Source organism: Streptomyces sp. NPDC048603 (assembly GCF_043199475.1).
Classification (GTDB): Bacteria; Actinomycetota; Actinomycetes; order Streptomycetales; family Streptomycetaceae; genus Streptomyces.
Map to the genome: position 1 here is coordinate 56,487 of NZ_JBICVY010000008.1, position 54,185 is coordinate 110,671.

General features: G+C 73.2%; 56 protein-coding genes (2 of these 56 cut by a window edge). 29 read left to right on the forward strand and 27 right to left on the reverse strand.

From position 1 onward, the window contains the following. Window positions 1-562, forward strand: the 3' portion of a protein-coding gene (locus tag ACGFQ9_RS20635) for a uracil-DNA glycosylase (RefSeq protein ID WP_393575464.1). 116 nt of this gene lie to the left of the window's left edge; 562 of the gene's 678 nt are visible here — the last part of the coding sequence; the start codon falls outside the window, past its left edge; its stop codon occupies window positions 560-562. Between the two features lie 27 nt (window positions 563-589). On the opposite strand, the gene ACGFQ9_RS20640 is transcribed toward ACGFQ9_RS20635, so the two are convergent. Beyond that, complete coding sequence (locus ACGFQ9_RS20640) at window positions 590-1,681, reverse strand: WD40/YVTN/BNR-like repeat-containing protein (protein ID WP_393575466.1); 1,092 nt, start codon at window positions 1,679-1,681, stop codon at window positions 590-592. Between the two features lie 183 nt (window positions 1,682-1,864). Here ACGFQ9_RS20640 and ACGFQ9_RS20645 point away from each other — a divergent pair, with 183 nt between their 5' ends. The 3 genes from ACGFQ9_RS20645 (at window position 1,865) to ACGFQ9_RS20655 (ending at window position 4,606) form a co-directional block, all read left to right on the forward strand. Then, window positions 1,865-2,944: an NADH:flavin oxidoreductase/NADH oxidase gene (locus ACGFQ9_RS20645; RefSeq protein WP_393575467.1), complete on the forward strand. Its 1,080-nt coding sequence runs from the start codon at window positions 1,865-1,867 to the stop codon at window positions 2,942-2,944. Between the two features lie 73 nt (window positions 2,945-3,017). Further along, entirely contained in the window at window positions 3,018-3,389 is a 372-nt protein-coding gene (locus ACGFQ9_RS20650; RefSeq protein ID WP_393575982.1) for an ArsR/SmtB family transcription factor, read from the forward strand. 116 nt (window positions 3,390-3,505) lie between these two features. Further along, window positions 3,506-4,606, forward strand: coding sequence for a hypothetical protein (locus tag ACGFQ9_RS20655; RefSeq protein ID WP_393575468.1), 1,101 nt, complete (start codon window positions 3,506-3,508; stop codon window positions 4,604-4,606). A 67-nt stretch (window positions 4,607-4,673) separates the two neighbouring features. Here ACGFQ9_RS20655 and ACGFQ9_RS20660 read toward each other — a convergent pair whose 3' ends face one another. The 5 genes from ACGFQ9_RS20660 to ACGFQ9_RS20680 form a co-directional block, all read right to left on the reverse strand. Further along, the gene (locus ACGFQ9_RS20660) at window positions 4,674-5,330 is read right to left on the reverse strand and encodes a response regulator (protein WP_393575470.1); all 657 of its coding nucleotides are present in this window, start codon (window positions 5,328-5,330) and stop codon (window positions 4,674-4,676) included. Further along, window positions 5,327-6,505: a sensor histidine kinase gene (locus tag ACGFQ9_RS20665; protein WP_393575471.1), complete on the reverse strand. Its 1,179-nt coding sequence runs from the start codon at window positions 6,503-6,505 to the stop codon at window positions 5,327-5,329. The genes ACGFQ9_RS20660 and ACGFQ9_RS20665 overlap by 4 nt, the downstream gene beginning before the upstream one ends. A gap of 63 nt (window positions 6,506-6,568) precedes the next feature. Then, entirely contained in the window at window positions 6,569-8,620 is a 2,052-nt protein-coding gene (locus ACGFQ9_RS20670) for an MMPL family transporter (protein WP_393575472.1), read from the reverse strand. A gap of 395 nt (window positions 8,621-9,015) precedes the next feature. Beyond that, window positions 9,016-10,401 (reverse strand): FAD-dependent oxidoreductase, encoded by a 1,386-nt coding sequence (locus ACGFQ9_RS20675; protein WP_393575473.1) that lies wholly within the window; start codon window positions 10,399-10,401, stop codon window positions 9,016-9,018. Between the two features lie 103 nt (window positions 10,402-10,504). Next, entirely contained in the window at window positions 10,505-11,173 is a 669-nt protein-coding gene (locus ACGFQ9_RS20680) for a DUF305 domain-containing protein (protein ID WP_393575475.1), read from the reverse strand. Between the two features lie 76 nt (window positions 11,174-11,249). Here ACGFQ9_RS20680 and ACGFQ9_RS20685 point away from each other — a divergent pair, with 76 nt between their 5' ends. Continuing rightward, window positions 11,250-12,713, forward strand: a complete 1,464-nt coding sequence (locus ACGFQ9_RS20685) for an LVIVD repeat-containing protein (RefSeq protein WP_393575477.1) — start codon at window positions 11,250-11,252, stop codon at window positions 12,711-12,713. Here the strand turns inward: ACGFQ9_RS20685 and ACGFQ9_RS20690 are convergent. From ACGFQ9_RS20690 to ACGFQ9_RS20700, 3 genes are all read right to left on the reverse strand, one after another. Then, a complete protein-coding gene (locus ACGFQ9_RS20690) occupies window positions 12,704-13,333 on the reverse strand; it encodes a TetR/AcrR family transcriptional regulator (protein ID WP_393575478.1) in 630 nt (209 codons plus the stop codon). The genes ACGFQ9_RS20685 and ACGFQ9_RS20690 overlap by 10 nt on opposite strands. Before the next feature lie 170 nt (window positions 13,334-13,503). Then, the gene (locus ACGFQ9_RS20695) at window positions 13,504-14,364 is read right to left on the reverse strand and encodes a nuclease (protein WP_393575983.1); all 861 of its coding nucleotides are present in this window, start codon (window positions 14,362-14,364) and stop codon (window positions 13,504-13,506) included. Window positions 14,365-14,489: 125 nt separating this feature from the next. After that, complete coding sequence (locus ACGFQ9_RS20700) at window positions 14,490-15,167, reverse strand: phosphatase PAP2 family protein (protein WP_393575479.1); 678 nt, start codon at window positions 15,165-15,167, stop codon at window positions 14,490-14,492. Between the two features lie 111 nt (window positions 15,168-15,278). Between ACGFQ9_RS20700 and ACGFQ9_RS20705 the strand changes: the two genes are divergently transcribed. Next, on the forward strand, window positions 15,279-16,154 hold the full coding sequence (locus tag ACGFQ9_RS20705; RefSeq protein WP_393575481.1) for an alpha/beta fold hydrolase: 876 nt from the start codon (window positions 15,279-15,281) through the stop codon (window positions 16,152-16,154). Here the strand turns inward: ACGFQ9_RS20705 and ACGFQ9_RS20710 are convergent. The 3 genes from ACGFQ9_RS20710 to ACGFQ9_RS20720 all read right to left on the reverse strand — a co-directional run bounded on the left by ACGFQ9_RS20710 (window position 16,138) and on the right by ACGFQ9_RS20720 (window position 18,402). After that, window positions 16,138-16,800: a M15 family metallopeptidase gene (locus ACGFQ9_RS20710; protein ID WP_393575483.1), complete on the reverse strand. Its 663-nt coding sequence runs from the start codon at window positions 16,798-16,800 to the stop codon at window positions 16,138-16,140. The two genes, ACGFQ9_RS20705 and ACGFQ9_RS20710, sit on opposite strands and share 17 nt — an antisense overlap. A 50-nt stretch (window positions 16,801-16,850) precedes the next feature. Further along, entirely contained in the window at window positions 16,851-17,786 is a 936-nt protein-coding gene (locus ACGFQ9_RS20715) for a M56 family metallopeptidase (protein WP_393575485.1), read from the reverse strand. 88 nt (window positions 17,787-17,874) lie between these two features. Continuing rightward, complete coding sequence (locus tag ACGFQ9_RS20720) at window positions 17,875-18,402, reverse strand: DUF5134 domain-containing protein (RefSeq protein ID WP_393575486.1); 528 nt, start codon at window positions 18,400-18,402, stop codon at window positions 17,875-17,877. Between the two features lie 111 nt (window positions 18,403-18,513). On the opposite strand from ACGFQ9_RS20720, the gene ACGFQ9_RS20725 reads away from it, so the two are divergent. After that, window positions 18,514-19,047 (forward strand): GNAT family N-acetyltransferase, encoded by a 534-nt coding sequence (locus ACGFQ9_RS20725; RefSeq protein ID WP_393575487.1) that lies wholly within the window; start codon window positions 18,514-18,516, stop codon window positions 19,045-19,047. A gap of 109 nt (window positions 19,048-19,156) precedes the next feature. Here the strand turns inward: ACGFQ9_RS20725 and ACGFQ9_RS20730 are convergent, their stop codons facing one another. Both ACGFQ9_RS20730 and ACGFQ9_RS20735 read right to left on the reverse strand, forming a co-directional pair. After that, window positions 19,157-19,840, reverse strand: coding sequence for a glycerophosphodiester phosphodiesterase (locus tag ACGFQ9_RS20730; protein WP_393575488.1), 684 nt, complete (start codon window positions 19,838-19,840; stop codon window positions 19,157-19,159). A gap of 191 nt (window positions 19,841-20,031) precedes the next feature. Continuing rightward, window positions 20,032-20,691, reverse strand: a complete 660-nt coding sequence (locus ACGFQ9_RS20735; protein ID WP_393575490.1) for a helix-turn-helix transcriptional regulator — start codon at window positions 20,689-20,691, stop codon at window positions 20,032-20,034. A gap of 49 nt (window positions 20,692-20,740) precedes the next feature. Between ACGFQ9_RS20735 and ACGFQ9_RS20740 the strand changes: the two genes are divergently transcribed. The 6 genes from ACGFQ9_RS20740 to ACGFQ9_RS20765 all read left to right on the forward strand — a co-directional run bounded on the left by ACGFQ9_RS20740 (window position 20,741) and on the right by ACGFQ9_RS20765 (window position 26,903). Further along, window positions 20,741-21,883, forward strand: a complete 1,143-nt coding sequence (locus tag ACGFQ9_RS20740; protein ID WP_393575491.1) for an LLM class flavin-dependent oxidoreductase — start codon at window positions 20,741-20,743, stop codon at window positions 21,881-21,883. Beyond that, window positions 21,880-22,902 carry an alpha/beta hydrolase gene (locus ACGFQ9_RS20745; protein ID WP_393575493.1) on the forward strand — a complete coding sequence of 341 codons (1,023 nt, stop codon included), beginning with the start codon at window positions 21,880-21,882 and terminating at the stop codon, window positions 22,900-22,902. Before ACGFQ9_RS20740 ends, ACGFQ9_RS20745 begins: the two co-directional genes overlap by 4 nt. A gap of 81 nt (window positions 22,903-22,983) precedes the next feature. Continuing rightward, window positions 22,984-24,396, forward strand: a complete 1,413-nt coding sequence (locus ACGFQ9_RS20750; protein ID WP_393575494.1) for a DUF6421 family protein — start codon at window positions 22,984-22,986, stop codon at window positions 24,394-24,396. Between the two features lie 26 nt (window positions 24,397-24,422). Beyond that, window positions 24,423-25,175, forward strand: coding sequence for an SDR family NAD(P)-dependent oxidoreductase (locus ACGFQ9_RS20755; protein ID WP_393575496.1), 753 nt, complete (start codon window positions 24,423-24,425; stop codon window positions 25,173-25,175). Beyond that, on the forward strand, window positions 25,172-26,233 hold the full coding sequence (locus tag ACGFQ9_RS20760) for a threonine aldolase family protein (RefSeq protein WP_393575984.1): 1,062 nt from the start codon (window positions 25,172-25,174) through the stop codon (window positions 26,231-26,233). The genes ACGFQ9_RS20755 and ACGFQ9_RS20760 overlap by 4 nt, the downstream gene beginning before the upstream one ends. A 70-nt stretch (window positions 26,234-26,303) precedes the next feature. Next, window positions 26,304-26,903: a transglutaminase domain-containing protein gene (locus ACGFQ9_RS20765; RefSeq protein WP_393575498.1), complete on the forward strand. Its 600-nt coding sequence runs from the start codon at window positions 26,304-26,306 to the stop codon at window positions 26,901-26,903. 13 nt (window positions 26,904-26,916) lie between these two features. Here ACGFQ9_RS20765 and ACGFQ9_RS20770 read toward each other — a convergent pair whose 3' ends face one another. Beyond that, window positions 26,917-28,140, reverse strand: a complete 1,224-nt coding sequence (locus ACGFQ9_RS20770; protein WP_393575499.1) for an MFS transporter — start codon at window positions 28,138-28,140, stop codon at window positions 26,917-26,919. 24 nt (window positions 28,141-28,164) lie between these two features. Between ACGFQ9_RS20770 and ACGFQ9_RS20775 the strand changes: the two genes are divergently transcribed. Both ACGFQ9_RS20775 and ACGFQ9_RS20780 read left to right on the forward strand, forming a co-directional pair. After that, window positions 28,165-28,704 carry a CGNR zinc finger domain-containing protein gene (locus ACGFQ9_RS20775; protein WP_393575501.1) on the forward strand — a complete coding sequence of 180 codons (540 nt, stop codon included), beginning with the start codon at window positions 28,165-28,167 and terminating at the stop codon, window positions 28,702-28,704. A 134-nt stretch (window positions 28,705-28,838) separates the two neighbouring features. Then, window positions 28,839-29,576, forward strand: a complete 738-nt coding sequence (locus tag ACGFQ9_RS20780) for a hypothetical protein (protein ID WP_393575503.1) — start codon at window positions 28,839-28,841, stop codon at window positions 29,574-29,576. Window positions 29,577-29,648: 72 nt separating this feature from the next. Here ACGFQ9_RS20780 and ACGFQ9_RS20785 read toward each other — a convergent pair whose 3' ends face one another. Continuing rightward, window positions 29,649-30,377 (reverse strand): lysophospholipid acyltransferase family protein, encoded by a 729-nt coding sequence (locus ACGFQ9_RS20785; RefSeq protein ID WP_393575504.1) that lies wholly within the window; start codon window positions 30,375-30,377, stop codon window positions 29,649-29,651. A 307-nt stretch (window positions 30,378-30,684) separates the two neighbouring features. Here ACGFQ9_RS20785 and ACGFQ9_RS20790 point away from each other — a divergent pair, with 307 nt between their 5' ends. From ACGFQ9_RS20790 to ACGFQ9_RS20810, 5 genes are all read left to right on the forward strand, one after another. Next, a complete protein-coding gene (locus ACGFQ9_RS20790; protein ID WP_393575506.1) occupies window positions 30,685-31,035 on the forward strand; it encodes a TlpA family protein disulfide reductase in 351 nt (116 codons plus the stop codon). A 148-nt stretch (window positions 31,036-31,183) separates the two neighbouring features. Then, window positions 31,184-31,705, forward strand: coding sequence for a flavin reductase family protein (locus ACGFQ9_RS20795; protein WP_393575507.1), 522 nt, complete (start codon window positions 31,184-31,186; stop codon window positions 31,703-31,705). 190 nt (window positions 31,706-31,895) lie between these two features. Next, on the forward strand, window positions 31,896-32,684 hold the full coding sequence (locus tag ACGFQ9_RS20800; RefSeq protein WP_393575508.1) for an electron transfer flavoprotein subunit beta/FixA family protein: 789 nt from the start codon (window positions 31,896-31,898) through the stop codon (window positions 32,682-32,684). A 57-nt stretch (window positions 32,685-32,741) separates the two neighbouring features. Beyond that, entirely contained in the window at window positions 32,742-33,704 is a 963-nt protein-coding gene (locus ACGFQ9_RS20805; protein WP_393575509.1) for an electron transfer flavoprotein subunit alpha/FixB family protein, read from the forward strand. A gap of 183 nt (window positions 33,705-33,887) precedes the next feature. After that, window positions 33,888-35,186, forward strand: a complete 1,299-nt coding sequence (locus ACGFQ9_RS20810) for a DUF6986 family protein (RefSeq protein ID WP_393575511.1) — start codon at window positions 33,888-33,890, stop codon at window positions 35,184-35,186. 31 nt (window positions 35,187-35,217) lie between these two features. Here the strand turns inward: ACGFQ9_RS20810 and ACGFQ9_RS20815 are convergent, their stop codons facing one another. After that, window positions 35,218-37,497 (reverse strand): WD40 repeat domain-containing protein, encoded by a 2,280-nt coding sequence (locus ACGFQ9_RS20815; protein WP_393575512.1) that lies wholly within the window; start codon window positions 37,495-37,497, stop codon window positions 35,218-35,220. Between the two features lie 176 nt (window positions 37,498-37,673). Here ACGFQ9_RS20815 and ACGFQ9_RS20820 point away from each other — a divergent pair, with 176 nt between their 5' ends. Then, a complete protein-coding gene (locus tag ACGFQ9_RS20820; RefSeq protein WP_393575513.1) occupies window positions 37,674-37,868 on the forward strand; it encodes a hypothetical protein in 195 nt (64 codons plus the stop codon). A 16-nt stretch (window positions 37,869-37,884) separates the two neighbouring features. Here ACGFQ9_RS20820 and ACGFQ9_RS20825 read toward each other — a convergent pair whose 3' ends face one another. Further along, window positions 37,885-38,874 (reverse strand): LacI family DNA-binding transcriptional regulator, encoded by a 990-nt coding sequence (locus ACGFQ9_RS20825; RefSeq protein ID WP_393575985.1) that lies wholly within the window; start codon window positions 38,872-38,874, stop codon window positions 37,885-37,887. A gap of 244 nt (window positions 38,875-39,118) precedes the next feature. Between ACGFQ9_RS20825 and ACGFQ9_RS20830 the strand changes: the two genes are divergently transcribed. Further along, a complete protein-coding gene (locus ACGFQ9_RS20830) occupies window positions 39,119-40,138 on the forward strand; it encodes an NUDIX domain-containing protein (protein WP_393575514.1) in 1,020 nt (339 codons plus the stop codon). A 616-nt stretch (window positions 40,139-40,754) separates the two neighbouring features. Here ACGFQ9_RS20830 and ACGFQ9_RS20835 read toward each other — a convergent pair. Beyond that, window positions 40,755-41,450 (reverse strand): MBL fold metallo-hydrolase, encoded by a 696-nt coding sequence (locus tag ACGFQ9_RS20835; RefSeq protein ID WP_393575515.1) that lies wholly within the window; start codon window positions 41,448-41,450, stop codon window positions 40,755-40,757. A 91-nt stretch (window positions 41,451-41,541) separates the two neighbouring features. Continuing rightward, entirely contained in the window at window positions 41,542-42,906 is a 1,365-nt protein-coding gene (locus ACGFQ9_RS20840; protein WP_393575516.1) for a dipeptidase, read from the reverse strand. Between the two features lie 386 nt (window positions 42,907-43,292). On the opposite strand from ACGFQ9_RS20840, the gene ACGFQ9_RS20845 reads away from it, so the two are divergent. Then, window positions 43,293-44,555 carry a geranylgeranyl reductase family protein gene (locus ACGFQ9_RS20845; protein WP_393575986.1) on the forward strand — a complete coding sequence of 421 codons (1,263 nt, stop codon included), beginning with the start codon at window positions 43,293-43,295 and terminating at the stop codon, window positions 44,553-44,555. A gap of 121 nt (window positions 44,556-44,676) precedes the next feature. On the opposite strand, the gene ACGFQ9_RS20850 is transcribed toward ACGFQ9_RS20845, so the two are convergent. Next, window positions 44,677-45,135, reverse strand: a complete 459-nt coding sequence (locus tag ACGFQ9_RS20850; protein WP_393575518.1) for a nitroreductase family deazaflavin-dependent oxidoreductase — start codon at window positions 45,133-45,135, stop codon at window positions 44,677-44,679. Between the two features lie 172 nt (window positions 45,136-45,307). Between ACGFQ9_RS20850 and ACGFQ9_RS20855 the strand changes: the two genes are divergently transcribed. Further along, entirely contained in the window at window positions 45,308-46,030 is a 723-nt protein-coding gene (locus ACGFQ9_RS20855; protein ID WP_393575520.1) for a TetR/AcrR family transcriptional regulator, read from the forward strand. Between the two features lie 78 nt (window positions 46,031-46,108). Here ACGFQ9_RS20855 and ACGFQ9_RS20860 read toward each other — a convergent pair whose 3' ends face one another. Next, window positions 46,109-46,462 (reverse strand): VOC family protein, encoded by a 354-nt coding sequence (locus ACGFQ9_RS20860; RefSeq protein ID WP_393575521.1) that lies wholly within the window; start codon window positions 46,460-46,462, stop codon window positions 46,109-46,111. A 4-nt stretch (window positions 46,463-46,466) separates the two neighbouring features. Then, complete coding sequence (locus tag ACGFQ9_RS20865; RefSeq protein WP_393575987.1) at window positions 46,467-47,504, reverse strand: Glu/Leu/Phe/Val dehydrogenase dimerization domain-containing protein; 1,038 nt, start codon at window positions 47,502-47,504, stop codon at window positions 46,467-46,469. Window positions 47,505-47,647: 143 nt separating this feature from the next. On the opposite strand from ACGFQ9_RS20865, the gene ACGFQ9_RS20870 reads away from it, so the two are divergent. After that, entirely contained in the window at window positions 47,648-48,106 is a 459-nt protein-coding gene (locus ACGFQ9_RS20870; RefSeq protein ID WP_393575523.1) for an Lrp/AsnC family transcriptional regulator, read from the forward strand. Window positions 48,107-48,120: 14 nt separating this feature from the next. Here ACGFQ9_RS20870 and ACGFQ9_RS20875 read toward each other — a convergent pair whose 3' ends face one another. Both ACGFQ9_RS20875 and ACGFQ9_RS20880 read right to left on the reverse strand, forming a co-directional pair. After that, window positions 48,121-48,372: a DUF6332 family protein gene (locus tag ACGFQ9_RS20875; protein ID WP_393575525.1), complete on the reverse strand. Its 252-nt coding sequence runs from the start codon at window positions 48,370-48,372 to the stop codon at window positions 48,121-48,123. Beyond that, window positions 48,372-49,118, reverse strand: coding sequence for a maleylpyruvate isomerase family mycothiol-dependent enzyme (locus tag ACGFQ9_RS20880; RefSeq protein WP_393575526.1), 747 nt, complete (start codon window positions 49,116-49,118; stop codon window positions 48,372-48,374). The genes ACGFQ9_RS20875 and ACGFQ9_RS20880 overlap by 1 nt, the downstream gene beginning before the upstream one ends. A gap of 50 nt (window positions 49,119-49,168) precedes the next feature. Between ACGFQ9_RS20880 and ACGFQ9_RS20885 the strand changes: the two genes are divergently transcribed. Together ACGFQ9_RS20885 and ACGFQ9_RS20890 are read left to right on the forward strand one after the other, a co-directional pair. Then, window positions 49,169-49,933, forward strand: a complete 765-nt coding sequence (locus ACGFQ9_RS20885; protein ID WP_393575527.1) for an alpha-ketoglutarate-dependent dioxygenase AlkB family protein — start codon at window positions 49,169-49,171, stop codon at window positions 49,931-49,933. 81 nt (window positions 49,934-50,014) lie between these two features. Beyond that, window positions 50,015-51,259 (forward strand): ROK family protein, encoded by a 1,245-nt coding sequence (locus tag ACGFQ9_RS20890; RefSeq protein WP_393575528.1) that lies wholly within the window; start codon window positions 50,015-50,017, stop codon window positions 51,257-51,259. A 54-nt stretch (window positions 51,260-51,313) separates the two neighbouring features. Here the strand turns inward: ACGFQ9_RS20890 and ACGFQ9_RS20895 are convergent, their stop codons facing one another. Continuing rightward, window positions 51,314-51,847 (reverse strand): ATP-binding protein, encoded by a 534-nt coding sequence (locus tag ACGFQ9_RS20895; RefSeq protein ID WP_393575530.1) that lies wholly within the window; start codon window positions 51,845-51,847, stop codon window positions 51,314-51,316. Between the two features lie 248 nt (window positions 51,848-52,095). On the opposite strand from ACGFQ9_RS20895, the gene ACGFQ9_RS20900 reads away from it, so the two are divergent. After that, window positions 52,096-53,262: a PLP-dependent cysteine synthase family protein gene (locus ACGFQ9_RS20900; protein ID WP_393575531.1), complete on the forward strand. Its 1,167-nt coding sequence runs from the start codon at window positions 52,096-52,098 to the stop codon at window positions 53,260-53,262. 158 nt (window positions 53,263-53,420) lie between these two features. Continuing rightward, a complete protein-coding gene (locus ACGFQ9_RS20905) occupies window positions 53,421-53,777 on the forward strand; it encodes a hypothetical protein (protein WP_393575533.1) in 357 nt (118 codons plus the stop codon). Here ACGFQ9_RS20905 and ACGFQ9_RS20910 read toward each other — a convergent pair. Continuing rightward, window positions 53,750-54,185, reverse strand: the 3' portion of a protein-coding gene (locus ACGFQ9_RS20910) for an SRPBCC family protein (RefSeq protein ID WP_393575535.1). The gene runs 59 nt beyond the window's last position; only the last 436 of its 495 coding nucleotides appear in the window; its start codon lies beyond the right edge, outside the window; its stop codon occupies window positions 53,750-53,752. The genes ACGFQ9_RS20905 and ACGFQ9_RS20910 overlap by 28 nt on opposite strands.

Sequence of the window (54,185 nt, forward strand, 5' to 3'; positions counted from 1 at the left end):
CCGCACGTACCTCCCGTCCGGGGCGAACGTCCTGCGCGCCTTCCAGCAGCCCTTCGACGACGTCCGGGTCCTGATCGTCGGACAGGACCCCTACCCCACGCCGGGGATGGCCATCGGGCTCAGCTTCGCCGTGTCCCCCGACGTGCGCCGGCTGCCCGGCAGCCTGGAGAACATCTTCCGGGAGATGAACGCCGACCTCGGACTGCCCAGGCCGTCCAACGGAGACCTCACGCCGTGGACGCGGCAGGGCGTCCTCCTCCTCAACCGGGCCCTGACGACGGCACCGGGCAAGCCCGCCGCGCACCGCGGCAAGGGCTGGGAGGAGGTGACCGAGCAGGCGATCCGCGCGCTCGCCGCCCGCGGGAAGCCGCTGGTGTCCGTCCTGTGGGGCCGTGACGCCCGCAACCTGCGGCCGCTGCTCGGCGACCTCCCGGCCATCGAGTCGGCGCACCCCTCGCCGATGTCCGCGGACCGCGGCTTCTTCGGCTCGCGCCCCTTCAGCCGAGCCAACGACCTGCTCGTACGCCAGGGCACACAGCCGGTGGACTGGCGCCTTCCCTGACGCCGCCGGGGCTTCCGGCTGCCGGGCTCAGGCGAGTACGGCGGCCCGCACGCACAGGACGTCGGGCAGGTGGGAGGCGAGCAGGATCCAGCTGTCGCCGTCGTCCGCGCTCGCGTACAGCTCGCCGTTGCGGTTGCCGAAGTAGACGCCCGCCGGGTCGGCGTCGTCCGTGCACAGGGCGTCGCGCAGCACCGTGCCGTAGTGGTCCTCGTCCGGCAGGCCGCGGGACAGCGGTTCCCAGGTGCCGCCCGCGTCCCCGGTGCGGAAGACCCGGCAGCGGTGTCCGGCCGGCACCCGGTCGGAGTCGGCGTTCAGCGGGAACACGTACGCGGTGTCCGGGCGGTGCGGATGGGCGGCGACGGCGAAGCCGAAGTCCGAGGGGAGGCCGCCGCCGATGTCCCTCCAGCGCCGGCCCGCGTCGTCGCTGCGGTAGACGCCCCAGTGGTTCTGCAGGTAGAGGCGGGCGGGGTTCCCGGCGTCCTGGGCGATCTTGTGCACGCACTGGCCGAATTCCGGGTTCGGGTCGGGCAGGAAGACGGCCGAGACACCGGCGTTGGACGGGGCCCATGCGGCGCCGCCGTCGGTGGTGCGGAACACGCCGGCGGTGGACACGGCGACGGTCACCGAGTCCGGGTCGGCCGGGTCGGTGATCACTGTGTGCAGTCCCTCACCGCCGCCGCCGGGCACCCAGTCCTTCCGGCTCGGGTGCTCCCACAGCGGCCGGACCAGCTCGAAGCTCCCGCCCCGGTCGGCCGAGCGGAACAGCGCGGCCGGCTCGGTGCCCGCGTAGACCACGCCCGGTGCCTCGGGGCCGGCGGGGTGCAGCTGCCAGACGCGCTCCAGCGAGGCCCCGGTGTCCAGCGGGAACCTCACCGCAGGTTGGGCCGGCTCCTGCCAGCTCGCCCCGAGGTCGTCGGAGGTGAACACGGACGGGCCCCAGTGCGAGCTGTCCCCGCCGACGAGCAGCCGGGGTCCGGGCCCGCGCCGGTCGACGGCGGCGGAGTACACGGCCTGGGCGTTGAAATGGGGGCCGTCGAACTCCCACGGGCCGCCGTTCCTGCGGCGGCGCCCGATGAAGAGCCCCTTGCGCGTCCCCGCGAGCAGCAGTACCTCGGTCATGGCCGGACACCTCCGGACGTCGCTGTCCCAAGGGGCATCCTTCTGCACCCCGAACTACTACGAGAACTTCCGTACTACGTGAACTCTCGTACTACGAGAGATTTCGTAGTACGGTTGATCTCGTACTTGATCCCGGTGCCGCCGGCCCCGGGTCCGGCCGTCCCATGACCTGGAGAGCCCGCGATGAGTGCTGCCCTGTTCGAGCCGTACGCCCTGCGTTCCGTCACCGTCCCCAACCGGATCTGGATGGCCCCGATGTGCCAGTACAGCGCCGAGCCCACCGGCCCGGGCGCCGGTGTCGCCGGCGACTGGCACTTCGCGCACTACGCGGCGCGAGCGGCCGGCGGCACCGGCCTGATCCTGCTGGAGGCCACCGCCGTCGCCCCGGAAGGGCGGATCTCCCCCTACGACCTCGGGCTGTGGAACGACACCCAGACCGAGGCGCTGCGCAGGATCACCGGCTTCCTCAAGGAGCGGGGCACCGTCCCCGGCATCCAGATCGCCCATGCCGGGCGCAAGGCGTCCACCGACCGGCCCTGGCTCGGAGGGGCCCCCGTCGGGCCCGAGGAGCACGGCTGGCAGCCGAGCGCCCCCAGCCCGGTGGCGTTCGCCGACGGACACCCCGTCCCGCACGAGCTGACGGTCGAGGAGATCCACGAGATCACCGGGCAGTTCGCGGCGGCCGCGGAGCGGGCGCTGGCAGCCGGCTTCCAGGTGGTGGAGATCCACGGGGCGCACGGCTACCTGATCGGGGAGTTCCTCTCCCCGCACAGCAACCGCCGCACCGACTCCTACGGCGGCTCCTTCGAGAACCGGACCCGGTTCGCCCTGGAGGTCGTGGACGCCGTGCGGGCCGTGTGGCCGGCCGAACTGCCGCTGCTCTTCCGCGTCTCCGCCACCGACTGGCTGGACGATGGGGGCTGGACCGCCGACGAGACCGTCGCGCTGGCCCGGCTGCTGAAGGAGCACGGAGTGGACCTGCTGGACGTCTCCACCGGCGGCAACGCCGCGGGCGTCCGCATCCCGGTCGGCCCCGGCTACCAGGTGCCGTTCGCCGCACGCATCAAGGCCGAGACGGACCTGCCGGTGGCCGCCGTGGGCCTGATCACCGACCCCGTCCAGGCCGAGAAGATCCTCGCCGACGACGAGGCGGACGCGGTCCTGCTCGGCCGCAAGCTGCTCCGCGACCCGTACTGGGCCCGGCGCGCGGCGCGCGAGCTGGGCGGCGAGGTCCCCACCCCCGACCAGTACCACCGGGCCTGAGCGCGGGGACCGGCTCGTACGATGGGTGGGCCGGGAACGGCACGGACAGTGAACGGAGAACGGGAGACGCATGATGACCGAGCGTGAGACCGGCCGTGCCCTGGCCCACCCGGAGCCGGCGGAGATCCGGCTGGAGGCCGTGCTGCACGCCCTCTCGGACCCGGTGCGGCTGTCGATCGTCCGAGACCTGGCGGAGGCGGAGGCCGGCAACGGGGCCGAGCTGCCCTGCTCGTACTTCGACCTGCCGGTGACCAAGTCGACCACCACCCACCACTTCCGGGTGCTCCGGGAGAGCGGAGTGGTCCGGCAGACCTACCGGGGCACGGCCAAGCTCAACGGGCTGCGCCGGGCGGACCTGGAGAAGCTCTTCCCCGGCCTGCTGGACAGCGTCCTGACCGCAGCCGAGGCGGAGGCCGGCCGCCTGGCGGCGGGCACCACGGCCTGATGCGGGCGCCACGGCCTGATGCGGGCACCACGGCCTGAGGCGGGCAAGGCCGGTCCGGCGGGCGCCCCGCGCTCTATGATCATGCTGATGTGACGGGCCGGGCGGGGGAGTGGCCGATGGTGGTGCACGGGCGGGTGTGGAACGCGGCGGGGGCCTTCGTCCTCCTCGGAGCGGTCCTGACGGGGTGCTCGGCCGGGGACGGGACCGGCGGACCCCGGACGAGACCTTCGGGCGGTGCGCCGGCCCGCGTGGTGCCGGTGCTCACGGAGGCGCAGGCCCGGGAGGTCTTCGAACGGTATGTGCGGGAGAACGCCGCGGCCGACGAGAAGGGCGACACCGAGGCGGCCTCCCGGATCGAGGGCGGTCGGCTGCTGGAGGAGAGCCGAGCCCACTCACGGCTGCACCAGGCCAGGGGCTCGAAGGACCAGCCGGTCCGCTATGTACGGCCGGTGTTCCTGATCCCGCAGGCGCCGGAAGGGGCGCCCGCTCCGAGGGGCTTCGCCGTGCTCAGCAAGTGGGAAGGGCGGGAAACGGACCGGAGTTCCGTCCTGCACTACTTCATGCGTGGTGGTGCCGACGGGGACTGGAAGGCGGTGGCGGCCACCTGGGTGGTGACCGAACCCGCCCCGGCGACACCGAGTGCCGACCCGAGCCGGTCTCCGAAACCGGGGACGCTGAAGGTCCGGCCGAAGGTGCTGCCGCCGGTCGCGAGCGGAGCCTCCGGAACTGTGGAACTGTCCCCGACCGCGGCACCGGACACCGCCGTGTGCGGGCGTTACGCGGACTACCTGAGCTTCACGGTGCCCGAGGGCAAGCCGGACAGTCCGCACTTCGAACGCGGGGACTTCACCAGCGGAGTGGTGGAGTTCTTCAACGGCTGGGACGAGGAGGAGCTGGTACGCAGCCTGTCCTTCCGGCGGGCCGGGGAGGAGCTGCCCGTGTTCCGGCTGAAGGACGGCGGTTCCCTGGTCGTCTGCACCCTGGAGGGGACGTACCGCGACCGGGGCCGCACTCCGGCCCACTGGATCGAGCTCGACGCGGGGAGCGACAGCGCGGCACTGCTGGGCGGGGGCACGCGCAAGTGGGCGAGCCTGGAGGAGGAGTGGAGCGTGACGGCGGTGGTGGAGGTGCCGCCGGGCGGGCGCCCCGCGACGGTCCTCTCGACGGACGTCCACAGGCCGACGAAGACCTCGGTCAAAGGTGTGGCCTGGAAGTAGGCCGCGCCATGGCCGAACGGGGCACCGGGGCCGAGTTCGCTGAGCCCGGTACCGGGCCCGGCCCGCCTCAGCGGCCCGGTGCCACCAGCCCCGACTCGTACGCGGTGATGACCAGCTGGGCCCGGTCGCGTGCCCCGAGTTTGCCCATGATCCGGCTGACATGGGTCTTCGCCGTGAGGGGCGAGAGCCCGAGCGTCTCGGCGATCTCCGTGTTGTTCAGGCCCCGGGCCACCAGCACCAGCACCTGGCGTTCGCGCTCCGACAGGTCCTCCGGCCCTCCCGTCACCGTCGTGTCCGGAGCGGCGAGGACCCTGGCTATCACCCGGGCCGTCGGGCCCGGGGAGAGCAGCGATTCGCCCGCCGCCACCGTGCGGATCGCCGCGAGGAGTTCGGCGGGCCGGATGTCCTTCACCACGAAGCCCGAGGCGCCGGCCCGCAGCGCCTCCACGATGTGCTCGTCGGTGTCGTAGGTGGTGAGCACCAGCACCTTCACCCCGGCCAGGTCCTCGTCGGCGGCGATCAGCCGGGTCGCCCCGATCCCGTCGAGCTCGGGCATCCGGACGTCCATGACCACCAGGTCCGCCCGCGCCGAACGGGCCAGCTCCACCGCCTCCTTGCCGTTGGCGGCCTGGCCCACGACCTCCATGTCGGGTGCCGAGTCGACGAGCATCGCGAACGAAGCCCGGACGAGGGTCTGGTCGTCCGCGAGCAGCACCCGGATCACGCTGTCATCTCCCTTGCCGCGAGCGGCAGCGCCGCCGTGACCTCGAAGCCCCCGCCGGCGCGAGGACCCGCGTTCAGTGTGCCTCCCACGCTCTTCGCCCGCTCCCGCATCCCGAGGATCCCGTACCCGGAGCCGCCGGAGCCGCCGGAGCTTCCCGAGCCGCCGGAACCGCCGGAACCGCCCGAGACTGCGCCGTCGTTGGTCACCCGTACCGTCAACACCTCGTCCGCCAGGCCGACATCGACCCGGACGTCCGCGTCCGCGTCCCCGTGCCGCACGGCGTTCGTCAGCGACTCCTGCACGATCCGGTACGCCGCCGCCCCCACCGCCGCCGGGACCCTCGCCTCACCCGTCCGTATCGACAGGTCCGCCCCCGATGAGCGCACGAGGTCCGGCAGCGAGGCGAGGTCCGGCAGCGGGCCCTCCGGCGCCGCCCGCAGCACGTCCAGGGTCGTCCGCACCTCGGAGCGGGCCTCCCGGCACGTCTCGGCTATCCCGTCGAGCGCCTCGGCGAGCGCCTCCCGGTCGAGCCGGTCCGGGTCGGCGACCAGGACGTGCGCCGCCACCGACGTCTGCACGCCGATGAGGGTGATCGAGTGGGCGAGGAGGTCGTGCAGGTCCCGGGCTATCCGCAGCCGCTCCTCGGCGACCTTCCGCTCCGTCTCGCGCTCCGACCGCTCGATCAGGCCCGCCACCAGCTGCCGGTAGAGCCGGATGCTCGTGCCGAAGACCAGCATGGCGATCACCCAGCCGGAGACCCGCAACAGCTCCACCATCTCGTGCGGGTTGACGAAGACCTGAATGGTGAGCGTGATGGACGTGACCGCGAGCCCGATGATGAGAGTGCGCTTGGGACGGCCGGCAGCAGCCACCGTGTACAGCGCGGTCATCGAGGCCGGTATCGGCGCCAGGTGCATGTAGTCGAGCGCGTGGTACGGCGCGACGCAGGCCACCACGGCCAGCAGCACCGGCAGCGGCGCCTTGCGCCGCCAGGCCAGTGGAACGTGCGCGGCGAGCAGCAGCACCCAGCCGACCGGGTCCGGCCGGCGGCCGTCGTCGAGGGTGAGCGCGATCAGCACCGCGAAGGCCGCGAAGACCGCGGCGGCCGTCGCATCGCACCGCACGGGGTACGGGGCCGCCTGGGGGTCGCGGGTGAAGGCTGCTGCGAAGTCCATGGCGTTCATCCTCCCTGCGGGCGGGGGATCCTGACAGTCCGGAGAGCCCCCGCCCGCCCCTGGTCACACCCGTACGGGCAGCCGCTCCGGCTCCGAACCGGCCGTCGGCGCGGGCTTCTTCGCCAGCGGACCCGGCCACCACACCTTCCGCCCGAGCAGCACGCTCGCGCTGGTGACCAGGTAGGTGCGGACCAGGAAGGTGTCGAGCAGGACACCGACCGCGATCACGAAGCCGAGCTCGGCCAGTTGCACCATCGGCATGTTGACGAGGACCGCGAAGGTGGCGGCGAGGACGAGTCCGGCCGAGGCGATCACCCCGCCGGTCGTGCGCAGGGCCGTGAGGGCCGCAGCCCCCGGCTCCGCCCCGGTCAGGCACTCCTCGCGCATCCGGTGCATCAGGAAGATGCCGTAGTCGACACCGAGGGCGACGAGGAAGACGAAGGAGAGCAGCGCCAGGCCCGGGTCGGTTCCCCCGAAGCCGAACAGGGGCTCGAAGACGAGCCCGCCGATGCCGAGGGCGGCTCCCCAGACGGCGACGACGGCGGCGACCAGGATCAGCGGTGCGACGAGGCTGCGCAGCAGCACGACCAGGACGAGCAGGACCACGGCGATGACGAGTGGAACGACGATGTTCCGGTCGCCGGTGTTGGTGTCGGTCATGTCGAGTTGTTCGGCGCTCGGCCCGCCGACGTACACGCCCTCGCCGAGTGCGGTCCGCAGCCCCTTGATGGTCGCGGTCTCGGCCGCGGACTGCGGGGGGTCTGCGGCGATGACCGAGATCTCCGTCCAGCCGCCGCCGCTGCGGCCGGGCTCGGCCTTCGCGATGCCGTCGGTCGCCAGGGCGGTACGCAGTGCCGCGGGGGCTTCGCCGGCCGGGGCCACGACGGTGATCGGCTGGGTTCCCATCTCCGGGTACGCCACGGCGAGCGTCTTCATCGCGGCGACCGCCTCCGGCGTGGAGGTGAAGGAGTCCTCCTGCTTGAGTGCTCCGGGCAGGTTCAGCGCACCGAGGGCGAGCGCGGCCAGGGCGGCACCGCCCGCGACGAGGACGAGGAGCGGACGGCGCCCGGCCGAGGAACCCATGGCGGCGAAGAGGGAACGGCGCGCGGCCTTCGGCTCGCTTCCGTACGCCGGGATCAAGGGCCAGAACACCCGCCGGCCGAGAACGACGAGCACGGCGGGGAGCAGCGTCAGCATGGCGAGGAGTGCGCACAGGACCCCGACGGCGGCCGTGGGGCCCATGCCCCTGCTGCTGTTCATGTCGGCGGCGAGCAGGCAGAGCATGCCGAGGGCGACGGTGCCGGAGGAGGCGAGGACGGCGGGGCCGCAACCGCGCAGGGCGGTGACCATGGCGTCGTAGGGGCGCGGGGTACGGCGCAGTTCCTCGCGGTAGCGGGAGACGAGCAGGAGGGCGTAGTCGGTGCCCGCACCGAAGACGAGGATCGTCATGACGCCGGTGCTCTGGCCGGAGACGCTGATGTCGAAGCCCTGGTGGAGGGCGTAGGTGACGGCCATGGAGAGGTAGTCGGCGACGCCGGCGACGACCAGCGGGACGAGCCACAGGAAGGGGCTGCGGTAGATGACGATCAGGAGTACGGCGACGACGGCGACGGTGGTGTAGAGGAGCGGGCCGTCGAGGGAGTTGTAGACCTCGCTCGCGTCGGTGGCGAGGGCTCCGGGTCCGCCGACCTCGCCGCTGACCGTCTCGCGGACGTCCAGGACGAAGGCGTCCCTGGCCGTTTCGTCCGTACCCGGCTCGGTGCTGGACACGGCGTAGAAGAGGGTGGCGCCGTCCTCCGACGGGACGGGCTGCGGGGGCGAGGTGAGCGGGTGCTCGGCGGCGACCTGCGCGACTTCCCGGGCGGCGGTCGCCTTGTCGGCGGGGGTCAGTCCGCCGTCGCGGTGGTAGACGAGCACGAGGTCGGTGGAGTCCCCGCCGGGCATCTGCTCGGTGATCTTCGCGACCTGGGTCGAGTCGGCGCTCGCCGGCAGGTAGTCGACGGCGCGGTCGCGTTGTACGTCGCCGAGCTTTCCGGCGAGGGGTGCGGCGAGGGCGATCACGATCACCCACAGGGCCAGCACCCCCCAGCCGATGGTCTTCCTGCGGCCCTCCATCGCGGGCTCCTTCCGGTAGGGGCGTTCGGGTCGATCCCAGATTCCCGTCGTCCGGAGGCGAAGTCGTCGCGCTGAGGGCCGAGCCGTTCCTTACTGCCGGGGGTGGCACGGAGGCCCGGTTACTCCCGGGGGAGTACGGGCAGGGGCGGTCGTCCCGCCGGGCCACGGCATCGGGGGAGGCCGGGGCGCGTCCCGCGCGGGAGCGAACCCGGTGCGTATCGGCGGGTACGGCCTGAGCCGCTTGGTCACGGTGTTCGGGCACGGCGCGATCGGAACTCAGGCCGGGGTGAGGCCTGCCGGGTGGGGCCAGCCGCGACCGTGGTCGACGTCCGGCCGGGTCTCGTCCTCGGGCCGCCGTGCGGCGATCCGGCCCCGGCGTCGTGCCGCCGTGCGAATCAGCCCGTCCCGGCGGCGTTCAGGAGGCCGGGCCAGTCGGGGATCTTGACCGAGCGGCGGCCGAGGGAGTGGCCGAGAGCCGCTTCGGCCTCTTCGATGGCGAGCCAGCCCGGCCATTCCACCGGGTGGAGGCCTGCCGCGCGGAGGGCGGCCAGGGGGTCCTCCGGGAGGTCGCGGGCGGCCAGCGCCGGTGCGTCCTGGAGCAGCGAGGACGCCGTCTCCTTCGCGCAGGGCCGGTTCGTGCCGATCACCCCGGTCGGGCCGCGCTTGATCCACCCGGCCACGTACTCGCCGACCGAGGCCCGGCCGTCCCTCACCACCCGGCCTGCCGCGTGCGGGACGGTGCCCCGGGCCGGGTCGAAGGGCAGCCCCGGCAGGGGCACGCCCTGGTAGCCCACCGACCTCAGCACCAGCTCCGCGTCGATCTCCTCGTACGTGCCGGTGCCGGTCACCCCGCCCCGTCCGTCCGGCAGGGTGTGTTCGAGGCGCACCGCCCGGACCCGGCCGTCCGGGCCGGCCAGCAGTTCCACCGGCCGCAGGAAGAAGCGGAGCACGATGCGCCGCTCAGGGGCCGGACCGGCCGGACCCGCTTCAGCGGCGGCCGGCGGTGCCTCCGCCCAGCCGCGCAGCACCTCCACGTTGCGCCGGTTCACGGCCGGCAGCCCGGTCGCGCCCGCCGGGTCCGCGTAGGCCGGGTCCAGGGCCAGCTCGGCCGGGTCCAGGGCGACCGCGACCCCGGGCAGCGTGCCCAGCTCGCGCAGCTCCTTGGTGGTGAACTTGCCCTGTGCCGGGCCGCGCCGGGCGACCATCGCCACCTCCCGCACCCCGCTCCCGGCCAGCGCCCCGAGGGCCGGCTGCGGCATGTCGGTGGGCCGCAGCTCCGCCTCGCCGCGGGCCAGGATCCGGGTCACGTCCACGGCGACGTTGCCCGCGCCGATCACCACCGCCGACCGCACCCCGGCCAGCCCGAAGTCCTCGCCCACCGCATCGGGGTGCGCGCTGTACCAGTTGACGAAGGCGGTGGCGGAGTGCACCCCGGCCAGCTCCTCGCCGGGGATGCCCAGGTGCCGGTCCCGGGCGGCGCCCACGCAGTACACGACCGCGTGGTACAGCTCCAGCAGCCGCCCGGTGGGCAGGGCCCCGCCGCCCACCTCGACGTTGCCCAGGAACCGGATCCGCTCGTCCTCCAGCACCCCGCGCAGGTTCCCCTGCAGGGACTTGATCTTCTCGTGGTCGGGTGCCACCCCGTACCGGACCAGCCCGTACGGCGCGGGCAGGCGGTCCAGTACGTCGACCCGCACGCCCGGCACCTCACGCTGCTCGACGAGCTCTTTCGCGGCGTAGACCCCGCTCGGTCCCGAACCGACGACGGCCACACGAAGCACGGCGGAGCTCCTTCCGCGGATGACTCCCCTACGACTCCCGTAAAGGCCCAGCATGCCACCGTGGCCCCCGCCCGTCAGCCCGCCCGGCAGTACACGCCGGAGGTCACTTCATCGAGCGCATCCGGTTGATCTCCGCGGTCTGCTGGGCCACCACGTCGTTCGCCATCTCCTCCACGGCCACATTGTTCCCGCCGGACAGCGCCTCGCCCGCCATGGTCACCGCCCCCTCGTGGTGCGTGATCATCAGGGTGAGGAAGAGGCGGTCGAAGGCCTCGCCCCTGGCCTCGCCCAGCTCCGCGAGCTGCCCTTCGGTGGCCATCCCCGGCATCCCGCCGTGGTGGGCGTGCCCGCCCTGCCCGCTGCCGCCGGTCGGGGCCGCGGGCGCCGGGTGCTTGCGCAACCAGCTCTCCATGGAGCCGATTTCGGGCTTCTGCGCCGCCGAGATGCGCTCGGCGAGCCGCTTCACCGGCTCGCCCGAGGCCCGTTCGGGCACCAGCGCGGTCATGGTCAGCGCCTGCCGGTGGTGCTCGATCATGCGCTGTACATAGGCGAAGTCGGCGGCGTTGGGACTGTCGTCGGGACGTTCCCGTTCCGCCTGCTCGGGGGAGAGCGTGCGGGCCTTCTCGCCCGGCTTCCCCGGCGCGATGATCACCGGTCCGTCCCCGTCGGCACGGTCGGCGGAGTCGTCCTGGCACCCGGTGAGCCCGACCCCCAGCACCGCCGCCGCGAGCGCACATACGAAACCGCGCGATATCCCCTTTGCCATGTCCATGAAGGGGAAGATACTGCCGGGGTCCACGTTCCGTTCCCACCAGGAACGGATTGAAGGGACACCAAGGGAGGGCACAGTGACCTCGACGCACCACACCCGTGTGCGGCGCAGGAGGCTGGGGGTGGCCGCCGCCGCGGCCGGTCTCCTCGCCACGCTCCTGGCCGCCGGCCCGGCGAACGCCACGCCGGACCCCGGAGACACACAGCGATCCCCGGGTGCGCGCACCAGCACCGGTGCATCCACCGGCACTCCCGGCCAGGACGAGATCGTCCACAGCCGGAACATCAAGCACCTCGCGAACATACCCAGTACCAACCCCGACGGCATCGAGACCGACATCGCCTTCCAGGGCAAGTACGCCTACGCGGGCAGCTACGACGGTTTCACCATCTACGACATCGGCAACCCCAGGGCCCCCAAGACCGTCACCCAGGTCCGCTGCCCCGGCGGCCAGAACGACATCTCCGTCTCCGGTGACCTGCTGTTCCTCTCCACCGACTCCTCGCGCAGCGACGACTCCTGCAACAGCGTCTCGCAGCCCGCCACCGAGAAGTCCTCGTGGGAGGGCATCAAGATCTTCGACATCAAGGACAAGAAGAACCCCAAGTACATCAAGTCCGTCGAGACGGCCTGCGGTTCGCACACCCACACCCTGGTGCCGGGCGGCCGGGACATCTACGTCTACGTCTCCTCCTACTCGCCCCGGGACGAGTTCCCCGACTGCAAGCCGCCGCACGACGGCATTTCCGTGATCAAGGTGCCGAAGAAGGCGCCGACCCAGGCCTCGGTCGTCGGCTTCCCCGTCCTCTTCCCGGACGGCGGCAACCCGGGCGCCCCCACCAACCCGGGCGTCTCCAAGACCACCGGCTGCCACGACATCACCGTGCTGCCCTCGAAGAACCTGGCCGCCGGCGCCTGCATGGGCGACGGCATCCTCTTCGACATCAGCGAGCCCGAGCAGCCCAAGGTCATCGACCGGGTCCAGGACAACGTCAACTTCGCCTTCTGGCACTCGGCCACCTTCAACGAGCGCGCGAACAAGGTGGTGTTCACCGACGAGCTCGGCGGCGGCGTCGGCGCCACCTGCAACGAGGCCACCGGCCCCAACCGGGGCGCCGACGGCATCTACGACATCACCGGCCGCGGGGACCAGCGCAAGCTCGCCTTCCGCAGCTACTTCAAGATCCCGCGCCACCAGGCCGACACCGAGAACTGCGTGGCGCACAACGGCTCGCTGATCCCGGTCGGCGGCGGCCGCGACATCATGGTCCAGGCCTGGTACCAGGGCGGCCTGTCCGTCTGGGACTTCACCGACTCCGCGAAGCCGAAGGAGATCGCCTTCTTCGAGCGCGGCCCGCTCGACCCGGCCGCGCTGTCGCTGGGCGGATCCTGGTCCGCGTACTACTACAACGGGCACATCTACTCGAACGACATCGCCAAGGGCCTCGACGTGCTGCGCATCGACGACTGGCGCACCGACAGTGCCAGGGGGGTGTGGCTGGACCGGCTGAACGTCCAGAGCCAGCCCGACTACCGCTGAGGCGGCGTCCCGCCGGGCGGCTCGCATCCGCCCGGCGGGACCCCCAGCTCCCAGTCCAGCCCGTACCGCTGGAACAGCTCTGCCCGCAGCCGGTCCGGCGGCATCGCCGCACCCGGCAGCAGCACCGCGAACACCGCGCCCATCAGCAGCGCCCGCAGCATCGGGTAGTCCACGTCCGGGGCCGGCGAACCGTGCCGGGCCACCGTCTCCTTCAGCAGCTCGGCCAGCCGCTGCTGCTCCGGGCACTGCACGAACCCCTCGGCCTGCAGGATGCCCGCCATGTGGGTGCGCATCAGCAGCGGCTGGTCCCGGGCCAGTCCGAGGATCGCGTCGATGGCCCGGGCCAGCCGCTCCCGCCCGTCCTCCGTCCGCGGCTCCCGCTCCAGCGCCTCGTGGAGGGTCCGGTGCATCAGCCGGTGCACGGCGGACTGCAGCAACTGCCGCTTGCCGGGGAAGTAGTACGACACCAGACCGCGGGCCGCGCCCGCCCGGTCGGCGATGTCCCCCAGGGTGGTCGCCTCGTACCCGTGTTCGGCCACCAGATCGACCGTGGCCTGGAGCAGCCGCTCGCGGGAGCGTCTGCGCAATTCTTCATTGACCGTTGCGCTGCGCGGGGACATGCTTACTCCTGCGTTGACTGGCTCCGAGCCAATATACTCAGCGCACCCAGGCCCACCGGTGCTCGGCGACGCGGGGGATCGCCGAGCACCGGTGCGCCCGGCGCTGCCCCGCGGGCCCGGCCGGTGCCCTCGAAGAGGTCGGCGCGAAGGTGTCAGCGCACGGGCGGACCTCAGCGCTCCTCGAAGACCAGGTCCTCCGGCGGCACCGTCAGCCGTACGGTCTGCGCGTCCGTCTCCACCACCGTGGACAGGCCCGTGAACTGACCGCGGGAGAGCACCAGCACCCGGTCGTCCCGCTGGTCCAGATAGGCACGGAACCCGGCGAGCGAGGGATCGCCCGCCCCCAGCGTCAGATAGTCGGCCAGCCGCCGGAACAGCTTGGGCAGCAGCACCGCGGTCTCGGAGAGCGAGGCCAGCCCGTCGACCTTCGCCCCGTACGGGGTCTGGTCCAGCGGCCACACCCCGAGCCCCTCCGAGCGGGCCCGGAGCGTCGCACGTGTCATGGCCTCGCGCAGGTCGGCGAACAGCTTCCGGTAGTACGTCGGATACGCGAGCCCCGTCCGCAGCTGGTGCAGGTTGGCGGTGCGGCCCAGCAGCGCCGGCTCCACGTGCAGCCAGGTCCCGCTCGGCGCCGGGGCCGGCCCGCGCCCCGCCAGCGCCACGCACCGGCCGTTGACGTCCGCGCCCCGGGTCAGCACGAACCCCGGCGCGGCGGCCGGCTCCGAGGAGGTCACCGTGCCGTGGCCGTCCCGCAGCACCGCGGCGAAGCCCAGCCAGGCCGTCAGCTCGTCCGCCGCGTCCTCTCCGAACGGCGCCGGCTGGCCCAGCTCGCTGCCGTGAGCCGGTACGTAGTGGGTCTCCAGGGTGTCGATGCCGTCCAGCCTGAGCTGGGCGGCGCCCGAGCGGTTCGCGCGCACCCGGTGCGGGCCCGGCACCAGACCCCAGTGCGCGGGGTCGGCCGGAGCGAACCGCACCGAGTCCCCGTCCGGCCGGGCTCCCAGTACCCGGTAGCTTCCCTCGATCACGAGCATCGGCACGGTGGCCTCCCCATCGACGGCGCGATCCTGCGGTCCTGCGGTGCTGTCCTGCGGTGTGGTCGTGCGGTGTGGTCCTGCGGTCCGGTCCGGTGCGGCCGGTGCCGGTGCCGGTGCCGGTGTCAGCCGCTGTCAGGATCCCCGCTGCCGGGCCGCCGGAGAAGAGGGCCGCCCGGCGTGTCGCGCGCGGCCCCGGACAGCGCCGCCAGCACCAGGACCGCCCCCGCCAGCCAGCCGCCCAGCACGTCGGACGGCCAGTGGACACCGAGGTACACCCGCGTGAACCCGACCCCGAGCACCGAGACGGCCGCCACCGCCCACGCCCACCGCGAGTCGGGGGCCAGCCACAGCAGCAGACCGCACACCACCGTCGCGGTCAGCGCGTGCCCCGAGGGATAGGCCGCGTAGTCCGCGCTGTCCACCGGGTCCGGCCACACCGGCCGGTCACGGCCGACCGCCGCCTTCACCGTCTGCTGCACCACGACGGCCACCACCAGGGTCAGCAGGAAGCGCACGGCCAGGGCCCGTTCGCCCCGCCACCACAGCCACCCGCAGACCGCCACCAGCAGGGCGCGCATCGTCCACGGGTCCCACACCCAGTCGCTCAGCACCCGGCTGACGGCGATGACCGCCGGATGCGCGACGGCATGCTCGTGCAGCGTCCCCGCGATCCCCGTGTCGAACCGGACCAGCGGCGGCAGCCGCAGCAGCACCGCCACGGTGAGTGCCGCCGCGAGCAGCAGGCACCCGGCGCACGCCGCCCTCAGCCACCTGCTCGTACTCCACGTTCCCCGTTGCATAGCTCGGCATCCTCGCACCAGGCCCCGCCGGGGCAGGATTCCGCCCGCCGGAGCCGCCGGGCCATGTCGTCCGCACGACGTACCGTGGAAGCGCGGAGGTGGCTCATAGGGATGCCGGAGCGGACGCTGCACGTGAACGGAGTGGACCTGGCGGCCCAGACGTTCGGGGACCCGGCCGCGCCGGCCGTCCTGCTGATCTCCGGGGCCGAGGCGACGATGGACTGGTGGGACGAGGAGTTCGTGGCCAGGCTCGCGAACGGCGGCCGGTACGCGGTGCGCTACGACACCCGCGACACCGGACGTTCCACGACCTGGCCGGTCGGCGCCCCCGGCTACACGCAGGCGGACCTGGTCGCCGACGCGCTCGGCGTCATGGACGCTCTCCGCATCCGTGCCGCGCACATCGTGGGCGTCTCCATGGGCGGCGGCATCGCCCAGCGGCTCGGCGTCGAACACCCGGACCGGGTGGCGACCCTCACCCTCATCGCCACGAGCCCGGACGGCCCCGGCAGTCCCGGACACCCTGACCTGCCGCCGATGAGCGGCGAACTGGCGGAGATGTTCGACGCGCCCGGTGAGGGACCGGACTGGACCGACCGGGAGGCGGTGGTCGACCACTTCGTGACGGCCGAGCACGCCTTCGCGGGCGCGATCCCGGTCGACGAGGAATCCCTGCGGCGGACCGCCGGGCGGGCCTTCGACCGCAGCCCGGTGCCGGCCGCCGCAGGCAACCACTGGCTGATCGAGGGCGGCACGCCGGTACGGGACCGGCTCGGCACGATCGGAGCCCCCACGCTCGTGCTGCACGGCACCGAGGACCCGCTCTTCCCGTACGCCCACGGCGAGGCGCTGGCCCGGGAGATCCCCGGCGCGCGGCTGGTCCCGCTCACCGGCATGGGGCACCAGATGCCGCCGCGCGAGCTCTGGGACACGGTCGTGACCGAGATCCTCGCGCACACCGGCGTGCCGGTCAGAGGTGCGAGTTGATCTCCTTGGGACCGTAGAGGGCGGCGGCTTCTCCGGTGACCATGGCCCAGTAGCGGTCGCCGAAAGACCAGTGCCACCATTCCGTCGGATAGTTCACCAGACCCGCGACGGTGAGCACGGAGCCCAGCAGCTTCCGGTTGGCCCGGGCCTCCTCACTGATGTTGAGGGCGTCGGTGTAGCAGGCACCCGCGCTCTCCTCCGGATCCGCATTCATCCGTGTTCCCAGGTTCAGCTCGCGCCCGCCGGCGTCGGCCAAGGTGAGGTCGACGGCCGCGCCCGCACTGTGCGGAGCGATCTCGGGCGGGGACACGTACCGGCTCGCCGCCGAGTGGATCTCCTCGGCCTGCCACTCGGGGTTGCCGGTGCGCAGCTGGTCGGCGTACTCCTCGAAGTACTTCCGTTGGAGCGCGGGTGGCCGGTACCCCTCGACGAACAGCAGGCGCAGGCCCCGTGGAAGCAGGGCCTGGGCTTCGAGCAGCCGGTCCAGCACTCCCTCCCGCAGGTACGCGAAGGCGTCCGCAGGGTCCTGCTTGCGTGCGTCGACCAGCAAGGAGTCCCCGATGCGGACGTCCACGAGGCGTTCACCGCATTCCGTAACGGGTATCGCGGCGACCCTGGGATCTGACATCAGAACGATCTCAGTCATGAGGTGATCATCTCGCATGTCTCAACCTGGCGAACCCTCCCGGACACGGCCTAGGTGAGGGCGCTGAGCCCCGGCCCGAAGGCCACCAGCAGCGGCAGCGCCGGCACCAGGGCCGCCACCGCGGTCAGGCCCAGCCGGTGGCCCGGGGACAGCCGCGGGGTGGCCGCGAGCAGCCGGTTGACCCGCTGCGGGACGTGCGCCTCCGGCGCGGCGTAGGGGCCGAACACGCCCCGGTCCTCGTTCAGCCCCACCAGCGCCAGGGCGGTGGTCAGCCGGCCGAACCGGCGCGAGGCCACGTCGTCGGCGGCCAGCTCCACCAGGTGGTGCATCTCGTCGCGGAACGCCGCGAACACCCGCACCTGCGGGAACGCCCCCGAAAGCGCACGCGAGCAATTCAGCAGCCATTCGTGCCGGGCGACCGCATGCCCCTGCTCGTGCGCGAGCACAGCGTCGAGCTGACGGCCCTTCAGCCGGTTCAGCGCGGCGGTGGTCACCACCAGCTGCGGGGCCGCCCCCGGCACCCACCAGGCTCCGGGCCGTTCGCCCTCCAGCAGCACCAGCCGCACCGGACCGGGGTCCTCGCCGGGCAACAGCGGTGCCCGCAATAGCAGTTCGGACCGGCGGGCGCGCCGCCGGGCCCGCGCCCGCAGCACCTCGCGGGTCAGCATCGCCCCGGTCCACACCGCACCGCCTGCCAGCACCACGGCAGTGCCGGCCGCCCACGGCCCGCCCGTGACCGGCCCGTACGCCTCGGCCACTCCGTGCGGGGCCGGCGCGAACAGCCGCCCGCGCACCGCCTGCCAGGCCGCGGCAGCGCTCAGCAGCATCGACAGGCCGAGGCAGAGCAGCACCCCGGCCACCGCGCACTGCCACACCCACAACGCCACCACCGGCTCGCGTTCGGGCCATGCCGCGCGACCCAGCAACCGGGGGGCCACGACAGCCGTCAGCGCGCCGAGCACCAGGAGAACGGCGGAGACCATCATGTCCGACAGCCTATGAGCGGGCGCCTACCTGCAGGTACGGTCCGGTGGCATTGGTGACGCACGACACGTTTCGCACGGTACGCCGCCGTCACTGCAGGAGCAGCATGGCGAACATGCCCATGCCCATGGCGAGTCGGCAGGCCCGGGTCAGCCCGGCGGGCTCCCCGGTCCCGCCCGCGACCGCGGTACCCCCGGCACCGCCCCCGGCCCCGGCCACGGCTGCCGCCGGGGCCGGTCCCGGCACCAGCCGCACGCCGCTCAGCAGCACATAGGCCGTGTAGTAGAGGAGCAGCGCCCCGGTCAGCACCCGCGCTCCCGGCGAGAAGGCCATGTGCACCATCGCCAGCGAGCCCACCAGATGGTGCGCGTGGTGGCGGCCGCCGGCCCGCAACTGCCACAGCGCGTGCACCGAGGCGACGCAGAACACCGCCCCCAGCGCGAGGTGGAACCCGCGCACCCCGGCCGCCTGCGGCACCGCCATCGCCGCCATGCCCAGCCCCATCACCCCGTCCGCCCGGTCCGCCGGTCCGCGCCCGCGCAGCAGGCAGTACGCGCCGCTGGCCGCACACAGCAGCACCAGCAGCCAGGACGGCAGGGGCGGCGCGGAATGGTGCACGGCGGAACCTCCCGGTTCGACGGTGACACCGGAAGAGATGCCCGCGCCACACCGCCCGCACGCCGGACCGGGTTAGGCTTCGGCGACTGGAACAGATGAACGGAGCCGCCGATGTCCACGCCCGCAGCCCTCAGCTTCCGCAGCGCCACCGAGGCCGACGTCGACTCCCTGGTCGAGCTCGTCGAGTCGGCGTACCGGGGCGAGTCGAGCAGGGGCGGCTGGACCACCGAAGCGGACTACCTGGACGGCCAGCGCACCGACCCGGGCGGCGTCCGCGAGATCGTGGAGAACCCGGACTCGCTGCTGCTGGCGGTGGAGCGCGACGGCGAGCTCGTGGCCTGCTGCCAGCTCGAACACCGGGGTGACCACGCCTACTTCGGCATGTTCGCGGTCCGCCCCGGCCTCCAGGGAGCCGGGCTCGGCAAGGAGATCCTGGCCGAGGCCGAGCGGCGCGCCGCACAGGACTGGGGCGTGAAGGAGATGCGGATGACCGTGATCAACATCCGCGAGGAGCTCATCGCCTACTACGAGCGGCGCGGTTACCGCCGCACCGGGGAGCTGAGCCCCTTCCCGTACGGGGACGAGCGCTTCGGCCGGCCCCGCCGCGACGACCTCGCCTTCGAACTGCTGGTGAAGCCCCTCTAGGGCCTGTCGTCGAACTCCCGCCGTCCTTGTCCCTGCCCGTCCTGCCCTGTCCGGTCCGAGTCGGACAGGGCAGGGGACCAGGGACCGCTCAGGCGGTCTCGGGGACCGCTCAGGCGGTGAACCTGCCGGTCAGCCGGATCTCGGGGAAGTCGGTGGCGGCGCCGTCCAGTTCCAGGGCGCGCACCAGCCGCAGGTGGTCCATGGTGTTCACGGTCCAGCCGGTGACCCGCAGTCCCGCGGTGTGAGCGGACTCCACGGTCTCCAGCGTCAGCCGCCGGATGTTCAGGGAGACCGTTTCGGCGCCCGCTGCCAGAGCCCGGTCCACGATGTCCTCGCCGTACCGGCTCGCCGTCAGCGTGGTCCGCACGCCCGGCACCAGCCGGGCGATCTCGGCCAGCGCCGCGTCCTGGACGGAGGCCACCTCCACCCGCGTGGTCAGGTCCAGCCGCAGCATGACGGCGGCCAGCGCCGCCGCGGCGCCGCGGTCCGAGACCCCGACCAGCAGCGGGGTCCTGACGGCGTCGAGCACCTCCTCGAACAGCGGCACCCGCTCGCCCAGCCCGGCGTCCAGCTCGCGCAGCTCGGCCAGGGTGAGGTCGGCGACGGCGCCCGACCCGTCCGTGGTGCGGTCCACTTCCGGGTCGTGCAGGACGACGAGTGCGCCGTCCTTGCTGACCTGTACGTCCAGACCGATGACATCCATGCCGGAGCGTTCCGCGTGGACGAACGACCGGAGGGTGTTCTCCGGTTCGACACCCATGACTCCGCGGTGACCGATGGTGAGGAAAGTCAAGGTTCTCTCGCTTCCGTCGACGGCGGCTCCCGGCGACGGCCCGGTGTCCCGACCGAACCGCGCGGGTGAGGACGCATCGTAGTGCTCCGGAAGCAGGATGTGACCGGTCGTGCAGCGCCCCGGCAGGGCCGTCCGGCCGGTTCCCTCCAGGGCCGGACCGGCCCCTCCCGGGCCCGCGCGACCGGCCCGTGTCACCCGGGCGTGGGCGCGTCCCCGCCGCCTTGACCCGGACCCTCGACCTCAGGTCCAGGGTGAGGTCCGGAGCCGGGCTCCGGCCGTTCCGCCAGGGCGGCGATGTCCGCGAGCAGGGCCTCGGCGAGCTCCAGTTCCGCCAGGTGCTGCCGCTCGCTCCAGCGCAGCGCCAGGGCGGGGAACGCCCACTCCGGGACCTCCGCCGCGTGCACCATGGCCTCCCGTACGGACGCCAGCTCGGCGCGGGTGCGCTCCTGGTGCTCCGCGACCATCGCGCGCAGCCGGTCCGGGTCGGACAGGTGCCCCAGCCAGACCCGCAGCAGCAGCCCGTGCTTGAGCACCGGAGGCCCGGCCTCGGCCGTGTCGGCCGCCCAGCCGGCCAGCGCCTCGCGCCCCTCCGGGGTGATGGCGTACCGGCGCTTGGTCCGGGTCTCCTCCGGGCCGGAGCGCTCGGACGCGGCGTACCCGAGCTGCTCCAGGCGGCGCAGCTCGGCGTAGATCTGGCTGATGGCCGGCGACCAGTAGAAGAAGCGGAGCGAGGAGTCGGCCCACTTCTTCAGTTCGTAGCCGGTGCGGGCGCCCGGGAACGAGAGCAGCCCGAGGACCGCCCACGCGGTCGGCGGAAGGTCTTGCTTCTTTGGCTTATGACTACTAGTCATATTCCGAATTGAAGTGACGCCGGACACGGGACGCAACCCTGGAGGCACCGTGAAATTCTCCGTGATCTTTGAGGCTCAACTTGCAGACCCGACCGTCGAACGGGAGCACCAGGTCATCCGCGACTGCGTCGAGCAGGCCGTGCTCGCCGAACGCATGGGCTTCGACCGGATCTGGGCCGTCGAACACCACTCGCTGAAGTGGTACGCACACATGAGCGCACCTGAAGTGTTCCTCAGCTTCGTGGCGGCCAGGACGAACACCATACGCATCGGCCACGGCGTCGTGTGCATGCCCTTCAACTTCAACCACCCGGCCCGGGTCGCCGAACGGGCCGCCATGCTCGACCTGCTCTCCGGCGGCCGGCTCGACCTCGGTGCCGGACGCGGCGGCACCGAACAGGAGACCTCCCTGTGCGGGGTGGACCGGGAGCGCACCGCGCAGGAGGTGGAGGAGGCCCTGCGGATCATCGGCAAGGCCTGGCAGCAGGAGGAGCTGGAGTACCACGGCGAGCTCATCGACATCGCCCCGCACCCGATCCTGCCCAGGCCCGCGCAGACCCCGCACCCGCCGCTGTTCCTGGCGTGCAGCCGCGAGGAGACCCTGGTGCAGGCCGCCGAACTGGGCATCGGCGCGCTGGTCATGGGCTTCGCCGGACCCGAGTCGATCGCCGGGATGCGCGCGGTCTACGACGCCGCCCGCGCGGGCCGCGACGGCAGCCGGTTCGTGTCCACCGTCGTGAACGACCACTTCTCGGTGCTGTGCCCCACCATCGTCCTCGACGACCCCGAGGAGGCCCGCCGCACCGGCATCCGCGGACAGCGCTTCTTCGCCCAGTCCATCGGCCACTGGTACGGCGGAGCGGGCGTCCCGGACGAGGCCGTGGTCGACGGGACCGACGAGGCCGCCGAGCTGCGCCGGGCCGCCGAGCAGGTCGTCGCCCGGCTCAACGAGCAGCGGATCCCGGTGCGGCCCACCTCCACCGCCACCTTCAACGCCGACCACGCCTACGGCAGCGCCGACGACGCGATCGCCTACGTGGAGCGGCTCCGCGACGCCGGGGCCGACGAGATCATGTGCCTGGTCCAGATGGGCACGGTGCCGCAGGAGGCCTGCCTGGAGACCCTGCGCCAGTGGGGCGAGAAGGTCATCCCGCACTTCCGTGGTGCCGAGCGGGCGGGGGACGCCGCATGACCACCACACCGGACAGCGCCGCCCACGACCGCCTCGACCCCGCCGCGCGGCCCTTCGTCGACGCGCTCACCGCCGTCTTCCCCGATGTCGGAGGGGCCGTCACCGACGCCGCCGAGGCCCGGCGGATCCTCGCCGCGACACCCCGGACGCCAGGCGAACCGCTCCGGGTGGGAGCGGTGGAGGACCGGACCGTCCCCGGGCCGCCAGGGGCCCCGCCCGTGCCGGTCCGGATCTACTTCCCCGACCCCGGGGAACGGCCCGGCCCGCGGCCCACCGTGGTCTTCAGCCACGGCGGCGGCTTCGTCCTCTGCGACCTCGACACCCACGACGCCACGGCCCGCGCGTTCTGCCGGGAGGCCGGCGCCGTCGTGGTCTCGGTGGACTACCGGCGCGCCCCCGAGCACCCCTTCCCGGCCCCGGTGGAGGACGTCCACGCCGCCCTGTGCTGGGCCGGCGAGCACATCGCCGCACTCGGCGGCGACCCCGGAGCCCTGGTGGTGGCCGGGGACAGCGCGGGAGGAACCCTGTCCGCGGCCGCGCTGCTGCTGGCCGCGGAACGCGGCGGCCCGCCGGTGGCGCTCCAGGTGCTCGTCTACCCGGCGGTCTCGGCAGGGCTGGACTTCGACTCGTACCGGCGCAACGGCACCGGCTACTACCTCACCACCGCCCACCTCCGCTGGTTCTGGGCGCAGTACCTGGGAGCCGACGGCGATGTCCGCGACCCCCTGGTCTCGCCGCTGCACGCCCCCGGCGAGGCCCTCGCGGCGCTGCCGCCCGCCCATGTGGTGGTCGCCGGGTGCGATCCGCTGCACGACGACGGGCTGGCCTGGCACCGGGCGCTGCTCGGCCACGGCGTCCCCTCGGTCCTCGATTCCCACCCGGGGATGTTCCACGGCTTCCTCGCCCTGGCGGACTTCCTGCCCCCGGCACGGGCCGCGCTGCGAGGAATCGGCGGAGCCATCGCCTCCACGGTTGCGCACGGGAAGTCTTCCGGTGAAGTGAGGGGGACGACAGGATAATTTCCGGCCTCCCCTCTTGAGCGGGAGAGCCTCACATGTATACGTTGTCCATACGTGAGGTTCTCCTGTGGAGGAAGTGACATGACGGAAACTCTTGTGCCGGGCGTCGGCGGGGCCGTAATAACCGCCGGGTCGCGGGTGGTGGACCACCCCGCGTGGCCCGCGCTCAAGGCCGCCGTGGAGGAGATCCGCCCCTGGCAGTCCAAGGACGGCTCCATCGACTTCGAGGCCGAGGGTGCTCCCGGCCGCGCCGACGCGGAGGACGCCGTCCGCCGCATGATCGCCGCCGTCGAGGAGCTCTCCCCGCTGCTCCCGCACGCCACCGCCTACCACCAGGCCCTCGTCACCGACCTGCGCACGTGGGCCGAGAGCGGCTTCCCGGTGCCGGACTTCCTCGACTCCCTGCTGGCCTTCCACCCGGCCGCGGAGCGCGTCGACGGCCGCCAGCACCTCGTCGTGTTCCCCATGTACACGCAGAACGGCAACCTGGACCGCAACTTCGAGGCCGTCGTGCTGAAGATGGTGTGGCCCGAGTGGCTCTCCGAGCTGGAGCGCACCCGCTACGACAACCCGCTGTTCCTCGGCATCACCTTCGAGGACTTCACCGCGGGCTACGACACGAACTCCGCCGTGCTCTTCCCGGAGACCATCGCCGTCCGCGAGGCCCCCGAGCGCTTCACCTGGGGCGGCATCTTCTGCGACCGCGAGGCCGCCCGCTTCCGCAAGGTGACCGAGGCCGCCGTGGAGACCCTGGGCATGCAGCTGCCCGAGGACATCGCCGCGATGATCACCGACCAGGAGCGCTGCGAGAAGGCCTTCGTCCTGTGGGACATGGTCCACGACCGCACCCACAGCCACGGTGACCTGCCGTTCGACCCCTTCATGATCAAGCAGCGCCAGCCGTTCTGGATGTACGGCCTGGAGGAGCTGCGCTGCGACCTCACCGCCTTCAAGGAGGCCGTGCAGCTGGAGGCCGAGGGCAACGTCCACGGCCGCGACGTGCAGTACGCCGTGCTGTTCGACCGGATGTTCCGCTTCCCGCTCACCGGCGACCGCAACCGCAACTACGACGGTCTCGGCGGCCAGCTGCTCTTCGCCTACCTCCACAAGCACGACGTCGTGCGCTGGACGGACAACAAGCTGCGGATCGACTGGGAGCGCGCGCCCCAGATCACCAACCAGCTGTGCGCCGAGATCGAGAAGCTGTACCGCGACGGCATCGACCGCCCCAAGCTCGTCCACTGGTTCAAGGCGTACGAGCTGGTCTCCACCTACCTGGCCCCGCACCCGGGCTCCAAGTGGGCCAAGGGCCCGGACGCGCTGGACCTGACGCAGCCGCCCCGCAAGCTCGTGGACGACGTGCTTCCCGACGAGTTTCCGCTCAGCATGTTCTTTGAGGCGCTCGCCAAGAAGCTCAAGGGAGTGATCGCCTCCACGAAGGGGATCACCGCGCAGAACGCCGACCTCGCTGACGCCGGCGCGACCGCCGCGTGATTCCTCGCCCACAGGAGGCTTACAACATGAACAACGGGAACGGGACGCTCAGCGGAGCCGTGGTCGCGGTGGCCGGAGCCGGCGGCCCGGCGGGACGCGCCGCCCTGCTCCGCCTCGCCGAGGCGGGTGCCACGGTCGTCGCGTCCGACGCGGACCCGGCCCGCCTGGCCGAGGCCGTGGACGCGGCCCGCTACGCCCACGGCGGGGCCACCGTCACCGGTGACACCGTGGACCTCCTCGACCTGGAGGCCACCAAGGAGTGGGCCGCCCGTACCGAGAAGGAGTTCGGGCGGGTCGACGGCCTGGTCCACCTGGTCGGCGGCTGGCGCGGCAGCAATTCCTTCACCGAGACCGACCTGGGCGACTGGGACTTCCTGGAGAAGCTCCTGATCCGTACCGTCCAGCACACCTCGATGGCCTTCCACGACGGGCTGATGCGCAGCGGAAACGGCCGCTACGTCCTGGTCAGCCAGTCCGGCGCGCACAAGCCGGTGGCGAACAACGCGGCGTACAACGCGGGCAAGGCCGCCGCCGAGGCGTGGACGCTCGCGATGGCGGACTCCTTCCGCAAGGCGGGGGGCGACGACGGCCCGCGTGCCGCGGCTGCGATCCTGATCATCAAGGCACTGGTGCACGACGCGATGCGCGCCGAGCGCCCGAATGCGAAGTTCGCGGGCTTCACCGACGTCAAGGAGCTGGCCGAGGCCATCGTCGGCGTCTGGGAGCGGCCCGCCCCGGAAGTGAACGGACAGCGTCTGTGGCTCACCCCGCAACCCTGAGGACCGATGCCCGCCGGCACCATGACCCGGCGGTGCGCGGCTTCGCCAGCGACAACTACGCGGGTGCGCACCCGGAGATCCTCGAGGCCATCGCCCTCGCCAACGGCGGCCACCAGGTCGCCTACGGCGAGGACGACTACACCGAGCACCTGCAGAAGATCATGCGCAGCCACTTCGGCCCGTACGCGGAGGCGTTCCCGGTCTTCAACGGCACCGGCGCGAACGTCACCGCCCTGCAGGCGATGACGGACCGCTGGGGTGCGGTGATCTGCGCCAAGAGCGCCCACATCAACGTGGACGAGGGCGGCGCGCCGGAGCGGATGGCGGGCATCAAGCTGCTCGCCGTCCCCACCCCGGACGGCAAGCTCACCCCCGAGCTGATCGACCAGGAGGCGTGGGGCTTCGAGGACGAGCACCGGGCGATGCCGCAGGTCGTGTCGATCACCCAGAACACCGAGCTGGGCACGGTCTACACCCCGGAGGAGGTCCGGGCGATCTGCGAGCACGCGCACGCGCTCGGCATGAAGGTGCACCTCGACGGTGCCCGGATAGCCAACGCCGCGGCCTCGCTCGACGTGCCGATGCGCGCCTTCACCAACGCGGTGGGCGTCGACGTGCTGTCGTACGGCGGCACCAAGAACGGCATGCTGTTCGGCGAGGCCGTGGTGGTCGTCAACCCGGACGCGGTCCGGCAGATGAAGCACGTCCGCAAGATGTCCATGCAGCTCGCCTCGAAGATGCGCTTCGTGTCGGTGCAGCTGGAGGCCCTGCTGGCCAAGGACCTGTGGCTGCGCAACGCCCGGCACGCCAACGAGATGGCGCAGCGGCTCGCGGCGGGCGTGCGCGAGGTGGACGGGGTGGAGATCCTCTACCCGGTCCAGGCGAACGCGGTGTTCGCGAAGCTGCCGCACGAGGTGTCCCGGCGGCTGCAGCAGCGGTACCGCTTCTACTTCTGGGACGAGGCCGCCGGGCACGTCCGCTGGATGTGCGGTTTCGACACGCAGATCGAGGACGTGGACGGCTTCCTGCAGGCGCTGAAGGAAGAGATGGCCCGCTGAGGGTGGTGCCGTCCACGGCCGTGGATTATCGATAGACATACGAAAATCTGCATAGGTATGCTCCTGGATCATGGAACTGATCCAGGAGCATTCCGACGTGTCCGCGTACCTCGCGGCGGACGAAGTCATCGACCACGACCACCCGTTGGTCCAGGAGACAGCCGACGCGCTCTGGACCGCCACCGGCGACGCGTACTCATACGCCAAGGTCGCCTTCGAGTTCGTCCGCGACACCGTCCCGCACTCCGCGGACTCCGGGGACATGCGGGTCAGCTGGCGCGCCTCCGACGTGCTCGCCACCCGCAACGGCATCTGCTACGCCAAGTCCCACGCGCTGGCGGCACTGCTGCGGGCCCGGGCCATCCCCACCGCCCTGTGCTACCAGCGGCTGACCGAGGACGGCGGAGCCGACCCGGCCGTACACGGTCTGGTCGCCGTCCTGCTGCCGGGGGAGGGCGGCTGGGCGCGCCAGGACCCCCGGGGCAACAAGCCGGGCGTGGACGCGCAGTTCTCCCTCGACGGCGAGCGGCTGGCCTTCCCGGTCCGCCCGGAGCTCGGCGAGGTGGACTACCCGACGCTGTACGCCGCACCGCACCCCGCCGCGCTCCGGGCCCTCCGGGAGTCACCGGACCGCCCGGCCCTCTGGCGGAACCTCCCCACCGAGCTGTAGGCCCGGGCCCGCCTCAGCCGGTCTCCGCCGAATCCGCCCGCCCAACCGGCTCCCGCGCGGCGGCCGGCGCCGCACTCCCCGCACCCGCGGGCCGCGGGGCGGGGGACCGGCCGCGCACGCCCCGGTGCAGCAGTGCCGCGGCGAGCTGCAGCCCGGCGATGCACAGCAGCAGCACCCGGGGCGGCGCGGACGCGGCCAGCCCGGCCAGAGCCGCTCCCAGCGCCGCGGCGGTGACCTTCAGGCCGGCCCCCAGTGTGAACACCTGGGTGCGCGCCTCTGCGGGCGCGTGCTCCGAGCGCAGCCGCAGGGTGGCCGTGAGCAGCGGCCCGTCACACACCCCCGCCACGCCGAACAGCACCGCGATCACCGGCAGCGACGGACCGGCCGCCGCGGCGGCGAGCGCCACCCCCGTGCCCGCCAGGGCCCAGCGGGCCAGCCGGCCCGGCTCCACCGAGGTGACCCGGCCCAGCGTCAGCGCCCCCGTCAGCGCCCCCAGCGCGAACGCCGTCAGCAGCACCCCTCCGCCGTGCCGGCTCAGCAGCACCGCGGTGGTGCTCAGCGCCCCGACCCCGACGAAGGCCAGGGTGGTCGCGGAGGTGATCGCGCGCAGCTCCCGCACCCGCCACAGCGCGGCCAGGCCCGCCGCCATCCCGGACCCGAGCGAACCGCCGCCGCCGGCCGCCGCGGCGTACGGCAGCGACGCCGCCAGCACCGCGGCCACGGCCGCCCCGGACGCCAGCAGCAGCACCGCCGGACCGGCCGACCCCAGCGCCGCGAAGGTGCTCACCACGACCGGAGCCGTCACCGAGGCCGCGTTGTAGGTCGCCGCGTCCCAGCCGTACGCCCGGTCCCGCCCCGGACCGGGCGGCACCAGCCCGGCGACCAGGCTGGACAGCCCGCCGGTCACCATCGGCCCGCAGGAGCCGCCGACCAGCGCCACCGCGAGCACCACCGGCGCCGGCGCCCGGCCGACCAGCAGCGCGAGCGTGGCCATGGACGCCGCGAAGCCGGCCAGAGCCCCCACGTGGAAGAGCCGGGGGCGCCGACTGCGGGCCGCCAGAGATCCCGCCAGGGGGGCGGCCAGGACGTGCGGAGCCAGCCAGGCGGTCAGCACAAACGCCCCGTACGCCGCGCTGCCCGTCCGCTCCAGCGCCAGCAGGACCAGCGCGATTCCCATGCCCTCGGAGGCAAGCCGCGCGGCTGTCGCCGCGCCCAGATATCGCCGTAACACCTTCATGGGTCAAGACGTTACATTGGGGGTGTGAAAGGTTTCGACCCCGCACTGAGACTTCTCGACATCGCCGAAGCGGTCCGCGTCCACCCCGACCTGCCCCGCCCCGACCTCGCGGCCCTCCTCGCCCGGCACGGGGAAAGCCCGCAGGACCTGGCGGAACCCGCCTTCACGGAGACCGATGCCGCCGCACTGCGCGCGGCTGCCCTGCGGATGGGCGAAGTGCTCGCCGAAACCGACGCGGACCGGGCCGCAAACGCGCTCAACGAGGTCTTCGACGACTGCGGGGCCCGCCCGCGCCTGACCCGCCACGACGGCCATGCCTGGCACCTCCACGTCGACCGCGAGGGCGCGGGCTGGGGTGAGTGGTTCCTGGCCTCCGGCGCTCTGGCGCTGGCCGGCCTGCTCACCGAGTACGGCCGCACCGCCTGGGGCGCCTGCCCGGCGAACGGCTGCGGCCGCTACTTCCTCGGCGCCGGCCCCGGCAGCCCGCGCCGCTACTGCTCGACCACCTGCTCCGGCCGTGCCCGCGTCGCCGCCCACCGCCGTCGGCAGGCGGCCTCCGGCTGACGGGCGGCCACCCGCCCGGCGCACGACTCCGTCTCCGGATGGCCTAGGGGTGTACCCCGAGGGGAGTTCCCGGGAGGCGCCCCCGGCGGAGGGCGATGAGTCTGACTGCGACCCCCTCCTCGAAGGAGACCTGGATGAACCTGCAGTCCGGCGCGGCCCGAAGGACCTCACACAAGGCCCGGCGCACGCCCGTCATCGCCAGGAGCGCGGCGGTGGCCGCCCTGGCGCTCTCACTGACCGTCGGCGGAACCACCGGCACGAGCGCGAGCCCGGCCGGCCCCGCGGGCGGCGGTGAAGCGGCCGTGAGCCGTCTGGCCTTCCACGACGAGACGCGCAAGCTCTGGGAGGACCACATCACGTGGACCCGCCTCTCGATCGTGAGCTTCGCCGGGGAGCTGCCGGACCTGGCACCGACCCTGCAGCGGCTGTTCCGCAACCAGGACGATCTCGGGAACTCCTTCAAACCGTTCTTCGGCGAACGGACCGGGAACGAACTGACCGCGCTCCTCCGGGAGCACATCCAGGGCGCGGTCGACATCCTGGTGGCCGCCAAGGCCGGGGACCGGCAGCAGCTGGAGGCGGCCATTGCCGCCTGGTACGCGAACGGGGAGGAGATCGCGGACTTCCTCAGCGCGCTGAACCCGAAGTTCTGGCCCCAGGACGAGACGCGAGCCATGATGCGCGAGCACCTGGACCTGACGCTCGAAGAGGCCACTCACCGCCTGCAGGGCGACTTCGAGGCGGACATCCAGGACTATGACGAGGTGCACAACCACATCCTCGGCTTCGCCGACTTCCTGTCCTGCGGGATCATCAAGAAGTTCCCGGACCAGTTCCGCAAGCACCCCAAGGCGGACGCGATCTGCCCGTGACGCCCGTTCCGTGACGTCCCTCGCGACCGCCGCCTCCGAGGGGCGGCGGTCGCCGACCGCGGGTCGCGCGGGTCAGACCCCGCCCGCCTCCTTGAGCTGGGCCATCGTCGGCGCGGTGCCGCCCAGGTGGGCAGGCAGCCACCAGGAGTCCTCGGTGCCCTTCGGGCGCCCCGGATAAGCGCGCTGCGCCGCGTCCAGCAGCTCGTCGACCCGGCCGCGCAGCTTCCGGGTGAGGGCGCCCGCGAACTGGTCCGCCGGCGCCTCCAGCGGCTCTCCGACCCGCAGGGTCACCGGGATGTGGCTGCGCCGCAGGTCCTTGGGGCGGCCCTTGGTCCACAGCCGCTGGGTGCCCCACAGCGCCACCGGGATCACCGGGACCCCGGCCTCCTGCGCCATGCGCACCGCGCCCGACTTGAAGCTCTTCAGGGTGAACGACTGCGAGATCGTCGCCTCGGGGAAGACTCCGATGATCTCACCGCCGCGGAGCGCGGCGAGAGCCTGCTGGTACGCCGCCTCGCCCTGCGCCCGGTCCACCGGGATGTGCTTCATGGCCCGCATCAGCGGACCGGACACCTTGTGCCGGAACACCGACTCCTTCGCCATGAAGCGGACGAGCCGCTTGGACGGCCGGGCGGTCAGCCCGGCGAAGATGAAGTCGAGGTACCCGATGTGGTTGGAGACCAGGACCGCACCGCCCTTGCGGGGGACGTTCTCGGTGCCCTTCATGTCGATCCGGATGTCGAGCGCCTTGAAGAGGGTGTGGGCGGCGCCGATCACCGGCGGGTAGACGAGGTCAGCCATCGTGGGGGACATCCCGCTTTCTGCCTGGGGAGGTGGGAGGTGCTCCCGGCTGTAGGTGCTTGAGGGGTGCCACGTACCCGTGGGGGCGTACGCGAGGGTCTTCTGCTGTGCTTCGAGTGCACAAGTTACGCCGACGTAGGTTACGCGGCCCCGTGGATCGTCTCCCAAACGGCCCCCGCAGGCCACCCCGCGGGCCCCTGCCGGGGGAGATTCTCGTCACGCCGTGAAGCGCGCCGGGAATGCGGGCGCACCCCCGCGGCGCTCGGATCAGCGTACGAGCACACGGGCGGCAGGGACGGGAGCACAGGTGGCGACGGAGCGGGACGGGCGGCCGGACGGGACCGGGCAGGAGCGGCGGCTGGGGGCCGCGGAACTCGGTGCCGAGCCGGGGCCGCGGGCCACCCTGGTGCAGTTCTCCAGCGCCTTCTGCCGGCCCTGCGTCACCACCCGGCGGATCCTCGCCGAGGTCGCCGCCATGGTCGACGGTGTGACGCACATCGAGATCGACGCCGAGGAACGGCTCGCGCTGACCCGCCTGCTGGGCGTCGAGCAGACCCCGACCGTCCTGGTGCTGGACGCGGCGGGCCGGATCGTCCGGCGGGCCACCGGCATGCCCCGCAAGGCCGACGTGATCGCCGCCCTCGGTGCCGCCGTCTGACCGCCCGCTCCTCGGAGCGGGGGCTCGCGCCCGGGAGTGCGCCCCCGGCCCCCCAGTGACGCGTCTGACATCTGCGGGCCTGCGCTTGACGCCGCGCGCCGGTGATCGACAGGCTGACCGTACGCGGTACGAACAGAAGGATTTGTCGATGACGGCCCCGCCCGCCCCAGCAGAGACCCAGCAGGGTTCACCCGAGCTGCTCCGCTCGGTCTTCCGGCAGCACGCCGCCGGTGTGGCGGTGATCACCGCGGCCCACGAGGGCCGCCCGGCCGGCTTCACCGCGACCTCCCTCAACTCGGTTTCCGCCGATCCGCCGCTGCTCTCCTTCTCCGTGGGCACCGGATCGTCCAGCTGGCCGGCGCTCGCCGCGTCGGACCACGTCGGGGTCCACATACTCGGCGAGCACCAGCAGGACCTGGCCGGACTGTTCGCGCGCAGCGGGGCCGACCGGTTCGGCCCGTCCACGGCCTGGCGCCGCGGCCCCCACGGGGTGCCGCTGCTGGACGGGGTGCTCGCCTGGCTGGTGTGCCGGGTGGCGGCCCGGGTCCCGGCGGGGGAGCACCGGGTCGTCATCGCGGAGGTGATTGCGGGCGACCCGCTCGGGGAAGGCCGCGGACAGGGGCGCCCCCTCCTGTACCACGGGGGCCGCTTCAACGCGCTGCGGGACTGAATCGTCCCGATCTGCTCCGTTGGCAAGGTCACAGTCCACCGGCCTTGCAACCTGGCGAAACGCACGCTGTACTGACGAGTAACATTTCGATCGGAGCGCGGGCCGCCCCGACCGGGAGGCGGCCGAGAAGGCGCCTATGCTGCCAGCTACAAGGCAGCACCAGAAAAGACGATGCAGTAGGAGAGCCGGCGTGAGCTTGAGGATCGTTGTCTGTGTGAAGTACGTGCCCGACGCCACCGGCGACCGGAAGTTCGCGGACGACCTGACGGTCGACCGGGACGACGTCGACGGCCTGCTGTCGGAGCTCGACGAGTACGCCGTCGAGCAGGCGCTGCAGATCTCCGAGAACTCGGACGACGACGTGGAGATCACCGTCCTGACGATCGGCCCCGAGGACGCCAAGGACGCGCTGCGCAAGGCGCTGTCGATGGGCGCCGACAAGGCGATCCACGTCGAGGACGACGACCTGCACGGCACCGACGTCATGGGCACCTCCCTGGTGCTGGCCAAGGCCGTGGAGAAGGCCGGGTACGACCTGGTCATCGCCGGCATGGCCTCGACCGACGGCACCATGGGCGTCCTCCCGGCGATCCTGGCCGAGCGCCTGGGCGTCCCGCAGGTCACCCTGCTCTCCGAGGTCAAGGTCGAGGACGGCACCGTCACCGGCCGCCGCGACGGCGACGCCGCCAGCGAGCAGCTCGAGGCCTCCCTCCCGGCGGTCGTCTCCGTGACCGACCAGTCCGGCGAGGCCCGCTACCCGTCCTTCAAGGGCATCATGGCCGCCAAGAAGAAGCCGGTGGAGTCCTGGGACCTCTCCGACCTCGACATCGAGGCCGAGGAAGTCGGCCTGGAGGGCGCCTGGACCGCGGTCGACTCCGCCGCCGAGCGTCCGGCCCGCACCGCCGGCACGATCGTCAAGGACGAGGGCGAGGGCGGCAAGCAGCTGGCCGAGTTCCTGGCCGGCCAGAAGTTCATCTAAGGACTTCGGTCACCTTCACCGCCCCCTCATACTTCGCAATCGCAGGAGAGCAGTCCCATGGCTGAAGTTCTCGTCTACGTCGACCACGTGGACGGTGCCGTCCGCAAGCCCACCCTCGAGCTCCTGACGCTCGCCCGCCGCATCGGCGAGCCCGTCGCCGTCGCCCTGGGCGCCGGTGCCGAGGCCACCGCCGCCACCCTCGCCGAGCACGGCGCGGTCAAGGTCCTCACCGCCGACGCCCCGGAGTTCGCCGACTACCTGGTCGTCCCGAAGGTGGACGCGCTGCAGGCCGCGTACGACGCGGTCTCCCCGGCCGCCGTGCTGGTCCCCTCCTCCGCCGAGGGCAAGGAGATCGCCGCCCGTCTGGCCGTCCGCATCGGCTCCGGCATCATCACCGACGCCGTCGACCTGGAGGCGGGTGACGAGGGCCCGGTCGCGACCCAGTCCGCGTTCGCCGCGTCCTTCACCACCAAGTCCCGTGTCTCCAAGGGCACCCCGGTCATCACCGTCAAGCCGAACTCGGCTCCGGTGGAGGCCGCCCCGGCCGCCGGCGCCGTCGAGGCGCTGGCCGTCACCTTCGGCGCCCTGGCCACCGGCACCAAGGTCACCGCGCGCACCCCGCGCGAGTCGACCGGCCGCCCCGAGCTGACCGAGGCCGCGATCGTGGTCTCCGGCGGCCGCGGCGTCAACGGTGCCGAGAACTTCGCGATCATCGAGGCCCTCGCCGACTCGCTCGGCGCGGCCGTCGGCGCCTCCCGCGCCGCGGTGGACGCCGGCTGGTACCCGCACTCCAATCAGGTCGGCCAGACCGGCAAGTCGGTCTCCCCGCAGCTGTACATCGCCTCCGGCATCTCCGGCGCGATCCAGCACCGGGCCGGCATGCAGACCTCGAAGACCATCGTGGCCATCAACAAGGACTCCGAGGCCCCGATCTTCGACCTGGTCGACTACGGCGTGGTCGGTGACCTGTTCCAGGTCGTCCCGCAGCTGACCGAGGAGATCAAGGCGCGCAAGGGCTGATCCGGCGCATCCGCCGCCGAGGTCTTCCTGACCTGCGCAGACATCCGGTCCCGGGGCCGCGTGGTGATGCTCACCACGCGGCCCCGGGCCGTTTGCGTGCACCATTGACTGAGCGGAATGACCTGACTAAATTCTGCTATGCGGATCAATGCTTCCGTGAAGCGGAAAATAGGAGTGTGCAGGATGGGTCAGCAGGAGAAGGTGGCGACGAGCCTCGCAGGTGCGGTCAGCGAGGGCATCAGCGCTTCCCTCGCACCGGTGGACGCGGAACTCGCGCGCCGGTACCCGGGTGACCCCGGCACGCGGCAGCCGATCCACACCGTCTACGTCCCCGGTGACGTCTTCGCCGCGGACACCATCCGCAGCTGGGGCGACCAGGCCCTGGCCGCGCTCGACGAGCACGCCCCGGACGCGGCCACCTTCGGCAAGGTCCTCGGCATCAACGACGAGCTCGCCGAGACCGTCTACGAGCGCGTCCGTGCCAAGCTCGCCACGGAGCCCATCGAGGACCTCCGCGTCGACTTCGAGGACGGCTTCGGCGTCCGCTCCGACGAGGAGGAGGACCAGGCCGCCGCCCGCGCCGCCCGGCTCATCTCCGAGGCGTACTCCAACGGCACCAACGCCCCCTACATGGGCATCCGGATGAAGTGCATGGAGTCCAACGTCCGGGACCGCGGCATCCGCACCACCGACGTCTTCCTGTCCGGCCTGCTCGCCCACGGCGGCCTCCCGGACGACCTGGTCCTCACCCTTCCCAAGGTGACCTACGCCGAGCAGGTCTCCGCCTTCGTCGAGCTGCTGGAGGCCTTCGAGACCTCCCGCGGCCTGCGCCCGGGCCGCCTCGGCTTCGAGATCCAGATCGAGACCAGCCAGTCCATCCTGGCCTCGGACGGCACCGCGACCGTCGCCCGCATGATCGACGCCGCCAAGGGCCGCGCCACCGGCCTCCACTACGGCACCTTCGACTACAGCGCCTGCGTCGGCGTCTCCGCCGCCTACCAGGCCAGCGACCACCCGGCCGCCGACCACGCCAAGGCGATCATGCAGGTGGCCGCCGCCGGCACCGGCGTACGCGTCTCCGACGGCTCGACCAACGTGCTGCCGATCGGCACCACCGAGAAGGTCCACGAAGCCTGGAAGCTGCACTACGGGCTGACCCGCCGCGCCCTGGCCCGCGCCTACTACCAGGGCTGGGACATGCACCCGGGTCACCTCCCGACCCGCTACGCGGCCGTCTTCACCTTCTACCGCGAGGGCCTGGAGGCCGCCGCCGCCCGTCTGAAGGCCTACGTCGCCAAGATCGAGGGCGACGTGATGGACGAGCCGGCCACCGCCAAGGCCCTGGCCGGTTACCTGGTCCGCGGCCTGAACTGCGGCGCCGTGGGCGCCGACGAGGTCACCGCCCTGACCGGCCTGAGCCGCGCCGAGATCGACGCGTTCGCGATCCCGCGCCGCTCGGCGACCCTGACGGCCAACGCCTGACCCAGGCCCGCGTGCACGGCCCGGCTCCGGTTCACCGGGGCCGGGCCGTCGGCGTGTGCCCGCCCGGCAGCACCCAGCGCCTCAGGGTGCCGTCGTCCCCGGCCGTGGCGAGCAGGCTCCCGTCGGGGGAGAAGGCGACACCCCGCACGGCGGCGGTGTGCCCGGTCAACGGCAGGACGACGGCGGACCCGCCGGTCCGGACGTCCCACAGCCGGGCGGTGCCGTCGGCACTCGCACCGGCCAGCAGCCTGCCGTCGGGGGAGAACGCCAGCCCGTGCACCTGGCCGGTGTGCCCGAGGAGCTGCCGGCGGGCCACCGGCCGGGCGGTGAGGTCCCACAGCCACACCTCTCCGCCGAGGTCGCCGGCGGCCAGCAGGCCGCCGTCGGGGGAGAAGACGATCGTGCGGACCTCCGCCCCGTGGGCGGTCAGGGCGGACTCGACGGGCACCGGCGGGGTCAGGTCCCACAGAGCCACGGCCCGGTCCGTGCCCACCGCCAGCCGTCCGTCGGCGGACACGGCCACCGGGGACGCGCCCCACACCCGCTGGGGGGCGACGTCCGCCAGGGATTCGGCGGCGTCGGTCCGGACGGTCGTCCACGCGCCGTCCCGGCCGGCCACGGCCACCAGGACGCCATCGGCCCGGAACGCCACGTTCGCCATGAGCGACACGGGATGGACCATGGGGCCCGGCCGGGCCGTGCCCGCGGTCCACAGCCGCGCCGGGCCGCCCTCCTCGGGGAACTCCAGTCCCCACGGGTCGAATGCCGGCACCGCCAGCACCTCCGGAAGCGGCTCGCAGGTCTCCGCGTCCAGGGTCAGCACGGTCCGGTCCGCGGTGTGGACGAGGAGCCGGCTGCCGTCCGGGGAGAAGACGAGCCGGCGCAGCGGCGCCCCGGTCCGGCTCGTCACGGCAGGCAGGGGGACGGCGTGATCCGCTCGCAGGGCCGCCGCCAGGGCGGCCGCGCCCAGTGACACCGGGGGCCCGGGGGCGGGGCCGCGCCGGTGCAGCAGGACGGTCCCGTCGTCGCCGGCGGTCGCGAGCAGCCGCCCGTCCGGGGAGAAGGCGATCGCGTTGACGGCGAGGGTGTGCCCGGTCAGCGGCGGGCCCACCGGGAACCCGGTCGCCGTGTCCCAGAGCCGCACCGTCCGGTCTCCGCTCCCCGTCGCGAGCAGCGCCGCGTCCGGGGAGAAGGCCACCGCGTTCACGGCGTTGTCGTGTCCGTGCAGGGGTGCCCCGAGGGGCCGGCCGGTGGCGGCGTCCCACAGCCGGGCGGTGGTGTCGTGGCTTCCGGTGGCCACCAGGCGGCCGTCGGTCGAGTAGGCGAGGGCCTCGACGTTGTCCGAGTGGCCGGCCAGGGGTGCGCCGACCGGCCCGGCGGTGGCCGTGTCCCACTGCTGCACGGCCTCGCAGCCGTCGGCGATCACCAGCTGCCGCCCGTCGGCCGAGAAGGCGAGGGCGTCCGCCTGCCCGCTGTAACGGGCGTCGGCGGGACCGTGCGGAGCGTCGGTGAGCAGGTCCACCGGCCACCGGCCGGAGATGTCCACGGCTGTGCCGAGCAGGTGCCCCCCGTCGTCGAATGCCAGGCCGCCGGCCACGCTGCGGTGCCATCCGGCAAGGCCGACGGGTGTGAGCGTGCGAGCATCCCACAGGTGCGCGCGGCCGTCGTCGCGGAGGGCGGCCAACCGGTCCCCACGGGGCGAGAAGGCAACGTGGAGGACCGGCGCGGAGTACCCGGCGCTGGTCAGCACCGCTTCGGCCCTGCCGTCGGCGGTGTTCCACAGCCGGACCGTCCCGTCGTTGCCGGCGGAAGCCAGCGTGTGGCCGTCGGGCGAGAACGCGAGCCGCCATACCAGGCGCGTGTGCCCGATCAGCCGGTGGGCGATCGTGAACGGGGCATCGTCCTCGACCGTCTCGGCCGGTGCCGGTGCCGGTGCCGGAGGGGCGGGTGCGGGGGGAGCCGGCGGGGCGTCGCGCCGGGCCGAGCCCGTATCGAGGGCGGCCAGCGCACGCCACCGGCGGCGCCAGGGCTCCAACTCGGCGGCGTTGTGGGGCGGGATGGGCCGCTCCCGCCCGAACTCGTCGTAGGAGTGAAGGATCCGTACGAGCCCCATGAGCCGGTCGAGCCCGGGCAGCCGCTCACCGCGGAACGCGTCGCTCTGGGTGGACACCGGAAGCCGGATGCCCGTGGAGGACTTGGCCGCGCGCGCGGCCAGATCGCGGTACGAACGATTGCCGCGGTCCAGGCGCAGTCTGCGCAAGTCCGCCGCCAACGCCGCGAGTTCTTCGCTGAATGCAGGCACGCTGTTCATCACCGCACAGGTTAGGCGCGGTGACGGTGCGTCGCCGGACGATCCCGGACAGGGCGGAACAGCGGCGGAGTCCGGCGGAGTCCGGCAGGGTCCGGCCGGGTCCGGCGACGTCCGACCGTGGTCCGGTCCGTTCGGTGGATTCCTCCCGTGATCCCGGCCGGCGCTGTCATCGGGGCATGACCACACCTCCGGGCGGGGAACCGCCCTTCCTGAGCCTGCACACCGCCGTCGTGCTGCTCTGCGCCCTGCTCGCGGGCGCCGTGACCGGCGGTCTGACCTTCCTCGGCGGCACCGGTGCCGCGCTGTCGGTGCTGGGCGGGCTGACCGCCGCCGGGGTGTCGGTGCCCGTCCTGCGCGGACTCATCCGGTGACGCCGCCCGGGACGGGTCAGGGGGCGGGCGGGAGTTCGCCCGAGCCGCGGGGGATCAGGCGGGTGGGGAGCACGATGCGCTCGGGCGCCGGGCGGTCGCCTTCGAGGCGGGCGAAGAGGCGCTCGGTGGCCACCCGGCCCAGAGCCGCCGCGTCCTGCGCGACCACGGTGACGCCCGGCCGCAGCAGATCGGCCAGTTCGAAGTCGTCGAAGCCGACCAGGGCGGCGAGGGGGCGGGGCTCGGCGGCGAGTACCCGGACCAGGGTCACCGTGACCCGGTTGTTCCCCGCGAACAGCGCGGTCACCGGGGCCGGTCCGGCCAGCATGGCGGTCGCTGCGGCCGTGACCCGCTCCGGTGCGGTGGAGCCCAGGGAGACCCAGCACTCGTCCACCGGCAGGCCCGCGTCGTCCATCGCCGCGCGGTAGCCGCGGAGGCGTTCGGTGGCCGTGTGGATCCGGGGATGGTCGCCGATGAAGCCGATGCGGCGGTGGCCGTGGGCGATGAGGTGGGCGACCCCCTCGCGGGCGCCGCCGAAGCTGTCCGAGAGGACCACGTCCGCGTCGATCCGTCCGGCCGGGCGGTCCACGAACACGGTCGCCACGCCGGCCTCCATCTCCGGCTCCAGGTAACGGTGGTCGTCGCCGGCCGGAATCACGATCAGGCCGTCCACGCGGCGGGCGCACAGCGCGAGCGCCAGCTCCCGCTCCCGGTCCGGGTCCTCCGCGCTGGAGCCGTTGACCAGCAGCGCGCCGTGCGCCCGCGCGACCTCCTCGACGGCCCGGTTCAGCGGTCCGTAGAAGGGGTCCGCGAGGTCTTCCAGTACCAGGCCCACGGTGGCCGTACGCCCCTTGCGGAGCACGCGGGCGCTGTCGTTGCGGCGGAACCCCAGTGCCTCGATGGCCTCCTGGACCCGTCGTTCGGTCTCCGCAGTGACACCGGGCTCGCCGTTCACCACCCGGGACACGGTCTTGAGGCCCACTCCGGCGCGGGACGCCACGTCCTTCATCGTCGGCCGGTTGCCGTAGCGGGGATCGGACGGGCGGCGGGACTGGGGCACGGTGGCGGGACCTCCGGACGGGGCGACGGGGTGCGGAGCGGCGGGACCGCGCTCCGGGATCGAGGATATGCAGTCGGGGAGGGGCGTGTCGGGCACTCGGCCGACAATCGGGTTTCCCTGCCGGGGTGTTCCGGGCAAGCCCACTGGGGCGTGCATCGGGCGTCACCGGGCGTGTGTCGGAAGAGGGGTAATCGTGATTGTCTGGATCAACGGCGTCCCTGGCGCCGGAAAGGCCGGGGTGGCCCGCGAGCTGACCGCTCTCGTCCCGGACAGCACCCTGTACGACCCCGAGACGATCGCGGACACGGTCCGTGCGCTGCTGCCGGGCAAGCGGCTCGACGAGGTGGCGGACCATCAGGAGCTGGCTGCCTGGCGGCGCCTGGTGGTGGATGCCGCGGCGGCGCTGCTCGCGGAGCTCGGCGGGGTGCTGGTGGTCCCGATGGCCCTGCTGCGGCAGGAGTACCGCGACGAGATCTTCGGTGGGCTGGCGGCTCGGCGGATCCAGGTGCGGCATGTGCTGCTCGCGCCTGGCGAAACGATCCTGCGGGGTGAGGCCGTCCCCCGGCGTGAGGCTGTTCCGCGGGGTGAGGCCGTCCCGCGGCGCGAGGCCGTCCCGCGGAGCCAGGTGCCGGGGTGGCTCACGGCCGACGCGTACGTGATCGACAACGCGGAGCTGTCGCCGCGGGAGACGGCGGAGCGCATCGCCGAGGCGGTGCGGACCGACGCCGCCGGGGTGTGCGGGATCGTGCAGACGCCCGAGCCGAGGGCGGAGACGGTGGCGGCCGGGGTGCTGCTCTTCGACGAGCAGGACCGGGTGCTGCTGGTGGACCCGACGTACAAGCCGGGCTGGGAGTTCCCGGGCGGCGTGGTCGAACAGGGGGAAGCGCCGGCCCGGGCGGGGGTGCGGGAGGTCGCGGAGGAACTGGGGGTCGAGCTGGACGGCGTGCCGAGGCTGCTGCTGGTCGACTGGGAGGCGCCGAGGCCGCCGGGGTTCGGGGGGCTGAGGTTCCTCTTCGACGGTGGGCGGTTGCCGGCGGAGGCGGTCGCGGGGTTGCGGCTGCCGGGGCCGGAGCTGCGGGAGTGGCGGTTCGTGACGGAGGGGGAGGCGGCGTCCCTGCTGCCACGGCTTCGCTTCGACCGGCTGAGGTGGGCTCTGCGGGCGCGGGAGCGGGGGGTGGTGCTGAATCTTGAGGCGGGCGTGCCGATTGGCTGACGCCGGCGGGGGGTTGGGAGACTTCGCCGAGGGGGGGCGGGCGGGCGGGGGTCGGTCGGCTTCGGCTTCGGCCTTGGCTTCGGGTGTGGGGACTCGGTTGCCGGGAGGGCCGGGGTCCGGGGCTGGGCGGCTTCGGGTGCGGGGGCCGGGGGCTCCGGCTGGGGGTGTCCGGGACGGCATGATTTACGGCGCGCTGAGCGAGATCCGGCTGCTGAGCGGGGGCGCGCCACAAATCACGCTTGAGTGTCCCGGACACCCCCAGCCTCCACCCCCGTCCCCCTCCCGGTACCCCGCGTGAGTATGGGTAGACGTCCGAATCCCCGCGTGGTGTCGACAGCCGCCGACCTCGGTGTGGGCAGGCGTCCCGCAGGGCGATGGGGGTCCTCCCCCTGGCTTCGCCGGGGGTACCCCCACCTGCTCGAGCGGAGTCGAGAGCTTGGGGGAGGGTGGGCACACCGGGGCACCCCCGCGCAACTTTTGCACCCCCGCCCAACCCTAAGCCTCGCTCACGGGGACCGGGGCGCAGCTCCGGCTCACAGGTTGCGGGGCCCGGCCCTGCACAGGGCTCCGGGCCTGGCCCGGACGGGGGCCGGCGGGGAGCGGAGGGAGCTCCGGGTCAGGCGGGGGTGGTGGTCAGGGCCGTGTGGAGCGTGGTCGGGGTGTCGCGGGTGAGGGGGTCGCCATGGCCGAAGCAGGCGATCGCCGGGGCCAGAGCCACGAGCTTGGCGAAGGAGGCGATCGCCTGGGCGCGGTCGACGTTGAACACGCCCAGCATCACCTGCCGCACGCCCGCCACGCAGTCGCCGGTGAACAGCACGCCGTGCTCCGGGAGGTGGATTCCGATGCTGCCCGGCGTGTGCCCCGGCGCGTGGACGACGCGCGCACCGCCTCCGAAGAGGAGCTCCTCGCCGTCCTCCAGTTCCCGGTCCACCCGGGTCGGCGGGGCTTCCGGGACCGTGAGCCCGTGCTCGTACAGCGGGACCTCCCAGTCGAGCAGGACCGGCTCGGGGACCGGGGCCTCGCCCCGGATCACCGGGGCGTCCAGGCGGTGCGCCAGCACCTGCGCGCCCCAGCGCGAGGCCAGTTCACCGGCCGCCCCGACGTGGTCCCGGTGGCAGTGGGTCAGGACGATCCGCTCCAGGCGCTCGGGGCCGAGGCCGAGGGAACGGATCGCCCCCTCGATCTCCGCGGCGGACTCGGCGTTGCCGGAGTCGATCAGGGTCAGGGCCCCGCCGTCCTGCCAGAGATAGGCCTGGCCGATCGGGAAGCGCAGCATGTGGAGCCGGTGGGGAAGCACCTCGACAAGATCCATGCCGGGAACGTACGTCCGGAACGGTGCGTTCGGGCGGCGCGTACGCCGGGAGCCGATTTTCTACGCCGACAGCGCACGGTCCGTGGGGGCGTCAGGCGCGCTTGGATTCCGCGTAGTTGAGCAGGAACAGTGCTTCGGCCACGGAGAGCCGCTCCAGTTCCTCCGGGGACACGCTCTCGTTCACCGCGTGGATCTGCGCCTCCGGCTCGCTCAGCCCGATCAGCAGCATCTCGGTCTCCGGGTAGAGCGAGGTCAGCGTGTTGCACAGCGGGATCGAGCCGCCCATGCCGCTGATCTGCATCTCCTGTCCCGGGTACGCGGCCTCCAGCGCGGCCCGCATCGACGCGTACGCCGGGCTGGAGGTGTCCGCCTGGAACGGCTGGCCCTGCCCGACGAGTTCGACCTCCAGGCGCGCCTTCCACGGCGTGTGCGCCACCAGGTGCGCCTCCAGCAGCTTGATCGCCTCGGTGGTGTCCACGCCCGGCGGCACCCGCAGGCTGATCAGCGCGGCCGCGCTCGCGTGCACGGACGGGGTGGCGCCGACCACCGGCGGGCAGTCGATGCCGAGGACGGTGATCGCGGGCCGCGCCCACAGCCGGTCCGCGACCGTGCCGTCACCGATCAGCTCGACCCCGTCCAGCACCCTGGCGTCCGCGCGGAACTCGGCTTCCGGGTACTGCAGGCCCTCCCACACGGCGTCCGCGGCCAGTCCGTCGACGGTGGTCGAACCGTCCGCCGCGCGCAGCGAGTCCAGCACCCTGATCAGCGCGGCCAGCGCGTCCGGGGCGGCACCTCCGAACATGCCCGAGTGCAGGTTCCCGCCCAGGGTGTCGATCTTCACCTTGAGCTGGCACATGCCCCGAAGGGTGGCGGTCACGGTGGGCAGGCCCAGGCGGAAGTTGCCCGCGTCGCCGATCACGATGGTGTCGGCGGCCAGCAGCTCCGGGTGCGCCTCGGCGTACTGCTGGAGGCCGCCGGTGCCCTGCTCCTCGGAGCCCTCGACGATCACCTTCACGCCGACGGGGACGCCGCCGTTGGCCTTGAGCGCGCGCAGCGCCAGCAGGTGCATGACGAAGCCGCCTTTGCAGTCCGCCGCGCCGCGCCCGTACCAGCGGCCGTCGCGCTCGGTGAGCTCGAACGGCGGGGAGACCCAGGCGGCCTCGTCCAGGGGCGGCTGGACGTCGTAGTGCGCGTAGAGCAGCACGGTCGGCGCGCCGGCCGGGCCGGGAAGGAAGCCGTAGACGGACTGCGTGCCGTCGGGGGTGTCGAGCAGGGCGACGTCCGTGAATCCCTCGGCGCGCAGTGCGTCCGCGACCCAGTTCGCGGCCCCTTCGCTCTCGCTCCTGGGGAACTGGGCCCAGTCCGCGACCGACTGGAACGCCACCAGCTCGGCCAGCTCCGCGTGGGCGCGGGGCATCAGCGAAGCGACGGTCTCGGCGATCGGGTGGGGCGACATGGGCACGCTCCTGTTGGGTGCGACGTTGTGCAGTGACGTAGGCCGGGTACGGCGGACGTTGTCACCGATCCTCGCACAGCGGATCGGGGCGCCTGTCGCCGTAGGATTTCCCGGCATCGGAGCAACCGGGTGATCAGGAGCAGCAACACATCGTGAGCAGCGACGACGTACGCGACGAGGCACGGCGGCAGGCGGCGGACGGGGCGGGGGACGGACTGCCCGGGCCGGCGGGGGACGCGGTGCCCGAGGGGGCGGCCGGGGAGGCGGACGCTGCGGCGGCCGAGGACGTGGCGGTGGCTGAGGACGCGGAGGCAGTTGAGGACGCGGAGGCGGTCGAGGACGCGGAGGCGGTCGAGGGGGGCGGAGAGGCCGAGGTCTGGGACGTCGTGGTGGTCGGCGCGGGCCCGGCCGGTGCCTCGGCGGCGTACGCGGCCGCGGCGGCGGGCCGCCGGGTGCTGCTGCTGGAGAAGGCCGAACTTCCCCGTTACAAGACCTGCGGCGGCGGCATCATCGGGCCCTCCCGGGACTCCCTGCCGCCGGGCTTCGTGCTTCCCCTCCAGGACCGGGTGCACGCCGTCACCTTCTCGATGAACGGCAGGCTGGCCCGGACGCGCCGCTCCCGGCACATGCTCTTCGGGCTGATCAACCGGCCGGAGTTCGACGCCGGGCTGGTGGCCGCCGCGGAGAAGGCCGGCGTTCAGGTGCGCACCGGCACGGCGGTCGCCAGGGTGGAACAGCACGGCTCCGCGGTCCCGGACCGGCGCACGGTGGCGGTGGTCCTGGCCGACGGGGAGACCGTGCTCGCGCGGGCGGTGGTCGGCGCGGACGGCAGCGCGAGCCGGATCGGTGCGCACGTGGGCGTGGAGATGGAGCAGGTGGATCTTGGGCTGGAGGCGGAGATCCCCGTTCCGCCGACGGTCGCCGAGGACTGGAAGGGGCGGGTGCTCATCGACTGGGGTCCGCTGCCCGGCAGTTACGGCTGGGTCTTCCCGAAGGGCGACACCCTCACGGTGGGCGTGATCTCGGCGCGCGGGGAAGGCGCCGCGACCAAGCGCTACCTGGAGGACTTCATCGCCCGCCTCGGCCTGGCCGGCTTCGAACCGGCGGTCTCCTCAGGGCACCTGACCCGCTGCCGGACGCCCGATTCCCCGCTCTCGCGCGGCCGGGTGCTGGTCGCGGGCGATGCGGCGGGGCTGCTGGAGCCGTGGACCCGGGAGGGCATCTCGTTCGCGCTGCGCTCGGGGCGGCTGGCGGGGGAGTGGGCGGTGAAGATCGCCGAGGCGCAGGACGCGGTGGACGCGCGGCGCCAGGCACTCAACTACGCCTTCGCGATCAAGGCCGGGCTGGGTGTGGAGATGGCCGTGGGGCGCCGGATGCTGAAGGCGTTCGAGGCGCGGCCGGGGCTGCTGCACGCGGCGATCACCGGCCTTCCGCCGGCCTGGCGGGCCTTCGCGCGGATCTGCCGCGGTTCGACCACGCTGGGCGACATGGTGCGCAGGTATCCGCTGGCACGGAAGGCGCTGCACGTCCTGGACGGGCGGCAGGCGCAGGCGCGCGTGGGCACGGCCGAGGGCGCGGACGCGAGTGCGCGTACGGGTGAGGGTGCGAGTACCGACGCGGGTGCGGGTGCGGCCCCCGAGCGGCGCTGACCGCGGCCGGGGTTGAGCCCGGTCGTGGTGGAGCGGGGTCCGGGCCGAGCGCGGTCGAGGCTGCGAGGTGTCCCTGCCGGGTGTGGCCGCGCCCGTGCCCGGCAGGGGCCGGTCGCGGCCGTCACCGCGCCACCGTGATCCGGAAGACGGGGTGGTCGGCGGCGGCAGCGCGCAGTACGGCGTCGGAGGAGGCCGCCGTCACCCCCTGGAAGAACCGCCCGACCTCCCAGCCCCACTTCTCCAGGTAGCCGCGGAGTACGGTGACCTGCTCGGCGGGGTCGGTGATCTCGACCGCGGTGAAGGCGCGGACCTTGCGCCCCACGCGGAGCTCGCCGGCCCCGGCCGCCCGCATGTTGCGGACCCACTGGGAGTGGCCCCGGGCCGAGACCAGGTACTGGGTGTCACCGTGGGTGTACGGGTTGACCGGGATGCGCTGCATGGCGCCGGAGGTACGGCCGCGCACCGAGAGCTCGGCGGTACCGGCCAGACTGACGCCGAGCCGGGCCAGCCTGCCGATGAACCGGTGGAGGCGCTGGTCGAAGCCGTTGCCCTGGACGTAGTACGGGCTGTTCGCGGTCATGGGGTGCTCCTCGTGCAGGTGTGTTCGTGCGTTCCGGCATTCATTTCGAGAGCGGTGCTCTCTCTTGAGATCAGTGTGCACGGATCGTCGCACCAAATCAAGAGCACTGCTCTCGCTTTGGTGCGACGCTCTTGTTTCTGGGCACTGATCCGACCGTGGCACACTGGCGACCATGAACACCGTGCGAGGAGCCCGGGAGCGGGCCCGGATCGAGGTCACCGCGGCCATCAAGGACGAGGCGCGCCGCCAACTGGCGGCCGAGGGTGCCGCGAAGCTGTCGCTGCGCGCCGTGGCCCGCGAGCTCGGCATGGTCTCGTCCGCGCTGTACCGCTACTTCCCGAGCCGCGACGACCTGCTGACCGCCCTGATCATCGACGCCTACGACAGCGTCGGCACGGCCGCCGAGGCGGCCCTCGCCGGCACCGAGGGCGCCCCGCCGCGCGCCCGCTGGGTCGCCACGTGCACCGCCGTCCGCGCGTGGGCCCTGGCACACCCCCACGAGTACGCCCTGATCTACGGGTCTCCCGTCCCCGGCTACAGCGCCCCCGCGGACACGGTCGGACCGGCCTCCCGGGTCGGCAACGTCTTCATCGCCGTTGCCCGGGAGGCCCACACCGGCCGCGGCCTGGCGCTGCCCCCGCTCCCGGCCGGACTCCGGGCGGAGGCGGAGCGGATGACCGAGGAGTTCGCCCGCGGAGTGCCGCCCGAGGTCACCGCGGCCCTGGTCGCGGCCTGGGCGCAGCTGGTGGGGCTGATCTCCTTCGAGCTCTTCGGCCAGTTCCGGCGGGTGGTCGAGGAGTCCGAGCGGGACCGGTTCTTCGCGCACAACGCGGACCGCCTCGCCCACGAGGTCGGGCTGCCCGCCGCCCCGCCCGCCGCCCCGTCAGCCGTATGACCTCCGGCGGGCGACCGTGCGCAGGGCACGCCGGCCCGACGTGTGGTGTGGCCTGACGGGGCGTGGCGGTGTGGCGGGTCAGTAGTGCTGGGCCAGGCAGAATTCGTTCTCCTCGGGATCGGCCATCACGACGACCACACCCTCGTCGTAGTCGTGCCGTTCGCCGGTGAACCGGCCGCCGAGGGCGACGACCTGGGCGATGCCCTCGTCGATGTCGTCGACGATGACGTCGAGGTGCAGGCGCACCTTGCCCTGCTTGGGCTCGGTCACCGGCTGGAAGACGAGCCGGGGCTGCGGATCGCCGAGCTCGCCGAGGTAGATCCAGCCGGGCCGGGTCGGGCCCGGCGGACGGTCCAGCAGGATGCTCCAGAAGCCCGCCACTCTTTCGACGTCGGCGCAGTCGATGGTCACTCCGGCCCAGCGGTTCGGCATGGTGTCAGCCCTCCTGTGTCATGGTGTGAGGGGTCGAGGGCCCCCGGCGGACCAGTTCCCCGACCAGGTGTCCGGCCGCGGCCGCGGGGGTGGTCCCCCGGGTCCTGGCCAGGTGGAAGATCCGGTGGAGCGTGGCCGCGATGTCCTCGATGCGCGCGGTCAGCCGCTCCTCGGACTCCCGGCGCAGTTCGATCCCGGTGGCGTGGATGACGCCTCCTGCGCTGACCACCACGTCCGGCGCCCACAGGATGCCACGCGCCGCGAGCAGGCGGGCGGTGTCCGGCTCGTCCAGCTGGTTGTTTGCCGGGCCGGCCACGGCGGCGCACCGCAGGCGCGGCACCGTGCGGGCGGTCAACAGGCCGCCGAGCGCGGCCGGAACGAGGACGTCGACCTCCATGGCGAGAGCGTCGTCCGGCTCCACCCAGGCCGCGCCCAGCTCTTCGGCCAGGCCGCGCCTGCCCGGGTCGACGTCGGTCACGACGAGCCGGGCGCCTGCCCGGTGCAGCAGTCGCGCCACATGGCCGCCGACCGCACCGAGACCGATCACCCCGAAGGTCCGGCCGGCGAACCGCGGTGACCCGAAGGCCTCTTCGGCGACCGCGCCCAGTGCGGCGAGGGTGCCGCGCGCGGTGTGCAGCGAGGAGTCGCCGCTGCCGCCGTCCTCGACCGGCCGGCAGCAGACGTGGCGGGTGCGTCCGCCGATCACGGACATGTCGGCCGGGCTGCTGCCCACGTCCGGCCCCGCGATGTAACGGCCGCCCAGCGATTCGATCGCATCACCGAGGTCGTGGAGCAGCGCCGTGCGCTCAGCCCCGGCCGGCCGTGCTGCCGTCGGCAGGGCCACGACTGCTTTCGCACCGCCATGTTCCAGACCGGCCAGCGCGTTCTTCCCGGTCATCGCCTCCGAGAGCCGCAGCGCGTCCGCGACCGCCGCGCCCGGATCGGCGTAGTGCGCGATCCGGCAGCCGCCGGCGGCCGGGCCCAGGACGGTCGAGTGGATGGCGACACAGATCGGGAGGCCGCTGCGGCGGCCGCGTACCATCTGCACCAACTCATGTGAAAGATTCGGCATGTTGAGGGACAGAGACTGCTCAAGTACGGCTGTCATGACGCGAAGCTAACCGCTCCGGCACCTCTTGCAGCCTCCGGCCGAACGAAAGTCGGCACGAGGGCGATACTCGCTGCATGGACGAACTTGATTCGGCGATACTCCGGCTTCTGCAGAGTGATGCGCGCCAGACCAACCGTGCCATCGCACGCACCCTCGGCATCGCCCCCTCGACCTGTCTCGAACGCATCCGGGCGCTGCGCGCCCGCGGGGTGATCACCGGCTATCACGCGGCGGTCGACCCGGCCGCCCTGAACCGCCATGTCCAGGCGCTCATCCACTTCCAGATCCGCCCCCTGAGCCGGACGGTCATCGAGGCGTTCAAGGCGTACGCCGCCGGCCTGCCCGAAGTCAGCACGGTGTACGTCGTCACGGGCGGCGACGACATGATCGTGCACGTCTCCGCGCCCAGCGTGGACCACCTCCACAGCTTCCTCATGGACAAGTTCACCGCCCGCCGCGAAGTCGTCGGATTCCGCACCTCGGTGATCTACCAGCACACCCACAACCAGGTACTGCCACCCCTCACCCCATGAGCGGTGCTTCCTTCCTAGGCGCCGTCGTTCTCCGGGCGCCGGGCGAAGCGCCACAGCAGGTGGACCGCCCGCAGCACGAACACCGCCGCCGCCGCGATGCCGCCCGCCGCGGGCAGGAGTCGTTCCAGCAGCCCAGGCAGGCCGAAGAACAGGGCCGGACCGGCCACCGCGCCGAACACCAGCGCGGCCGCGAACGCCCCGCTGAACACGGCGTACCCGATCTCGACGGTGATCGCGTCCCGGTCCGCCTGGTTCCGCCTGCCCATCAGATGCGCGAGTTCTCGTTCCAGAGCCGGGCCAGTGCCAGGTCTCCGGTGACCGCGGGCCCCTCCAGCGGGGTCCGGTTCCACAGCGCCGCGTACAGCCAGGCGGCCTCGGCGGTCACCTCGCAGTCCGCCGTGCCCAGGTCGCCGGTGATCGTGCGCGGCGGCTCGTGCGACAGGTGGACGGACCACACGGCGCCGGTGTCCGCCGCGCGGATCCGGAGCAGCTTCGGCTCCTCCGTACGGACCCTGCTGCGGCCCCGGGCGTGGAAGCCGGTCAGCAGTTCGTCCACCCCGTCCTCCGCGAACTCCGGTTCCACCGGCCCGAACTCGTGGAGCTGGTAGCCGCGGGCCGACTCCGAGTCCAGCCGGTGCACCGTCGTCTCGTGCGCCTGCCGCCGTGCCCAGAAGCCCAGCGGGGTGGGAGCGGTGGGCAGGAAGGTCCAGCACTGCACGTCGGCCGGGGCCTCGGAGAGCACCCGGACCAGATCGGCGTGCCCCTCCCGGTACCAGGCCACCAGCTCCGCGCCGGTGATCTCCGGGCCCTCGCCGGGAGGCACCGGGTCCAGCCGCCGCTCCTCCACGAACCCCGCCGCCCACCGGTGGACCGCCCCGGTGTGCCGCAGCAGGTCCGCCACGCGCCATCCCGGACAGGTGGGCACCGGGGCGTCGGTCCCCACGTGCTCGGCCGTCTCCGCCAGCAGCCCGCCCTCGCGTTCCAGCACCTTCACGTACTCGGTGATCTCCATGCCGGGCAGTCTGGCACGCGTCTCGCGCACCATGGAGGAGTGAGGACGAATTGAACGGGGAACCCCGGGGGCTGTTCCCGGAGCCGTTCCCGGAGCTGTTCCCGCGCGAGCGCACCGAGATCGCGCCCGGGGCCGTGCACGTGCCCGGATGGCTGGACCAGGACCGGCAGCGGCGGCTGGTCGAGGCGTGCCGGGAGTGGGCGCGCCCCCCGGCCGGCCTGCGCACCGTACGGACCCCGGTAGGCGGGACGATGAGCGCCCGGCAGGTCTGCCTCGGGCTGCACTGGCACCCGTACGCCTACGCCACCACGGCCGTGGACGGGGACGGAGCACCGGTGAAGCCGATGCCGGCCTGGCTGTCCGAGCTGGGCCGGGAGGCCGTCCGCGCCGCGTACGGGGAGGGGACCCGCGACGACGGCCGCGACGGCCGCGACGGTCACGGAGGTGCCGGCGGCCCCGGCGGCCTGCTCGCGCGCCTCGGCGCCGGAGAGGCGTACGACATCGCGCTGGTCAACTTCTACGACGCGGACGCGCGCATGGGCATGCACCGGGACGCGGAGGAGCGCTCCGGCGCCCCGGTCGTCTCGCTCAGCCTCGGCGACAGCTGTGTCTTCCGGTTCGGCAACACCGGCACGCGCGGGCGCCCGTACCGGGACGTGGAGCTGCGCAGCGGAGACCTGTTCGTCTTCGGCGGCCCCTCCCGGCTCGCCTACCACGGGGTGCCCAAGGTGTACCCGGGCACCGCCCCGCCGGGCCTGGGGCTCACCGGCCGGCTCAACATCACGCTGCGCGTCGGCGGACTCGGCCCCGCCTGACCGCCGGGGGGATCCCCTGCTCCGGCCCCCGGGGTGGATGCGGCGCATGAGCGGTGCGCCGATCATGCGAGGATCGCCTCTATGAACGGCAGCGGCAACGGCAACGGCAGCACGGGCTCCTCGCGCACCAAGCTCGAACGGGGCAGGGGTGCCCTCGGGCCCGCGCTGGAGCTGGTGCACACCGGCCGCGCGCCGACCCGGGCCGTGCTCACCGCGGAGCTCGGCGTCACCCGGGCCACCGCCGGGGCCGTGGCCGCGGAGCTGGAGGCCCTCGGCCTGATCCGGGTCGACTCCCGGCCCGGCGCCGCGGGCGGCGGCGGCAGCCAGGGCCGTCCTTCGCACCGGCTGTCCGTCGACGAGCACGGGCCCGTCGTCCTGGCCGCGCAGATCCACCCGGACGGGTTCCGTGCCGCGCTCGTCGGCCTCGGCGGCCGCATCGTGGCCACCGCGCCCGGCCGTACCGTCTCCGCCGACCCCGCCACCGTGCTGCGGGAGGTCGTCCAGACCGGTGCCGCCCTGCTCCACCGGAGCGGGCGGCGCTGCGTGGGCGCCGGGCTGGCGGTGCCCTCCGCCGTCGCCGAGCCGGAGGGGACGGCCCTCAACCCGCTGCACCTCACCTGGCCCGCCGGTTCCCCGGTACGGGCGGTCTTCGCGGAGTGCGTGAAGTCGGCCGGGATCGACGGGCCGGCGCTCACCGGCAACGACGTCAACCTGGCGGCGCTCGCCGAGCACCGGCACGGCGCCGGACGCAGCGCCCAGCACCTGCTGTGCGTGGCCACCGGCCACCGCGGCGTGGGCGGCGCGCTGGTGCTGGACGGCCGTCTGCACAGCGGAAGTTCCGGTCTCGCCCTGGAGGTGGGCCACCTGACCGTCAACCCGGAGGGCCGCCCGTGCCACTGCGGCAGCCGCGGCTGCCTGGACGTGGAGGCCGACCCCCTCGCCTTCCTCACCGCCGCCGGCCGCACCCCCGGTCCGGAGGTGTCGCTGCTGCAGCAGGCCCGGGACCTGCTGCGCGCGGAGTACGGCGACCCGACGGTCCGCGCGGCCGCGGAGGAGATCGTCGACCGGCTCGGACTCGGCCTGGCCGGGCTGGTGAACATCCTCAACCCGGACCGGATCATTCTGGGCGGCCTGCACCGGGAGCTGCTGCACGCCGACCCGGAGCGGCTGCGCGCGGTCGTGGCGGACCGCAGCCTGTGGGGGCGCAGCGGCGGGGTGCCGATCCTGCCGTGCACCCTGGACCACAACAGCCTGGTGGGTGCCGCCGAGCTGGCGTGGCAGCCGGTGCTGGACGACCCGCTGGGTGCCCTGGGCCCGGTCGGCTGATCCGGGCCCGGCCGGCTGGTCCGGGGCCGGTCGGCTGGTCCGGTCCGGGCCGGCTCAGCCCGGGGTCGTCGGCGTGCCGGCCTGGGCGCCGATCCGGTGCACGAAGGTCCGTGCCGGATCGGGGATGGCCGCCGGTTCGGGAGCCGGCGCCGCGAGGATCCGTACCGGATGCGCCGGGGGAGCGGGCGGATCGGCCGCGTGGAGGGAGAACCAGACCACCTTCCCGGCGATGCCGGCCAGGTGCTGGGCCCCCCAGTTCTCGCTGACCGCCTCGACGAGGGCGAGGCCGCGCCCGTGGGTTCCCAGCGGATCGGCCGCCGTCAGCACCGGCAGGCGCGGGTCGTTGTCGTGGACCGAGACGGTCAGCCGGCCGAGCCGCAGTTCCAGCTCCACGGTGCACGTCTTGTCGGGCTGAGCATGCCGGTGGACGTTGCTCAGGAGCTCCGTGACGCCGAGTACGGCCCGGTCTATGAGGGGATCGAGCTGCCAGTAGCGCAGTTGCGCGGAGACGATCCTGCGGACCTGGCGGATGCGCGAGGGCAAGGCCTGCAGCTCGACGGTGCAGTGCCTGCGGGAAGGACTGATCACGGCTGCTACTCCCCGACATGAGTGTTACGGGTGGTGCACCCTCTGTGATGCCACACCAGAGTCACCCAGGGACCCTCCCGTCGCAACCCGTCGCACGCCGTCCCGGCCGGCCGCGGAGGAACGCGGTCCCGCGCCGCGTCCGGCGGGGGGTCCAAGAGATCCCTATGCAAACCCAAAGTGACTGTTTGTGCAGGTGGGAGAGGTACATTGCGAAGACGGGGCGGGGTTGACGGACAGAGGAGCAGGGCATGAGCGCGACAGGCATCACCGAGGGCGTCGACGGCGGCGTCACCCAGGGCGTCACCCAGGGCGTCACCGAGGACGTGGACCGCAGCGACCCGGAGTACCGGGCCTGGCTGAAGGAGGCCGTCCGGAAGGTCCAGGCGGACGCCAACCGCTCCGCCGACACCCACCTGCTGCGCTTCCCGCTGCCCGAGGCGTGGGGCATCGACCTGTACCTCAAGGACGAGTCCACGCACCCCACCGGCTCCCTCAAGCACCGGCTCGCGCGCTCGCTGTTCCTGTACGCGCTGTGCAACGGCTGGATCCGGCCGGGGCGCCCGGTGGTCGAGGCCTCGTCCGGTTCGACGGCCGTCTCCGAGGCGTACTTCGCGAAGCTGATCGGCGTGCCGTTCGTGGCCGTGGTGCCGCGGACCACCAGCACCGAGAAGTGCCGGCTGATCGAATTCCACGGCGGGGAGTGCCACTTCGTCGACGACCCGATGAAGGTGTACGAGGAGTCGGCCGCGCTCGCGCAGCGCACCGGCGGCCACTACATGGACCAGTTCACCTACGCCGAGCGGGCCACGGACTGGCGCGGCAACAACAACATCGCCGAGTCGATCTACCAGCAGCTCCGGCTGGAGCGGTACCCGGAACCGGCCTGGATCGTCGCCACTGCGGGCACCGGCGGCACCTCCGCGACCATCGCCCGGTACGTCCACTACATGCAGCTCGACACCCGGGTCTGCGTCCCGGACCCGGAGAACTCCGTGTTCTTCGAGGGCTGGACGACGCACGACCCGGACGTCACCGGCGACTGCGGCTCCCGCATCGAGGGCATCGGCCGGCCCCGGATGGAGCCGAGCTTCGTTCCCGGCGCCATCGACCGGATGATGAAGGTCCCGGACGCGGCGAGCGTCGCCGCCTGCCACGCGCTGGAAGCGGCCATCGGCCGCAAGGCGGGCGGCTCGACCGGCACCGGACTGTGGAGCGCCCTGAAGATCGTCTCCGAGATGGTGGCGCAGGGCCGCACCGGCAGCGTGGTCACCCTGCTGTGCGACCCCGGCGACCGCTACCTGGACAAGTACTACTCGGACGACTGGCTCGCGGCGCAGAAGCTCGACATCGCCCCCTACGCCAAAACGCTCGAGACCTTCCTCTCCACCGGCATCTGGCGCGAACCGGGCGCCTGACCCGGCGCCTTCGCTTCCCCCCGCTCCACCTCTCCCCGCTCCGCCTCCCCCGTCCCGCCCGGCAATTCCCTGGCCGGGGCCGGGGCGGGTGGGTAGCGTGTGCGGACTCAGGCCCGCTCCGGGCGGCCTGACCTGCGGCGGGGAAGGGCGGGGACACAGTGGCGCGCGACTGGACCGTCGGGCTGGTGGTACGGGAACTGCGGTACGGGGCACGGGAGATGCGCGCCGCGGCGCAGGCCGGGCGGCGGCCGCGGCCCCAGCGGGTCCGGGTGGTCCGGCAGCCGGCGGAGACCGCCGATGCGGCGATGGACCGGTACGAGGCCGCGCTGGAGCGGGCCGCCCGGCAGCGGCTGCGGATCAGTGCCGGCAGGGTGCGCGGGCTGGTCAACAGCCCGCGGGGGCCTCTGCGCACGGCCCGGGCCGATGAGGTGGACGTGCTCCCGGTACGGCACCGCCATGCGGCCGACCACCACCGGCTGCCGCTTCCCTACTGGCGGCCCGGCCGGGACTCCTGAGCCGCCAGCAGGCCGTCCAGGGCACGGACCGCCCGGCGGAAGGAGAGTCCCAGGCCCGGCCGGCCCGCGGTGAGGCCCAGCCGGAACGGGGTGTTCCCGTCGGCGGCGAAGGTCCAGCGGACCAGGGTGCCGGAGCCGGCCGGGGCGAGCCGCCATTCCTCCAGCAGGGCCCGCACCCCGGGCGCGTTGGTCTCGTCCACCCGGTAGGCGTACCGCTGTTCCGGATCGGCGGCCATGATCGTCTCCTGCATGCGGACCCCGCCGCGCAACCTGACCTCCCGGCCGGAACCGCCGTGCGTCGGCCGGGCCAGGGCCACCGCGCGGAACCAGCGGGGCCAGGCGGCCACGTCCTCCGCCAGCGCCCGGTAGACGGTCCCGGGGGCGGCGCGAGCCGTGGCGGTGAAGACC

Bases quoted from the DNA above. Each gene is read 5' to 3' on its own strand.
- ACGFQ9_RS20640 (WP_393575466.1), bottom strand. From the start codon at position 1,681: ATGACCGAGGTACTGCTGCTCGCGGGGACGCGCAAGGGGCTCTTCATC.
- ACGFQ9_RS20645 (WP_393575467.1), top strand. From the start codon at position 1,865: ATGAGTGCTGCCCTGTTCGAGCCGTACGCCCTGCGTTCCGTCACCGTC.
- ACGFQ9_RS20650 (WP_393575982.1), top strand. From the start codon at position 3,018: ATGACCGAGCGTGAGACCGGCCGTGCCCTGGCCCACCCGGAGCCGGCG.
- ACGFQ9_RS20655 (WP_393575468.1), top strand. From the start codon at position 3,506: ATGGTGGTGCACGGGCGGGTGTGGAACGCGGCGGGGGCCTTCGTCCTC.
- ACGFQ9_RS20665 (WP_393575471.1), bottom strand. From the start codon at position 6,505: ATGGACTTCGCAGCAGCCTTCACCCGCGACCCCCAGGCGGCCCCGTAC.
- ACGFQ9_RS20670 (WP_393575472.1), bottom strand. From the start codon at position 8,620: ATGGAGGGCCGCAGGAAGACCATCGGCTGGGGGGTGCTGGCCCTGTGG.
- ACGFQ9_RS20680 (WP_393575475.1), bottom strand. From the start codon at position 11,173: ATGGACATGGCAAAGGGGATATCGCGCGGTTTCGTATGTGCGCTCGCG.
- ACGFQ9_RS20690 (WP_393575478.1), bottom strand. From the start codon at position 13,333: ATGTCCCCGCGCAGCGCAACGGTCAATGAAGAATTGCGCAGACGCTCC.
- ACGFQ9_RS20695 (WP_393575983.1), bottom strand. From the start codon at position 14,364: ATGCTCGTGATCGAGGGAAGCTACCGGGTACTGGGAGCCCGGCCGGAC.
- ACGFQ9_RS20700 (WP_393575479.1), bottom strand. From the start codon at position 15,167: ATGCAACGGGGAACGTGGAGTACGAGCAGGTGGCTGAGGGCGGCGTGC.
- ACGFQ9_RS20705 (WP_393575481.1), top strand. From the start codon at position 15,279: ATGCCGGAGCGGACGCTGCACGTGAACGGAGTGGACCTGGCGGCCCAG.
- ACGFQ9_RS20710 (WP_393575483.1), bottom strand. From the start codon at position 16,800: ATGACTGAGATCGTTCTGATGTCAGATCCCAGGGTCGCCGCGATACCC.
- ACGFQ9_RS20715 (WP_393575485.1), bottom strand. From the start codon at position 17,786: ATGATGGTCTCCGCCGTTCTCCTGGTGCTCGGCGCGCTGACGGCTGTC.
- ACGFQ9_RS20725 (WP_393575487.1), top strand. From the start codon at position 18,514: ATGTCCACGCCCGCAGCCCTCAGCTTCCGCAGCGCCACCGAGGCCGAC.
- ACGFQ9_RS20735 (WP_393575490.1), bottom strand. From the start codon at position 20,691: ATGACTAGTAGTCATAAGCCAAAGAAGCAAGACCTTCCGCCGACCGCG.
- ACGFQ9_RS20745 (WP_393575493.1), top strand. From the start codon at position 21,880: ATGACCACCACACCGGACAGCGCCGCCCACGACCGCCTCGACCCCGCC.
- ACGFQ9_RS20750 (WP_393575494.1), top strand. From the start codon at position 22,984: ATGACGGAAACTCTTGTGCCGGGCGTCGGCGGGGCCGTAATAACCGCC.
- ACGFQ9_RS20755 (WP_393575496.1), top strand. From the start codon at position 24,423: ATGAACAACGGGAACGGGACGCTCAGCGGAGCCGTGGTCGCGGTGGCC.
- ACGFQ9_RS20765 (WP_393575498.1), top strand. From the start codon at position 26,304: ATGGAACTGATCCAGGAGCATTCCGACGTGTCCGCGTACCTCGCGGCG.
- ACGFQ9_RS20770 (WP_393575499.1), bottom strand. From the start codon at position 28,140: ATGAAGGTGTTACGGCGATATCTGGGCGCGGCGACAGCCGCGCGGCTT.
- ACGFQ9_RS20780 (WP_393575503.1), top strand. From the start codon at position 28,839: ATGAACCTGCAGTCCGGCGCGGCCCGAAGGACCTCACACAAGGCCCGG.
- ACGFQ9_RS20785 (WP_393575504.1), bottom strand. From the start codon at position 30,377: ATGGCTGACCTCGTCTACCCGCCGGTGATCGGCGCCGCCCACACCCTC.
- ACGFQ9_RS20795 (WP_393575507.1), top strand. From the start codon at position 31,184: ATGACGGCCCCGCCCGCCCCAGCAGAGACCCAGCAGGGTTCACCCGAG.
- ACGFQ9_RS20805 (WP_393575509.1), top strand. From the start codon at position 32,742: ATGGCTGAAGTTCTCGTCTACGTCGACCACGTGGACGGTGCCGTCCGC.
- ACGFQ9_RS20810 (WP_393575511.1), top strand. From the start codon at position 33,888: ATGGGTCAGCAGGAGAAGGTGGCGACGAGCCTCGCAGGTGCGGTCAGC.
- ACGFQ9_RS20815 (WP_393575512.1), bottom strand. From the start codon at position 37,497: ATGAACAGCGTGCCTGCATTCAGCGAAGAACTCGCGGCGTTGGCGGCG.
- ACGFQ9_RS20820 (WP_393575513.1), top strand. From the start codon at position 37,674: ATGACCACACCTCCGGGCGGGGAACCGCCCTTCCTGAGCCTGCACACC.
- ACGFQ9_RS20825 (WP_393575985.1), bottom strand. From the start codon at position 38,874: ATGAAGGACGTGGCGTCCCGCGCCGGAGTGGGCCTCAAGACCGTGTCC.
- ACGFQ9_RS20835 (WP_393575515.1), bottom strand. From the start codon at position 41,450: ATGGATCTTGTCGAGGTGCTTCCCCACCGGCTCCACATGCTGCGCTTC.
- ACGFQ9_RS20840 (WP_393575516.1), bottom strand. From the start codon at position 42,906: ATGTCGCCCCACCCGATCGCCGAGACCGTCGCTTCGCTGATGCCCCGC.
- ACGFQ9_RS20850 (WP_393575518.1), bottom strand. From the start codon at position 45,135: ATGACCGCGAACAGCCCGTACTACGTCCAGGGCAACGGCTTCGACCAG.
- ACGFQ9_RS20855 (WP_393575520.1), top strand. From the start codon at position 45,308: ATGAACACCGTGCGAGGAGCCCGGGAGCGGGCCCGGATCGAGGTCACC.
- ACGFQ9_RS20860 (WP_393575521.1), bottom strand. From the start codon at position 46,462: ATGCCGAACCGCTGGGCCGGAGTGACCATCGACTGCGCCGACGTCGAA.
- ACGFQ9_RS20865 (WP_393575987.1), bottom strand. From the start codon at position 47,504: ATGGTACGCGGCCGCCGCAGCGGCCTCCCGATCTGTGTCGCCATCCAC.
- ACGFQ9_RS20870 (WP_393575523.1), top strand. From the start codon at position 47,648: ATGGACGAACTTGATTCGGCGATACTCCGGCTTCTGCAGAGTGATGCG.
- ACGFQ9_RS20875 (WP_393575525.1), bottom strand. From the start codon at position 48,372: ATGGGCAGGCGGAACCAGGCGGACCGGGACGCGATCACCGTCGAGATC.
- ACGFQ9_RS20880 (WP_393575526.1), bottom strand. From the start codon at position 49,118: ATGGAGATCACCGAGTACGTGAAGGTGCTGGAACGCGAGGGCGGGCTG.
- ACGFQ9_RS20890 (WP_393575528.1), top strand. From the start codon at position 50,015: ATGAACGGCAGCGGCAACGGCAACGGCAGCACGGGCTCCTCGCGCACC.
- ACGFQ9_RS20900 (WP_393575531.1), top strand. From the start codon at position 52,096: ATGAGCGCGACAGGCATCACCGAGGGCGTCGACGGCGGCGTCACCCAG.